Consider the following 55,559-nt stretch of genomic DNA (forward strand, 5'->3'; position numbering starts at 1 on the left):
GAGCACCCTTGCCGCGAAAGATTGCATGCAATAGCGTCTGATCGCATGCGATTCCTGTCCCACCATCGGCGCCGGACTTCCCGGGAATGGCTCGATCACCTGCGCTCGGCGCCCGGCGCCGACGAGCGGCCCGACAAGTACAACGAGGGCCCCGCGCTGCGGACCTTGGAACGCGAAGTCGCCGCGCTGCTGGGAAAACCGGCCGGGCGCTTCGTGATCAAGGGAGTCATGGCGCAGCAGGCCCTGTTGCGGGTGTGGACCGAGCGCAGGTGCAGCCCGGTGGTCGCGCTGCACCGCCGCAGTCATATCGAACTCGACGAGGACGCCGGTTTCCAGCGGCTGCACGGATTGCGCCCGGCCCGGCTGGCGGACTGGGAACCGTTCACCGTCGCCGATCTGGATGCCGTGGCCGAGCGGATCGGCGCGGTGGTCGTCGAACTGCCGATCCGCCGGGCGGGACACCGCCTGCCCGGCTGGACGGAACTCGTGGCGATCTCCGAGTGGTGCCGGGAGCGCGCCGTCCCGCTGCACTTCGACGGCGCGCGGCTCTGGGAATGCGCGCCGCACTACGGCCGCACGGTCGCCGAGATCGCCGCCCTGGCGGATTCGGTGTACGTGTCGCTGTACAAGACCCTCGGCGGGCTGGGTGGCTGCGTGATCGCCGCCGAACCCGAGGTCCTGGCCGAAACCCGGCCGTGGACGACCCGGCACGGCGGCAACGTCTTCACCGTGTTCCCCTATGTCCTGGCGGCCCGCGAGGGCCTGCGGTCCCAGTTGCCGCGGGTGCCTGGGTACTGCGCGCGGGCCCATGCCCTCGCCGCGGCGCTGGCGCGGATCCCGGGCGTCGCCCTCACCACGGATCCACCGCACACCAACGCCTTCGGCCTCCACCTGCCCGGCACACCGGACCGGCTGAGCGCGGCCAACCAGCGCGTCGCCGAATCGGCCGGGGTCTGGTTGTTCGACCGGTTCAGCGGCACGCCGCTGCCCGGCCGGAGCCTGTGCGAGGTCACCGTCGGCGAAGCGACGGAGGAACTCACCGATGCCGAGGCGGCCGGACTGGTGGCGCGCCTGATCGAGCTCGCCGGGGACCCGGCATGACCGGCGCACCGCGGGACGCGCGGCGGAAGAACGTCGAAGAGCTGCTGCGGAAACGGATTCTCACCGCGGAGCTGGGCCCCGGGCAGCACATCAACGAAAGCCGGGTCGCCGGGGAACTCGGGGTCAGCCGGACCCCGGTGCGCGAAGCGTTGCTGCGGCTGGAAGGGCAGCGGCTGGTGCGCTTCGACCAGGGGCGCGGATTCTTCGCGGCACCGCTGTCCGCCGACGAGGTGCGGGAGACCTACCCGATCATCGCCCAGCTGGAACTGCTGGCGGTCACCACCACCGGGCCGGTGCTGCGCACGCTCGTTCCCCGGCTGACCGAGATCAACGCGGACTTCCGAGCCGCCGAAGATCCCGCGCGGTCGCACGCGTGCGACGCGGAGTTCCACCGCACCCTGGTCTCCCGCTGCGGCAACAGCCGCCTGCTCGGGCTGCTCGACCGGCTCTGGCAGACCATCCGGCGGTACGAGTACGGGTACCTGGCCGACGAGGACGACCACCGGCGGTCGGGCGAGCAGCACGAGTCGATCGTCGCGGCGATCGCCGCCGACGATTTCGCCCGCGCCGCGCGGGAGGTCCACGACAACACCCTCGGCTCGATGCACCCCCTGCTCGAACGCCTCGGGCAGGGTTGAAGATCCATTTCCGGTGAATAGCATCCGCATATAACGCCAATCGGCTGTGCGGCCAGGAGTTCACCCGCACCAGCCGCATTGCTCCGTTCAGTAGGTGATTGCCCGCCACGCCCGCGCTAGACTCCCAATCCTGGGGCGACCGTGCAACTAATTTTTGATTGCGAGGGCCCTATGGTCATATTGATCGCGTTGACAAGTGCGATCCTTTCCCTATTCACCACGTCCACCCCGGCATCGGCCAAGACTCCTCCCCCGGCCGACCGGATCACCCTGGAAGTCCAGACCGTCAACGGTTCGGGCTGCCCAGCCGGTACGGCGAAAGTGACCACGTCCCCGGACGGCACCTCGTTCCGGGTGACCTACAGTCAGTTCGTCGCGCAGGTGGGCCCGAACGCCAAACCCACCGATATCCGCAAGAACTGTCAAATCAACCTGCTGGTGCACATTCCGCAAGGATTCACCTATGCCATCGCCCAGGCCACCTATCGTGGATACGCGAATGTGGCGAGCGGCTCGAGCGTAATGGAAAGAGCGAACTACTACTTCTCCGGGCAAACTCCCACCGAACGGGTCAGCCATCCGATTCCCGGCCCGTACCGGGATTACTGGCGCTTCACCGACACGACCGACATCGCCTCGCTGGTCTACGCACCCTGCGGCAAGGACCACAGCTTCAACATCAACGCCGAACTGCGCGCGACCGCCGGCCCTTCGACGCCACCCAATACGGCCAGCTTCATCACGATGCAGTCGACCAGCGGAGATGTCTACACCGACTACCAACTCTCCTGGAAGGAGTGCGACCGCTGATCCCCGCGAACAGACGCGGATAACGTCACGCCATGCGGCTCCCGGGCTCGTTCCGAGTTCGGGAGCCGCTGAGCGACGCACGGGCGGCGAGAACGAGTCGCACCCGAAAACCGAGCGCATGGGCGTAGGCCTGCACCTGCCACAGCGGAGCCTCACCACGGATGCCGGGCGATTCCAGCCGACTCAACGTAGACCCGCCCACGCCGACGCACTTCGCCAGATCCTTCTGCGTGATCCCGCGATCCCCGGCGGTGCGCCACCAACTGATGGATCAGGCAAAGGTAATCGTCGCTGTGCGGGTCGAGCATCAGCGACTCGCTGTTGTGACTCACTCGCGTTCCTCAGGTGTGGACACATCGCCTTCATCGGTCTCGACCGTGCCCTGCGCGTCTATCCGCCAGCTCATGCCGAGGACGGTATGCATCCCGCCATCCGGTCTCAAGGAAGTTGCTCGTACTTTCTCGAAACCAACCAACGGCGGTGAACCGGGGGCAATCAGTCGCCATCCTCGGGCAGTTGTTCCGCGAGATCGTCGATCACCCGGGTGATGATCGCCCGCGCCGCCCGGCCGTAGCTGGCAGTGGTGGCCAACGATCTGAAGACTTCCGCGTACAAGCCGGTTTCCTGCGGCTGGGCAAGGTTGAGTTCGGCGGAGAAGGTCTCAACCATCACCCGGTCTTCGTCCAGCAGCCAGAAACCGTGAGCGGGAGCAACCGCGTAGGCGGTCTCGAAGCCGATGACCCCCAGCTTCACGTTGGGCAAGGCGGACAAGGAGACCAGGCGATCAAGCTGCCCGAGCATGATCTCAGGGGCACAGAGCCGGTAGCGCAACGCCGCCTCGGTGAGCACGAAATGGAACCGCTTCTCGGGGCGGTACAAGATGTCCTGCCGCTGGATGCGCGCCCGGACGGCGTCGTCGATGTCGTCGCGCACCTTGTGCACGGCAACGCTCTGCGCAAAGCGCGCTTCGGCGTACCCGGCCGTCTGGAGCAGACCGGGGATGAAGGTGGACTCGAACACGCGAAAGAACCGGGTCTTGGCGTTGGCTTCCGCGATTTCAGCCTGATGCCGTTGGAGCCCGGTCCTGAGCTGGCGCTGCCACTCGGCGTGTTGGATTTCGAGAGTGTGCAGCGAGGCGAGCAGCCCTTCGGTCTCGGCCTCGCTGTTGGTTGCCCGCGTCCAGCCCCGGATGTCGTCATCGCTCGGGGTTTGACGGCCGTTCTCGAGCTTGGACACTTTCGAGGTCGGCCACGACAAGGACTCCGCGAGCTGCACACCGGTGAGGTGAGCTTGCCGACGAAGCTCGCGGAGCCGTTTGCCCAGCGCACTGCGTGCCTCATGAACATTGGACACGCCGGATGCCTTATTCCGCGGCAAAGTCATCCCGCCGTACTGCCTTGTGCCAGGCAGCGTCGCGCCAGAAGTTGTGCCGCACGACCTCGGCCGGGTCCGCCATGACCTCGCCGCCCAGGAAGTTCTCCTCGGCGTCGAAGTGCATTCGCACGAGCTTGCTCGAGTCGAACAGCCAAAAGTCGTACTCGGGCAGCTCAGCAGCGTCCTCTCTCGCCAGATAGCGAATGTCCTCACCCGCCGCGTTGGTGTACTTGGCACAGAACAAGCCGAAGCGGCTGTAGTCGGTGAGTGGCGTTGAAACCACTCGGACGCGGCTGAACCGGCGTCCCTTCTCGGTCGCCTCCCTGATCATGGTCAGCCAGTTCTGGAACCACTCCATGTCCACTGACTCACCCGCGACGAACTGGCGCAAGGCTGCCGACTCGTTGGCGGACTTGTACTGGTCTCGCGTCTCCAGCCGGAACGCCGTGTGGTCGAAGGCGCGGAAGAGTTCAGCGAACTCGGGGCCGGGCTTTATGAGCTGTGTCAGGGCCTTCCTCCTCCTAGTGGTACCGGCGAGCGTAGAACTTCAGCACCTCTTCGGGAATCTCGACGAGGGATTCGTGCCTGGGCACCGGGCCGATGTCGGCCAGGACCTGAGGATCAGTCACCTTCCAGCCCTGGACGACGTAGGTGGTTCTGTCCGATCGATCAGTGGCGAACAGGGTGGGCGATTGGCCTTCTTGGGAGTCTGGGTCTTTGCCGAGGAACTGAGCACGCATCTGGGTCTCCTTGCGAGCAATCACACGAACCTTGCGCACCAAGGGTCGGGGCCGTGACTGGCCCGGTCAAGGCTTGTCCATCACTTGGGGCAATCAGATTTGCACTGTGCGCAATCGAGGTTAGGCGATGAACTCGACGCCGGTGGGGAGAGTGCCGGTCGTGGCGGCTTTGCGGAGGTAGGTCAGCAGCGACGCGCCGAACGCGCGGGAGGCGTTGGTCGGGGGCACGCCGGTGCGGTGGGCCAGGGCGACGGTCCGGTGCGGTTTCGGCGCCGCCAGCGCGATTCCCCGGAGCCGCGGGTGACCGGCCAGGACCATGCTCGGCACGATCGCGACGCCGAGATCGGCTTCCACGAACCGCAGGACCGCGTCCATCTCGCCGCCCTCGACCACGAGCTTCGGTTCGAAGCCGGCTTCCCGGCAGGCGTCCAGGGTGGTTTCCCGCAGATCGTAGCCGCGCCGGAACATCACAATCGGCAGTTCGCGCAGCGAGGTGAGCCGGATCCGGTTCGCCGGGAGCCCGGTCCGCGTCACCGCGGCGGCCAGGACCAGGTCCTCACGCAGGATCGGGGTCGTGGTGAGCACCGGATCGGCCGGGACCGCACCGGTGATCAGGGCGAGGTCCAGATCGCCGCGGACCAGCGCCCCGGTCAGGTCCCGGGATCCGCCTTCCTCCACGATGAGCCGCACCCCCGGGTAGTCGTGGTGGAACCGGCTCAGCACCTCGGCGAGCACGCTCACGCACAGGCTCGGCGTCGCGCCGAGGCGGACCCGGCCGCGGCGGAGGCCGCGCAGTTCGGCCACCTCCAGCCCGGCGGCGTCCACGTCGGCCAGGATCCGGGTGGCGATCGGCAGCAACGCCTCCCCCGCCTCGGTGAGCGCGATGTTCCCGCGCACCCGGGTGAACAGCGGTGTGCCGAATTCGGTTTCCAGGGCCCGGATCTGCGTGCTCAGTGAGGGCTGCGCCACAGTCATCTCCGCCGCGGCGCGGGTGAAGTGCCGCGTCCGGGCCACCGCCAGGAAGTACCTGAGCTGCTGCAAGGTCATGCCCGGACGTCCCGGTTCGGCACCCTTCATAGCTTCAGGCTATGCGATCGAGCGCTTCGATGTATTGGACGTCTCGTCAACCGTGGGCTTCCCTGGACCTCGTGACAGTTCTGGATGGGCGACCGGTGGACAAAGCCCCGCGACGCCGGGGAAAGCTGCGCCGCCTGTGGTCCTCCACGATCGGCAAGAAGGCCGTCATGGGTGTCACCGGCGCGGTGCTGCTGCTGTACGTCACCGTGCACATGCTGAGCAACCTGAAGGCCTTCATCTCGCCCGCGAACCTGGACGGCTACGCGGTCTGGCTGCGCAGGCTGCTCGACGGCCTGCTGGGGTACGAAGGTTTCGTCTGGGTCGTCCGGATCGTGCTGTCGCTCTCGGTCCTGCTGCACATGGTTGCGGCCTTCCAGCTGGCTCGGCGGGCCCGCGCGGCCCGCCCGGCCGGCTACCAGCACCGCCCGAAGATCCAGGGCGGGTACGCGGCCCGCACCCTGCGCTGGGGCGGGGTGATCATCGCGCTGTTCCTGGTCTACCACCTGCTCGACCTCACCACCGGGGACGTGAACCCGCACGGCGTCCACGGTGCGGTATACGCGAACGTGGTCGCCAGCTTCAGCCGCTGGTACGTCACGCTGTTCTACGCGCTGGCGGTGATCGCGCTCGGGTTCCACCTGCGCCACGGGTTGTGGAGCGGCCTGCAGAGCCTCGGCGCCTCCACCGCCGCGCGCCAGCGGATCATCCAGCGGATCGCGCTCGGCTACTCCCTGTTCCTCACGATCGGCTTCCTGTCCGTGCCGGTCGCCGTGCTGACCGGAATCCTGAGGTGACCGCCATGTCCCGCTACCTCCAGGGCACGCCCATCGCCGACACCCGGGCGCCCGCCGGACCGATCGAGAAACGCTGGGAGCAAAGGAGATTCTCCGCCCGGCTGGTGAACCCCGCGAACAAGCGCAAGCTCAGCGTGCTCGTGGTCGGCACCGGGCTGGCCGGTGGTTCGGCGGCCGCGACGCTCGCCGAACTGGGCTACCGGGTCAGCTCGTTCTGCTACCAGGACAGCCCGCGGCGGGCGCACAGCATCGCGGCGCAGGGCGGGATCAACGCGGCGAAGAACTACGCCGGGGACGGCGACAGCGTCCAGCGGCTGTTCTACGACACCGTGAAGGGCGGCGACTTCCGCGCGCGGGAGTCCAATGTGTACCGCCTGGCGCAGCTGAGCGTGGAGATCATCGACCAGTGCGTGGCGCAGGGCGTGCCGTTCGCCCGCGAGTACGGCGGGCTGCTGGACACCCGGTCGTTCGGCGGCGCCCAGGTCTCCCGGACGTTCTACGCCCGCGGCCAGACCGGGCAGCAGCTGCTGCTCGGCGCGTACCAGGCGCTCGCGCGGCAGATCGACGCGGGCCGGGTGAAGATGCACCCGCGCACCGAGATGCTCGACTTGATCGTGGCGGACGGCCGCGCCCGCGGCATCGTCGCCCGCGATCTGGTCACCGGCGAGATCACCACCCATCTCGCGGACGCGGTGGTGCTCGCCACCGGCGGCTACGGCAACGCGTTCTACCTGTCCACCAACGCCAAGGGCTGCAACGCCACCGCGATCTGGCGGGCGCACCGGCGCGGCGCGCTGCTGGCCAATCCGTGCTTCACCCAGATCCACCCGACCTGCATCCCGGCCAGCGGCGAACACCAGTCGAAGCTCACGCTGATGAGCGAGTCGCTGCGCAACGACGGCCGGGTCTGGGTGCCCAGCACTCCCGGCGACCCGAGGCCTGCCAAGGACATCCCCGAGTCCGAACGCGACTACTACCTCGAGCGGATGTACCCGAGCTTCGGCAACCTGGTGCCGCGGGACATCGCGTCCCGGGCGGCGAAGCACGTCTGCGACTCCGGGCGCGGGGTCGGGCCGGGCGGCCTCGGGGTGTACCTCGACTTCGCCGACGCCCTCGAACGCCTCGGCGAGGCGGCGGTTTCGGCCAAGTACGGCAACCTCTTCCAGATGTACCAGCGGATCACCGACGAGGATCCGTACCGGGTGCCGATGCGCATCTACCCGGCGGTGCACTACACCATGGGCGGGCTGTGGGTGGACTACGACCTGCGCAGCACGATCCCGGGCCTGTTCGTGATCGGCGAGGCGAACTTCTCCGACCACGGCGCCAACCGGCTCGGCGCCAGCGCGCTGATGCAGGGCCTGGCCGACGGGTACTTCGTGCTGCCGAACACGATCGGCGACTACCTCGCCGACGGGCCGTTCCCCGCGCTCGGCGACGACCATCCCGAGGTGCGCGCCACCCGGGCCGAGGTGGCCGACCGGATCGACCGGCTGCTGGGGGTGCGCGGCGACCGGACCGTCGACTCCTTCCACCGCGAACTCGGCGGGCTGCTGTGGGACCACTGCGGGATGGAACGCGACGAAACCGGGCTGCGCAAGGCGCTCGAGGCGATCACCGCGCTGCGCGAGGAGTTCTGGCGCGGCGTCCGGGTGCCGAGGCACGGCGAAGGACTCAACCAGGCGCTGGAGAAGGCGGGCCGGGTGGCCGACTTCTTCGAACTCGCCGAACTGATGTGCGTCGACGCCTTGCACCGCACGGAATCCTGCGGCGGGCACTTCCGGACCGAGAGCCAGACCGCCGACGGCGAGGCGCGGCGCGACGACGAGCACTTCAGCTATGTCGCCGCCTGGGAGTTCACCGGGGTCGGCGAACCGCCGGTGCTGCACCGCGAAGCCCTCGAATACGAATACGTGACCCCCACCCAGCGGAGCTACAAATGAAGTTCACCGTCCGCGTCTGGCGCCAGGAGAACGCGCGCGCGAAAGGGCGCCTGGTGGAGTACGCCGTCGAGGGGATCACCGCGGACATGTCGTTCCTGGAGATGCTCGACGTGCTCAACGAGCGGCTGATCGGCGCGGGCGAGGAGCCGGTGGCCTTCGACCACGACTGCCGCGAGGGCATCTGCGGGATGTGCGGCATGATGATCAACGGGGTCGCGCACGGGCCCCAGCGGGCGACCACGACCTGCCAGCTGTCCATGCGGCACTTCCGCGAAGACCGCCCGATCACCATCGAACCGTGGCGCGCCAAGCCGTTTCCCGTGCTCAAGGACCTGGTGGTGGACCGGGGCGCGCTGGACCGGATCATCGAATCCGGCGGGTACATCACCGCCCCGACCGGCAGCGCGCCGGACGCGCACGCCACACCGGTGCCGAAGGCGAACGCCGACGCCGCGTTCGAAGCCGCCGCGTGCATCGGGTGCGGCGCGTGCGTCGCGGCCTGTCCGAACGGTTCGGCGATGCTGTTCACCTCGGCCAAGACCACGCATCTGGGCAACCTGCCGCAGGGGCAGCCGGAGCGGTACACCCGGGCGGTGGGCATGCTCGAAACGCACGACGCGCTGGGCTTCGGCGGGTGCACCAACACCGGCGAATGCACCCAGGTCTGCCCGGTCGGGATCCCGCTGGAGTCGATCGCCCGGCTGAACCGGGACGTGCTCAAGGCGTCCCTGCGCGATCCGCGGGGATGACCCGGGCAATACTCGGGGCATGGACGTGATCGCGCGGGACGGGGTGCACGAGATCGAGATCCAGCGATCGCGGTTCCGCTGCGCGCTGGGCCGGGTCACCACCGACGCCGAGGCGACCGAGTTCATCGCCCGGGTCCGCCGGGAACACTGGTCGGCCACGCACAACTGCTCGGCGTTCCGGATCGGGCCCGGCGGGGACTCGCAGCGCTCCAGCGACGACGGCGAACCGGCGGGCACGGCCGGGGTGCCGATGCTCGAAGTGCTCGTCCGGCGCGGGCTCACCGACGTCGTGGCCGTGGTGACCCGGTACTTCGGCGGGACCAAACTGGGCGCGGGCGGGCTGGTCCGCGCCTACGGCCGGGCGGTCTCCGAGGCGATCGACGCGGTCGGCGTCCTGCACCGCGCCCGGTTCGCCACCTTCGGCATCGACGCCGGGCACGCCGAAGCGGGGCGGCTGGAGAACGCGCTGCGCGCGGCCGGGCACCGGATCGCCGACGTCGGCTACGGCAGCCGGGTGCGCTTCACCGTCCAGGTCCCGGAATCCGGGGCCGAGGCGTTCGAGCACTGGCTGGCCGAGCAGACCGGCGGCGCGGTCACCGCGACCCGGGGCGCGCCGATCGAACTGGACGTGCCCGGTTAATCCGCTCGCCACGCGGCCCGGTTACCGTGCCCCGGTGACCGAACACCTCAGCATCGACACCCCCGCCGGCAGCTTCGACGCGATGGCCGCGGGCCCGGCGGACGGGCGGCCGGTGCTGCTGCTCCACGGATTTCCCGAGGCCGCCGTGTCCTGGGAACGGCATCTGGCCGTGCTCGGGGCGCGCGGGTACCGGGCGGTCGCGTTCGACCAGCGCGGCTACTCCCCGGGCGTGCGGCCGGAACGGGCGGCCGAGTACGGGATCGACGCGATGGTCGGCGATGTGGTCGCGGTGGCCGACGCGCTCGGCTGGACCCGGTTCGACCTCGCCGGCCACGACTGGGGCGGCGCGGTCGCCTGGTGGACCGCCGACGCGCATCCGGACCGGCTCCGCAGCCTGACGGTGTTCTCCACCCCGCATCCGGCGGCGCTGGCCGCCGCGATGCGGACCGACGAGGACCAGCAGCTGCGGTCGGCGTACATGACCGAGTTCCGGCAGGCCGGGGTCACCGAGCGGCGCATGCTCGCGGACAACGCCGAGGCGCTGCGTCGCGTCTTCGACTGGAAGGTGCCGGAAAGCCGCGTCGAGGAATACGTGCGGCGGTTGTCCGAGCCGGGTGCGCTGACCGCGGCCCTGAACTGGTACCGGGCGGGCCGTCCGGACGGGAAGATCGGCAAGATCACCGTTCCGACGCTGTACGTGTGGGGCACCGAGGACGTGGCCTTCGGGTCCACCGCCGCGCTGGCCACCGGCGAGTGGGTGGACGCCGCGTACCACTTCCAGATGCTCGAGGACGTCAGCCACTGGGTGCTCGAAGAAGCCGCCGACGCGACGGTGGCCCTGCTGCTCGCCCAGTTGGCAGCACGATGACTTTTACCCCATTGGGGTAGGCCGAATGCACTACGGTTGACGCCGCCTTGTTCACCCCCGTTTTCTGGGCTTGGTGAGGAGTCGATGGTGCCGGCTGGGGAAGAACTGATCGCGGGTCGCTACCGCCTGCAGGAGCCGATCGGCTCGGGCGGGATGGGCGAGGTCTGGCGCGCCTTCGACGAGGAGCTGCGCCGGGTCGTGGCCGTCAAGCGCGCCCACGAGGACGGCCGGGGCACGCGGCGGGAAGCCAGGATCGGCGCCGGTTTCCAGCATCCGCACGTCATCAGCGTGTACGACGTCGTGGCCGAGGACGACCAGCGCTGGCTGGTGATGGAGTTCCTGCCGTCGGTCAGCCTGGCCGAACTGCTGACCGAGCGCGGCCGCCTGCCCGTCGCGGAAACCGCGCGGATCGGGGCGCAGGTCGCCGACGCGCTGGCCGCCGTGCACGCTCGGGGCGTGGTGCACCGCGACATCAAACCGGGCAACATCCTGGTCACCGAGGACGGGCTCGCCAAGCTGACCGACTTCGGGATCTCGCGGGCGGTGTGGAGCGAGGTCACGCTGACCGACTCCGGGAGCGCCGGGGGCACCCCGGCGTACTTCGCGCCGGAGGTGGCCGAGGGCCGGGATCCGGAACCGGCGTCGGACGTGTTCTCGCTCGGCGCGAGCCTGTTCGCCGCGGTGGAGGGGCGATCGCCGTTCGGGGAGGCGGACAACCCGCTCGCCGTCCTGCGCCGGGCGGCCGCCTGCGAACTCGAGCCCGTGCGCCGGGCCGGGGCGCTGGCCCCGGTGCTGGCCGCGCTGCTGCGCCGGGAACCGGGGGAACGGCCGGACGCGGGCGAGGCCCGTCGCCTGCTCGACGAGATCGCGCGCACCGGATCGGCGAAAGCGGTCCCGCCGCCCGGCGCCGGTCGGCGGCGGGCCCGGCGGCTGGTCCTGCTCGCCGCGGCCGCGACCGCCGCGGTGGCGCTCGCGGTGACCTGGACCGTCCTGCCGGATCGGCCGCGGACCATTTCGGCGTCCGTGGCCGCGCCGCAGCCACCGCCGCTGATCGGCGATCCGCGGACCGCGGATCCGTGTGCCCTGCTCGATCCGGCCGCGCTGGGGCGGTTCGGCGAGACCGAACTGGACATCGACTACGGAAACTTCACCCGATGCGATGTGCTGGTCAATCCGGACACGGACCGGGAAGTCGACGTCGAGGTGGAGTTCGAGGCCGCGGGGGCGCCCGCGCCCGGCGAAACCGCGGGCACGCTGAACGTCGCGCGGGAGCCGGAACACGACGGCGAATGCGAACGAACCGTGCTCCCGACCGAGCAGACCCGGGTGGTGGTGACCGCGAAGCTGACCGAGAACGGCCCGGCGGACCTCTGCGCGATGGCCGACGTGGCCACCGGCACCGTGGTGTCCGTGCTCGGACGCGGACCGATCCCACGCCGGCTCGCGCCGTTCGACGCGAAGTCGCTGGCCCTGGTGGATGCGTGCTCGCTGCTCAATCCCCCGGCGCTGGAACACATTCCGGGGGTCGACGCCACCCATCCCGAAGCCGGGTTCGCCGGGTGGCGGTGCCGCTGGCACAGCACGACCAGCGACCTCGCGGTCATCCTGCGGTACGACCGGCACCAGCCGCTGACCGCGGCGAGCGGCCGACCCACCCGGTTGGGCGGGCGCGAGGCGTTCGTCCAACCGGGCGACGACGATTCCTGCGAAGTCCAGGTGGTCCACCGGCCCTACACCGACGACGACGGGAAGCGGGCGGTCGAGCTGGTCCTGCTGACGGTCAGCGGGAAACAGCCCAGCGACCGGCTCTGCGGGCTGGCCACCGAACTGGCCACCGCGGCCGCCACCGCCCTGCCGCCGCCGTGACCGGGACCCCTCCCGAGCACCGCGCGCACAATCGAACCGGCGCGTCATGCCGCGAACCGCGACGATTTACCAGGGAGGCCGGCGTGGAGGACAACTCTGCGGACGACAAGGTGCTCGAGGCGACCCACCGGAGCCTGGCCCACGGCGTACCCCCGTCCGACTCGAGCCGGTTGTTCGCGCTCGCGACCGCCGGTGGCATCGCCATCGGGGCGAAGGAGGGGCGCACCGTCCTCTTCGGGCGCAACCGGCCCGAGGTGCACGTCTGCGTCGGCGAGGACGACCGGCGGGTGAGCCGGCAGCACGGCGCGCTGACGCACCAGTCCGGTCAGTGGTGGCTGCGCAACACCGGGCGGCTGCCGATCCGCCTGCCGGAGTCGCGCTGGCTGTTCGGCGCCGAGGAGCCCGTTCCCCTGGTGGAGGGGTACACCCCGCTGTTCCTGCGCGGCACGCGGGGCCGGGAGCACCTGCTCGAGTTGTACGTGACCGGTCCCGGCGGGCAACGGCCCACTTCGCGGCACCGGGACCTCACCCAGCCGCCGAGGACCTGGCGGCTGACCGAGGACGAGCGCCTGGTGCTGACCGTGCTGGGCCAGCGGTACCTCCTGCACGAGGCCCGCCCCCAGCCGCTGACCTGGCGGCAGACCGCCGAGCAACTCACCGACCTGCGCCCGGAAGCGGGCTGGACCACCAAGCGGGTGGAACACCTGGTGGTCGCGGTCCGCAACCGGCTCTCCCGGGACGGCGTGCCCGGCCTGACCCGGGACGAGGTGGGCGAACCGGTCGGGAACGCCCTGAACGACAACCTGATCACCGAGTTGCTGCTGTCCACCACGCTCGTCCCGCCGGACCTTTCCCTCCTCGAAGGGTGATCATTCGCCCGGGAAGCGCTCCACCCATCTGCGTTGCCACGGCGTTTCGACGGCTCGCCGGTGGTAGTTCGCCCGGGCCCAGGCGACGGCTTCGGTGGGCGGCACCCCGGCGAGCACGGCGAGGCAGGCGATGACCGTGCCGGTGCGGCCGACACCGCCGCCGCAGGCGACCTCGGCCAACCGGCCGTCCCGTGCGTGCCCGCGCAGTTCCCGGATCGCCTCGATGGCCCGTTCGCGATCCCGGGGCAGCCGGAAATCCGGCCACTCGAGCCAGTCGTGCGGCCAGGTCAGCCGCTGATCGTGGCGGCGGCGGAGTTTCGCCGAACCCAGGTAGAGCCCGTACTCGGGCCGGCTCCCCGCCGGCGCCGGGTTCCGCAGCCCACGACCGCGAATCCAGGCCCCATCGGGCAGGCGAATCGCCCCGTCAAGCCGAGTTGTGGTCATGGTTTCATCCTGCCGCATCGAGTCTCACGATCTCCTCAGCTCCCTGCCAGGAACTTCTCACCGGGCGGCGGGCACCGTGTCAGGGCGTCTCGACTTCCAGGGAGTGTCCACATGACTCGGTACCCGCTCGAGCAGTCCCGGCGTTCCGCGCTCGGTTTTCTCGGAGCCGTTCCGCTGGCCGCCGGCGGACTGCTGGCGTCGGGGGAAACCGCCGACGCCGATCCGTCCTCGTCCGGCCGGATACCCCGGGATCTGCTTCCCGGCGGCGCGTTCGATCGGTTCGTCGCGAGCCTGGCGGCGAAGGACGAGTTCTCCGGCACCGTGCTGCTCGCGCACCGCGGCCGCCCGGTGCTGGCCAGGGCGTACGGGATGGCCGACGCGGAGCTGGCGATCCCCAACCAGCTGGACACCGTCTTCCCGTTGGCTTCGGCGTCCAAACCGTTCACCGGGCTGGCGATCGTCCAGCTCGTGCAGCGGGGAAAGCTCGAACTCCACGAGAAGCTGGGCGCCTACCTGGACGGTTTCCCGGCCGAGATCGCGAACACCGTCACCGTCCACCAGTTGCTCACCCACACTTCCGGGATGGGGGACTTCCAGCGGCCCGGCGGCCACCGGCCGCCCGACAAGATCTACCACAGCGCCACGGACCAGATGCGGGATCTCGACGAGTTCCTGCGGGGCCAGAAACTGGAATTCGCCCCGGGCACCGGGGTCGCCTACAGCAGTTTCGGCATGATGACGCTCGGCCAGATCGTGGCGAAGGTGTCCGGGCAGACCTTCTGGGACTACGTCCGCGAGCACATCTTCCGCCCCGCCGGAATGACGCGCTCCGCGTACTACACCCGGACGGAATGGCTGTCCGACAAACGAATCGCACACCCGTACCTGCGACAGCCCGCGGGCCCACGCGTCGACGGGGTGCGCAACCTGGACAAGGGCGGCACCGGCACCGCGGCCGGGAACGCGGCACGCTATTACATCGGAACGGGAGGCGGAAACGGGTTCTCCACCGCACCGGACCTGGTTCGCTTCGCGCGTGCCTTGCGGGACGGCACGCTGCTCAACCGCGCCTACACCGAGCTGTTCCTGAACGGGAAGGTGGTCAGTCCTCCGCAGCCGGGTGGCGATCCCGATCCCGCTCGCCAGGAGTCGTTCATGGCCTACGGCTCGTTCGCCGGCATCTTCAACAACCAGCGGACGCTCGGGCATTCCGGTGTCATGGCCGGCGGGATGACCAACTGGTCGATCTATCTCGATCTGGACTGGACCTCGGTGATCCTCAGCAACTACGACAACATCGACCTGCAGGGAATCATCAGCCGGGAGAAGCACGCCGTGACCGAGCACCGTTCCTGACGTTTGCGCGGCGAGCGCCGTCCGGCATGCTGGGGTGGTGCTCAACGAACCGGTTTCCCGCCGTGCCGTCCTGTTCGGTGGCCTGGCCGGAGCGGGCGTCGCACTGGCCGCCTGCGCCTCGCCGTCCACCGGCGCACCGCCCCCGAACCCGCCGCCGGTGGACGCGGCCCGGGCCGAACTGTCCGCTTTGGAGGCGAGGTTCGGCGGCCGGCTCGGGGTGTACGCGGTCGACACCGGTTCCGGCGCCGCGGTGGGGCACCGCGCCGACGAACGGTTCCTGCTCTGTTCCACGCTCAAAACCCTTGTGGTGTCGGCGATCCTGCGGTCGCACCAGCGGCAGCCGGGGCTGCTGGACCGGGTGATCCACTACGACCGCGCGCAACTGCTTTCGCACGCGCCGGTCACCTCGCGGCACGTCGCCGACGGGATGACCGTCGCCGCGCTGTGCGAAGCGGCGATCACCCAAAGCGACAACACGGCCGCGAACCTGCTGTTCCAAGTGCTCGGCGGCCCACCGGCGGTGACGGACTTCGCCCGGTCCCTCGGCGACCCGCTCACCCGCGCGGACCGGACCGAACCGGAGCTGAACGTGAGCGCTCCCGGGGACGAACGGGACACTTCCACCCCCGCCCGGATGGCCGCCGACCTGCGCGCGCTCGCCCTCGGCGACGCCCTGGACCCGGCCGGGCGGGAGCTGCTCGGCGGCTGGCTGCGGGCCAACGTCACCGGCGGCAAATCGATCCGGGCCGGGCTGCCCGCCGGCTGGCCGGTGGGCGACAAGACCGGCAGCGGCGCGCAGGGCGAGGTCAACGACGTCGCGGTGGTGTGGCCGCCCGGCCGCGCCCCGCTGGTCATCGCCGTCTACACGGCACCCGCCGACCCGAAAGCCACCACGGGCTACGCGACCGTCGCCGGCGCGACCACGATCGCGGTCAAGGCCCTCGTCCCGGCCGCCTGACCGATCGCCGCCGGGCACCCGAAAGCGCGCGCACTTTCGGGTGCCGCCGCGCCGGTCAGCCCTCTTCGGCGAGCAGGTCCTGCAGTTCCGCCACCGCTTTCCGGAGTTCGCCCGCGAAGGCGTGCATCTCGTCGGCGACCGCGCGCGGTGTGCTCAGGTAGATGTTGAACCGGTCCGGGAGCAGGACGTACGCGACGCCGATGCACTGGCTGCTGGTCGAACCGAACCCGAAGTACTGGATATTGGTCGACGGGGCCGAACTGGTGCTCAGGTAGTCGTCGCGCATCTTGACCCAGCCCGGGGTTTCGTACAGGGCGAGGGGCTCGGTGGCGCCCAGTTCCGCACCGCGGCGCCGCTGGATCAGCTGCAGTTCCCACAGGTGCTGCTCGGGTGCCTGGATCGCCTGGCATTCCTTGGCGCGCGCCACGTGCTTGTCGGCGGCGGCGCGGAAGGCGGCGCGGCGGGTGGCGGCGTCCGCGCCCGGATCGTCCATGGTCGCCACGAAATCCAGGATCTCGGGGGTCACCACCCGCATGGCTTCGGTGCGCCCGTGCCGGTACTGGCGGGTGGCGATCGATTCGTAGGTGGCGCCGGTGAGCCCCTTCGAACGCTTGTGGGCCAACTGGTATGCCATCTGCACGAACGCGTCCGGGGACATCCGCAACTGCTTGGCCCGGTCGGCGCCGAAATCCTCGAACGAAACGATCTTGGTGGCCGTGCTGGCCGCGTAGCCGGCGAACGCATCGGCGGCGGCCCGCACGTCGGCGCGCTGGTCGTCGTCGAGCACGAACTCGATCGGCTCGACGGACGGCAGGCCCTGCGACCGGGCTCCGGACTCCGCCGACTGCTCCTCGGCCGGGGCGCCGAGCAGGGCGTCGACGAAGCTGAGGATCGTGGTTCCGTCCAGGCCGCAGTGCTCGACGTTGATCCCGGCCGTGCCGTCGGCGAAGACGATCAGCGACACGGCCTTGTCGAACCACCGGTTGCCGCTGTCGCCGTGCAGGAGCTGGTCGCACGCCTCCTGGGTGTCCTTCGGGGCGAAGTCCTCCAGGCAGACGCAGAACAGGGCGGTTTCGATCGTGTCCAGCGCGTCCGCGTTGGCGGGCTGGGTGAGCAGCGTTTCGCGGCTGGCCGCCCATTCCGCCCGGGCCTTGGTGGTGAGGTGCCCGACGGACGTGCCCGGTTCGGCCCGGGTCGCCCCGGTCTTCAGGACCGCGCGCAACCCGGCGGCGAGATCGTCCAGCGAATGCGGCCGCCCTTCCGGCCCCAGCACGTCGAGGCGGAACGCGTTGCCGCGGAAGAACACCACGATGTGCCGCGCCTGCGACGGGCCCGGCCATTCGTCGCTGTAGGGCACCCGGACGGTGTCCTGCTCGCGCCCGGGAATCCGGGTCGTGGAGAACAGGAACTTGTTCTGCACCATGGAGAGCGCCTGGCCGCGCTGGATGATCGGGGGAATCCGCTCCGCGTCGAGCGCGACCTTGTAGTTGACGGCCGCGGCGACGAGTCCGGCCGCGCGGTCCACCTGCCCCTGCTCGGATTCTTTGAACAGGAAGAAGAAGTTCGCGTTCAGCGCGATGCGGTCGCGGCGGCCCAGGTACCGGTACGGCCAGAAGGTGTCGAGCCAGCTGTGCACCCCCTCCGCGGCGTCGTACTCCGCCAGGGCAGCCTGCAGCTTGCGCGCGGTGCTTTCCGGCCGCAGGAACGCTTCCACTGCGGCTTCGGTCGTCGCGCGCTCGTCCGCGGTCAGCAGCGGCGAGCACCATTCGACGAACCTCGCGCAACTGTCCTCAAGCGTCGGCAGCGGCACGCGCGGCAGGCGGTCCTCGTTGCCGAAGGTGCGGCCGGACCATTCTTGACTGCTGTTCAACTTCATCCTCGAAATCGGTGGTGTGCAGGGGGTCTTGCGGAGCTGCGCGTTCATCGTGGCCGACGGCCGCGCGCGTGGCTAGTCCAGAAGTTGGTCGCCACGCTCGGCCCGGCCCAGGTGCTCGGGCAGCACCCGCCCGAACAACTGCCGCGTCCGGGCCGGGCTCCCGATGACCCCGGGCCGTTCGCTGTAGGCGAAGATCGTCGAATGGCGCGCGGTCTCACCGCGCACGGTGGTCACCCGGTGCAGCGCGTACCGGCCCTTGAACAGCTGGAGGTCACCCGGGCGCAGGGTCAGGCGGCGGATCAGGTGTTCGCCCCGGCCGTCCAGCACGGCCCGCACGTCGCCGAAGTTCTCCGCCTCCGCGGACCGGATGTTCGGGCAGTATTCGAAGGTGCCGCCGACCTCCGATTCCTGCGTCAGCATGCTCACCGTGAATTCATTCGTGTCGAAATGCCACGGATGCCCCATTCCCGGGCCGACGACATTGAGGCACAGCCCGGCGAGCGGGTCCGCCAGCTCGTGCAACCGGGGCAGCTCGAAACAGTCGGCAATGAATCTCTGGAACAGTTTACTGGTGTAGAGCTGATGAATGAGGAACTGCTCGGGAATATTGTCGCGAGCCACGAACGCATTTCCGCGTTCCATGCTGACTCGGCCCGGATGATCTTCCGGCAGCGACGAATCCGTGGCGATGTTGTAGACATTGACTTCTTCGACACCGTAGTGCGCCAGCGGAGCGATTTCCGCGCATTCCCGCCGCAATGCCGCACATCGGGAAGGCCGAATGAAATTGGGCAGCACACTGCAACCGACCCGCCGCAGTTCTTCCCGGGCGCGGGAAACCACTTCCTCCCAGGCGGCGCTCGCCGGTTCTCCCAGCGGATAGCGATCCGTGTCGACCACCTGGTCGACCACCCGGGCTTCCGAAGCAACGGTCATGTGGATCCTCTCAACGGCGAAAGTTCACCACCCGGGGTTTAGCACATTTCGCACTCCCGGCTCATTGCCGTGAACTCGTTTGTGACGGGCGACACGGCTATAACGACGCGAACGGCGTGACTTTCCGTAATATTCACCAGAATTGGTAGTCCATTTCGGTGTTCTTTCTTCCGCGCGCTTGCCCGGCCCGCGCGGGTTGGAGATTCTGGTCTGCTACCCGGGAGTAACGAACCTCCGGCGATCACTGGACTCGCCCGGGGACCTCTGACTAAGGTCAAAGACCATGGACGTCGCGCAGACCGACCTGGCGGTGTTTCGCCGGTTCAGCCGCTACTTCACCCGCCGGATCGGAGTCCTGAACGATCAGTACCTCGGCCAGGCCCGGCCGCTGGGGCAGGCCCGCCTGCTCTTCGAGATCGGCTCCGGGGCCTCGCTGCGCGAACTCCGCTCCCGGCTCGGCCTGGACGCCGGATACCTCAGCCGGATGCTGCGCGCCCTGGAAGCGCAGGGCATGGTGCGGCTGCGCCGGCATCCGGCGGACAGCCGGGTCCGGCTGGCCGAACTGACCCGCCTCGGCCACGCCGAACTGGCCGAACAGGATCGCCGCGCGAACGAGATGGCCGGCGGGCTGCTCCGCGGCCTCACCCGCGACCAGCGCGCCGAACTGACCTCCGCCGTCGGCACGGTGGAACGGTTCCTGCGCCTGGCCGCCGTCACGATCGACGTCGTGGACCCGGTTTCCCCGGAAGCGCGCCAGTGCCTGAGCGCGTTCGCCGCCGAACTCGACGAACGCTTCCCGGAAGGCTTCGACGAGGACGATCTCGTGCGCCCGGACGAGATTTCCGGTGCGGCGGGCTTGTTTCTGCTCGCCGCGGAGGAAGGCCGGCCGGTCGGCTGCGTCGGCCTGCGCCCGCTGGAACCCGGCGTCGCGGAGGTCCGGCACCTGTGGGTGCACGCCGCCGCACGGGGAATCGGCCTCGCGCACCGACTTTTGGCGGGGGTGGAAAACCGGGCCGCCGAACGCGGGCACCGCGTGCTCCGGCTGGGCACGAACTCGGTGCTCACCGAAGCGATCGCGTTGTACCGCAAGGCCGGTTATGTCGAGATTCCGGCCTACGACCGGTCGCCGCACACCCACCACTGGTTCGAGAAGCGCCTCCATCCCGGGGACTGACCGGGGCGTGCGTGTGGGGACCGCTCACCGGGCGGGAACACGGAGGGGTGAGTCACAATGATCGCTCCGAATGAAGGGTGGTGGTGATGTGACGGTGTCCGGCGTGGAGCGTGCGCGGGTGGAATCCCTCCCGGTGGAGGTGACGACGTATGTCGGACGCCGCACCGAGATCGACGAAGCGCGAAGGCTGCTGGGGACCGCGTCCCTGGTGACGCTCACCGGCCCGGGCGGGGTCGGCAAGACCCGGCTGGCGCTGCGGATCGCCGCGGCGGCGCGGGCGTCGTTCGGCGACGACGTGGTGTTCGTCGGGCTGGCCGAGCTGCACGAACCGAAGCTGCTGGCGAGCACGGTCGCCGACCGGCTCGGGCTGGGCGACCGGTCGACCCGGCCGTTGATCGAACTGCTGGTGGACCAGCTCCAGGGCCGGCGGATGCTGCTGGTGCTGGACAACTGCGAGCACCTGGTCGAGGAGTGCGCGCGGTTCACCGACGCCCTGCTGCGCGCGTGCCCGGATCTGGTGGTGCTGGCGACCAGCCGCCAGTCACTCGGCGTGGCCGGGGAGCGAGTGCTCCCGGTGATGCCGCTGGGCGTTCCGGAGCCCGGGGAATCGGTGGCCGACCTGCAGCGCTACGACGCGGTGCGGCTGTTCGAGGACCGGGCGACCGCGGTGGTGCCGTCGTTCGCGATCACCGAGGGCAACGTCGAGGACGTGATCCGGCTCTGCCGCGCGCTGGACGGCCTGCCGCTGGCCATCGAACTGGCGGCCGTGCGGTTGCGTTCGCTGTCCGTGCGCCAGCTCGCCGACCGGCTGAACCAGCGGTTCACGCTGCTCACCGGCGGCAGCCGGTCGGGCCCGAGCAGGCACGCGACCTTCCAGGCGCTGATCGACTGGAGCCACGAGCTGTGCACCGGGGCCGAACGCCTGCTGTGGGCGCGGGCCGCGGTGTTCTCCGGCAGCTTCGACCTCGACACCGTCGAGGAGGTGTGTTCCGGCGAGGGCCTGGACCGCGCCGAGGTGCTGGACGTGCTCGACGGGCTGATCGACAAATCGATCCTGCTCCGCGAGGAAGACCACGGCGTGGCGCGGTACCGCATGCTGGAAACCGTGCGGCAGTACGGCGAGGACCGGCTGCGCGCGGCCGGTGACCTGCTGCGGATGAAACGGCGGCACCGCGACCGGTACCTCGAGCTGACCAAGCGGTTCGAGGCCGAATGGTTCGGGCCCGGCCAGGTCGCGTTGGTCGACTGGCTCAAGCACGAGCACGCCAACCTCCGCGGGGCGCTCGACTTCTGCGCCGGCGACCCCGGCGAAGCGGTCGTGGGCCTGCTCATGGTGCGCAACATCAAGGAGTACTGGGTGCTGCGCGGGATCAACACCGAGGGCCGGATGTGGCTCCGCAAGCTCGTCGAGATCGCCCCGGCCGACGCGCCGAACCGGGCGGCCGCGCTGTGGATGTACGCCTTCCTGGCGCTGGTCCAGGGAGATGCGCCCGCCTACGAGGCGAGCCTGGCGGACGCGGAACGGATCGCCGAGGAGACCGGCGATGAGCTGGACACCGCGTACGTGCACCACGTCCGCGCGTATGCCGCACTGATCGGCAACGACAGCGAGCAAGCCGCCAAGCTCTTCCAGCTGGCGGTCCAGATGTTCCGCGAGCACCAGGATCTAGGCGGGGAACTGTGGTCCAGGTACAACTACGGACTGGCCATCAGCCTGGCGGGCGATCTGGACCGCGGCCGCCAGGTGCTGCGGGAGTGCGTCGAGAACTGCGCGGCCCGCGGCGAGGTGTTCTGGCGATCCTGGGCGCTGTGGTCGCGCAGCGCCGCCGAATACCTGCGCGGTGACCTGCAGGCGGCGGTGGACGCCGGGCTCGAGCTGCTGCGGCTGCAACGGCGCGTGCACGACCGGGTGATCATCGCGTTCTCGCTGACGGTCATGGCCGGATGCGCGACCCACGGCGGCGATCTGCGCCGGGCCGCGCGGCTGCTCGGCGCGGCCAGCACGGTCTGGCGGCTGCTCGGGGCTTCGCCGACCAACTACGCCGCCTTCCTCGAGCCGATGGAACGGGACATCGAGATCGTGACCGGGGGACTCGGCGTCGAGGAGGCGCTGCAGGAGTTCGCCGCGGGGACCGCGCTGTCCATCGACCAGGCGCTGGCCTACGTCCTGGCGGAGGAAACCACCGACACCGCCACCCCGTCCCGGGAATCGCGCGATCCGCTGACCAAGCGGGAAGCGCAGATCGCCGAACTCGTGGCCGAGGGCATGACCAACCGGGAAATCGCCGACCGGCTGGTGATCGCGCGGCGCACCGCCGAGACGCACATCGACCACATCATGACCAAGCTGGATTTCACCAACCGCGCCCAGATCGCCGCGTGGGTGGTGGAATCCCGGCATTCGCCGCGCGAGTAGGGCACTCACGCACCGGACACCCCGGCCAGCAGCGCGATCTTCGCCCGCACGGCGATTTCCAGTTCGAACCGGCACCGCGGATCGGTGAGGTCGTCACCGAAGAGTTCGGTGAGGCGGCGCACCCGGGCCCGCACGGTCTGCGGATGCACGTCCAGCCCGGCGGCGATCTCGGCGGTCTTCCCCCGGGCCGCCAGCCATTCCCGCAACGTGACGAGCAGGCGGCCCCGTTCGGCGCCGGTGACCGAGTCGAGCGGCGCCAGCCGCGATTCGATGAGTTCGGCGACGACGGGCTCGTTGCCGGGAGCGAACAGCATGAGCGCCAGCACGTGGTCGCCGCAGTCGAGGACGGGCTCGTCCGGGAGCAGCCCGCGCTGGGCGAGATCCAGCGCGCACCGCGCGAGCCGCAGGGACTCCCGCACGTCCGCGAGGGGCACGACGGGCCCGGTGGCGACCTGCCAGCCGGGCAGCGCGGCGAGGGTGGCCAGGGCCGGATCGTCCGCCGGGACGACCAGGCACGGCTGCTCCCCGTGGAAGTCCGCGAGCACGGTGGCCGGGAACGCGATCGGCGACGGTTCTCCGGTCGTGCACCGCAACGCGACGGCCAGGGCGGCGCCGGGCAGCGCCCAGCGCGCGGTGCGGGCGGCCTCGGCGAGCGCCCGCGGTTCGGCCGGTGACTCGGCCAGGAGCAGGGCGAGCAGTTCCCCGCGTACCCGGTTGTCCGGTTTGGCCTGTGCGGCGGCGTAGCCCTCGGCGGAGGCCTCGGACAGCCGGGCGACATGGGTGGAGATCGCTTCGGAGTAGCGCGCCAGCGCCCCCGGGGACACCCCGTGGTGCCGCGCGAAAGCCGAGAGCTGGCGCCACACGATCTGGCCGCCGAGGCGGTAGGCGGCGTGCAGCGAGTCCAGGGAACGGCCCGCGGCGAACTCCGCCTTGCCGAGGTCCCGGAACACCTTCAGCGAATCGTCCCGGGGCGTGCCGGGCGTGGTGATCTCGTCCAGCGACCGCCGGAGCATCGCCTCCACGGCGCCGGTGAGGACCTCGCCGAAGAGGCCGCCGAGCGGGCGCGTGTACGCGGGCACCGCCTGCCGGACCCCTTCGACGATGCTGCGGGCGACCGCACCGGCGTGCGGGCGGAGCCGCTGCGCCAGCATCCGCCACCGCTGGTCGTCGGCCCGTTCACCGGGTATGGGGGCACGGGTCCGTGCCGCGTGGTCCTGCCGCATCGCGCTCGCCTCCGGGTGGCGGTCTAACAGCGTCTTAACAACACCGAAACCGTGCCCGAGATCACACGGGAGCCCATCGTGAGGACTACGTAATCCCGTACGTATTCCGTTCAGCGCACCCCGTACGCCCAGGTGGAGGAGCATCCCGCCGGAAGGTCAGGTTCGCCGCCGGGCCCACGGGGTGCGGAAGCGGACGAGAAAGCCGAGGAGCACCAGGGCGAGCAGCAGCGCCCCGCCGTCGGTGATCACCGAGGGCAGGACACCGGCCGGGCCGTAGCTGTCCACCGAGGCCCGGAACACCTCGAACGGGATCATCACCACGCCCAGCGCCTGGCCGAGGTTGACCGCGAGCACGACCCAGAACACCCACGCCCAGCCGCGCGGGGCGAGGAGTCCCAGCGCGTTGCCCACCAGGAAAACGCAGCCGACGGCACGGAATCCGGCGAGGAAGCCCGGGGCGTTCGCGGATGCCTCGGCCGCGGTCTGCCCGGCCAGGCGCATGGTCAGTTCGAGCATCTCCCGATCGACGATCACGAAGGCCTGCAGCGCCGTGCCGATCGTGAAGATCGCCGAGCAGACCGCGGTGAGGAGCTGCAGCCTGCGTGTCCAGACAGTCGCCATCCCCCGCCCCCTTATCTATCGCCGATAGAGAAACTCTACCACTGATAGAGTCCTGCTTCATGGGCGAGGACACCCGGCCGCGCGGCCGCGCGAAACGGCTCGACTTGCGGCAGATCACGCGGGCGGCGATCGAACTGCTGGACGAGGTCGGCCTGGCGGAGCTGAGCACCCGGCGGCTCGCGGCGAAACTCGGCGTCCGCTCGCCGACGCTCTACTGGCACGTGCGCGACAAGGCCGAACTGCTGGACCTGGTCGCCGAGGCCATCTGCGCCGACGCCTTCGACATCGACACCACCCTGCCCTGGCGGGACCAGCTCGCCGACGGCTTACGGCAGTTCCGGAACCTGCTGCTGTCCCACCGCGACGCCGCGGCGCTGCTCCGCGAACGCCCGCCCAGCGGCCCGCACCGGCTCGGGCACATCGAGACCACCGTGCGCATCCTGCTCGAAGCGGGCTTTCCGGAGCACGAAGCCGCCGGGATCTCCCGCCTGCTCGCCGCGCACGTGCTCAATTCGGCCCAGGAGGAGACCCGCGCCCTCATCCCGCCCGAGGCGCCCGGCGCGGAACGCGCGCCGACCGAACTCGCCGCGCGGTTGCGGGACTTCCCGCAGCTGCGGCGGATCGCCCCGGCGTACACCGGGCTGTCCGGAGCGGACCTCTTCGAACTCGGGATCGAAATCATCCTCGACGGCCTGGAGCACCGCGCGGCTCGCGACTTGCGCTCAAGTTAGCTTGAGCGCGCAGGGTGGAATTCGTTCCGCCCCTTCGAAGATCGTGAGGCTCCATGTCAAGCTTCGCCGAGGACACGGCCGAGGTCCTGGTCGTCGGCGCCGGACCGGTGGGACTGTCCACCGCGGCATTCCTCGCCCATCGCGGAATTCGCCCGCTGGTCGTGGAAAAGCACCCGTCCACTTCACCGCATCACCGCGCCAGCACCAGTTTGCGCACCCTCGAACTGTTCCGCGGGATCGGGCTCGGCCCGGAACTGGATCGGCTCGGCTGGATCAGTTACGGCGCGCTGCGGTCGGTGTTCAAGGACACCGCGCTCGGCACGACCCGCCACGTGGCCGATCTGCCGCCGCGCCACCGCGAGCGGCTGCGGACCTGCAGCCCGGAGGCGCCCCGCCTGCTGTCCCAGCAGCAGCTCGAACAGTTGCTGGTGCCCGAGATACGCCGCCTGGGCGGGGAAATCCGCTTCCACACCCGCCTCGCGGAATTCGCGGACACCGGCTCCGGCATCCGCGCCCGGGTCGAGGACGTGCGCACCGGGCGACCGGCCGAACTCCGGGCCGCCTACCTGATCGGCGCCGACGGGGCGCACAGCACCGTGCGCCGGGCGCTCGGCATCGAGATGCCGGACCGGGAGGTCGCCGGGCACCTCAACACCGCCTTCTACCGCGCCGATCTCGGGTCCGCGGTGGACGAATGGGGCACGCACTTCTGCTTCGCCCGCAACGAGAACGTGTACGCCACCGTGGCGTCCTTCAACGGCGGCGAGCTGTGGTCGTCGCACATCATGGACTACCCGGGAAAGCCCGGCGGCCCGGCGGAGCTGTCCGCGGACAAGGCCCTGGAACTGCTGCACGCCGCGATCGGCAAGGCCGTGCCGATCGAACTGATGGCCGTCAACGCGTGGACCGCGGCGATCGGCACCGCGGCGAGCTTCCGGCAGGGGCGGGCGTTTCTGGTCGGCGACGCCGCCCATGTGCAGTCCTCGGCCGGTGGGCTGGGCATGAACACCGGGATCCAGGACGGCCACAACCTCGCCTGGAAACTCGCGGAGGTGCTGCGCGGAGCCGCCGCGCCCGCGCTGCTGGACACCTACGAACCCGAACGCCGCGCCGCGGCGGACGCCTCGCTGGCGATCTCGCGCGGCCTGCACACCGCCTACCTCCACGAACCGGACCGGGACCCCAACGCGCTCTACGAGCGGCTGGGCGTCGACTACCTGCGCGGCATGATGTTCTACGGCTACGAGTCGCCGGCCGTGCTCGGCGCGGATCCCGTGGCGCAGGCCGACGTGTTCGGCAACCGGGTCCAACCGGGCCGCCGCCTTCCGCACCTGCCGGTCACCGGCGGCGGACCGGGACTATCCACATTGGACTTGGTCGGCCCGGGCTGGACGTTGCTGACCGGCGACGGCGCCTGGCTGCCCGCGGCCGACCGGGCCGCCGCCGCGCTCGGACTCGAGCTACGCGGGCACCACCTGGCGAACCTCGGACCGGACTGGCCCGATCCGGCGGCGGCCGTCCTGGTGCGCCCGGACGGTTTCGTCGCCTGGTGTTCGTCCGCGGGCGACCGGCCGGACGCGCTGACCGGCGTCCTGCGCCGCCTGCTGGGGTCGTGAGGGTTTGGGCCGGTTCTAACCGGCCTGACCACTCACGACCCCCAGACTTGGTTCCCTTACAAGAGACGGTGACCGGTCTGGGCGTGCGGGCGCCGCCTGGCTGCCACCCCGATGCTCGTCGCACTTTGTCGGCCAAGTGCGGCCGCAACGAGGCCGTGCTCGTCGGGGTGCCCCGGGGGGTCACCTACCGAAATGGGGGAACTCGGAGGACACCAATGTGGCTTTCGGGGCGTTGAAGGTACCGAACGCCGCATTGGGTACCTCCGAGCACCACCACCGGCGCGGTGTCGCACTTTGTCGGCCAAGTGCGGCTCATCGAACACTCACGACCCCGCTTCTCTTGTCCGGCTAGAGATCCGCGAACCACGCGCGGACCGCGTCGACTCCCCCGCCGCCGAGCGCGACCATGAGCGCGCTCCGCGCGTGGGCCGGGCTCAGGCCGCGGGCGTCGATCGCGCCGACCTTGCCGGCGAGGCGGGCGCCCAGCGGCGGGTCGTCCGGCGGGATCTCCCGGGTGCGGGAGGCGATGACCACGGGAATGTCCCATTCGATCAGCTCGCTGATCGTGGTGAACAGCTCGACCGGCACGTTGCCCGCGCCCGTGCCTTCCAGCACGATCCCGCGCGCACCGGCGTCCACCGCGGTGGACAGCAGCAGGGGCGTCATCCCGGGATAGGTCTTGATCAGGGCGACATCCGATTCGGGTTCCCCGGCGGGCGGCCGGGGCCGGGCGGGCGGCGCGGCCGTCAGTTCGGCCCGGCCCCGCCGGACCAGGCCGAGCCGGGGCCGCGGCTCCGACGAGAACACCGCCGCCCGGGTGGTCCCGGTGAGGGTGGCCCAGCGCGCCGCGTGCAGTTCACCACCGGCGCAGACCACCGCACCGGCGCCGCGGAGGGCGGGATCCGCCGCGACGGCAAGGGAATCCGCCAGATTGCCGGGACCGTCGGCCGCGGGATCGTCGAAGCAGCGAGCCGCACCGGTGAACACGATCCCGCCCCGCGCGGCGGCCGGGCCGGCCAGCAGATCGGCGAGGAACGCGGTCTCCTCCAACGTATCGATGCCGTGGGTGCACACCACCCCGTCGAAGCCGTCGTCCAGCAGCGCCGCCCGGGCCCGGCGGGCCAGCGCGAACATGGTCGACGGCGAGGTGTCCCAACCGGGTTCGGCCAGCACGTCCTCGACCGTCACCTTCGCCGGGCGGGCCTCGCGCGGAACGGCGCCCAGCAATTCGGCCCCGGTCGCGATCCGGGAGCTTCTCGGTTGCTGGGCGATGGTGTCCCCGGTCGCCACGAACAACACGCGTTTGGTCATTCGCCGTCCTCCGCGGCCACGCCGACGTGCTTCTCCAGCCGGGCCACCCGGTCGACGAGCGGCCGCAGTTCCCGGCGGACCGTGGCGGCCACGGCGTCGGCCGGGCCGCCGGTGGCCTGGGCCCGGAGGTGGACGTAACCGGCCAGGGCGGCCACCACCGCGCCGCGGGCCGAGCGGAGTTCGGCTCCCGCGGCGCGCAGGATCTGGCCACCGGTTCCGTCGGGTTCGGCGACCAGGCCGAGCAGCAGGTGCTCGCAGCCGATGTAGTTGTGCCCCAAGGTGACCGCCTCGGTCACCGCCAGTTCCAGCGCGTTCGCCGCCGCACCGCCGAACCGCGGCGCGGGCGGGTCGTGCGCCTGGGCGGGCGAGATCCGGGCGAGCTCGCGCGCCAGCTGATCGGGTTCGATCTCCACCGCGCGCAACACGTGCAGCGCCAGGTTTCCGCCCTCGGCCAGCAGCCCGTGCAGCAGGTGCTCGGTGCCGACCCGCGGCCCCGCGTCCGCCCGGGCCCGGTCGATCCCCAGCCTGATCGCGACGCGCGCCCGTTCGGTGAACTGCGCAAGCCGGGCCGTCGGATCCTCGGCGTCCAGTTCGTCCAGCGCCGTCGCCCGGATGGCGTTCACGCGCTTCACCGACTGCTCCAGTGCCCGCTGGCAGATGGCGGACACCGGAACGCCCGCCTCCTTGACGGATTCGGCCAGTTCGTCCGGCAGGTAGACGTTGATCTTCGGCATAACCCCAAAGATAACCCCTCATGGGGTCATTCCACAAATCCGACGGCGGTGTAAGAAGATTCGGTGATCACGAATCCCTTCGCCGACCTGGACACCTTCGTTGCCCTGCCCCGGATCGCGGGCCTGTGGCTTTCCCCGGACGGACGGCGGCTCGTCGTCGGTGCGGCGATGCTCGACAGCCGGAAGAGCGGCTACCGCACGGCGTTGTGGGAGGTCGACCCGGCCGGGGCGCGACCGGCCCGGCGGCTGACGCGCAGCGGCCAGGGCGAATCGGGGGCCGCCTTCACGCCGTGCGGTGATCTGCTGTTCGTCTCGGCCCGGCCGGAGCCCGACGCGGATGCGGACAAGCCGGTGCCGGCCCTGTGGCGGCAACCGGCCGGCGGCGGTGACGCGCGGGTGGTCGCCGCGCCGCCGGGCGGCGTGCGGGACGTGGTCGTCAGCGACTCCGGGACGGTGGTGCTCGGCACGGCGATGATGCCGTCGGCCACGGACGCGGAATCCGACCGGGAAATCCGCGCGCACCGGGAAAAGGCGGCGGTTTCCGCGATCCTGCACGAGGAGTTCCCGATCCGGTTCTGGGACCACGATCTCGGCCCGGACCGGACCCGGCTGCTGACCGCCGAACTCACCGAGGACGACGAGCGCCTCGAACTCCGGGACCTCACCGGGCACGTCGGCCGGGCGCTCGGCGCGGACAACACCTGGGACATCACCCCGGACGGCGGGACCGTGGTGGCCACCTGGGCGGTGGCCGAACCCGCCGGATCGCAGCGGAACACGCTGGTGGCCATCGACGTGGCGACCGGGAAGCGCCGCACCCTCGCCGACGACCCCGACCACGAGTACGACACCCCGCGGATCTCGCCGGACGGGACGCGCGTCGCGGTCCGGATCCGCCGGCGGTACACCCCGGATGATCCGGGCGCCTACTGGCTCGGCCTGCTGCCGATCGGCGGCGGCGAAATCCGGGACCTGACCGCGGGCTGGGACCGCTGGCCGCATTCCGCGCGCTGGACGCCGGACGGCACCGCGCTGGTGGTGGCCGCGGACGACCACGGCCGCTCACCGCTGTGGCGCGTGGACGCCGCGACCGGGGAACCCGCCCGGCTGACCGAGGACCACGGCGCCTACACCGAGTTCCGGATTTCCCCGGACGGGCACTGGGTCTACGCGCTGCGCGCGGCCGTCGACAGCCCGCCCGCCCCGGTCCGGATCGCACTGACCGGGCCGCCGGCGGTGCACCCGCTGCCCGGTCCGGCCGAGACGGCCGCGCTGCCGGGCAAGCTGGAGGAGGTCACCGCGACCGCGCAGGACGGCACCCCGCTGCGCGCCTGGCTCGCGCTGCCCCACCACGCCGACGGACCCGCTCCCCTGGTGGTCCAGATCCACGGCGGCCCGGTCATGTCGGCGAACACCTGGTCGTGGCGCTGGAACCCCTGGCTCGCGGTGGCCCGGGGGTATGCGGTGCTGCTGCCCGATTTCGCGCTGTCCACCGGCTACGGCGTCGAGTTCGTCCGCCGCGGCTGGGGCGCCTGGGGCGGGCCGCCGTACACGGATCTGCTGGCGCTCACCGACGCCGCGCAGCAACGCCCCGGCATCGACGGCGCCCGCGCCGCCGCGGTCGGCGCTTCCTTCGGCGGTTACCTGGCCAACTGGATCGCCGGGCACACCGATCGGTTCGCCGCGATCGTCACCCATGCCGCGCCCTGGGATCTGGACCAGTCCACCGAAACCGCCGACATCTCCTGGGAATTCCGCCGGGAGATGACCCCGGAAATGGCCGACGCCAACTCCCCGCACCGGTTCGCCGCGGACATCACGACCCCGATGCTCGTCATGCACGGCGACAAGGACTACCGGGTGCCGATCGGGGAAGCGCTGCGGCTCTGGTGGAACCTCTCGGCCCAGTCGAAGGCGGCGGACGGAACGAGTCCGCACAAGTTCCTCTACTTCCCGGACGAGAACCACTGGATCCAGGCGCCGAACCACGCGAAAGTCCTGCACGCCACGGTCTTCGCCTTCCTCGCGCACCACCTGCTCGGGATGGACTGGCAACGCCCGGACCTGCTCGGGTAGTGCGTTTGGCGGTGCCCGGCCGGGAAGCCGATCAGGTTAACTGTTCTTCCGTCTTTTCGTCCGGGCAGTGGATTTCTCCGAGGCACACCGTGCACAACGAACTTTCCGGAAACGTCGTGATCCGACTGGAGACCGGCGCGGTCAATATCGACGTGGCCGACCTGATGGCCCTGTTGTAGTACTGGTGGGACGGCTACCGCAAACACCTGAGCGCGGATTTCATCATCCAGCGTCCCGCTAGACGCCAACTCTCTTCGGCAACTCGATGCGCTGCCGCATCGGGCGATTCCGGAGGGCGGCCAGCGCCTCGTCGACGAGGCGGCTCAACGGGTACGAGAGTTCGGCGTCCAGTGCCCGGGCCGCCGCCGTAGTCGCCGCCCATTCGGCGTCGAGTTCGGGCAGCAGCCGCTCGGCCTTCCGCGTCAGGCGGACGATGCGCTGCCGCGCGTCCTCCCCCGGCGCGAGGGCGACCAGTTCCTGTTTGGCCATCTGGGCCACCGTCTGGCTGGCCGCGGAATGCGTCACGCCGATCGCGTGGGCGAGGTCCCGGATCGAACACGGGCCCGAGGCGGCCAGCACCCGCACGATCGGGGTGAACCGCGGGCGGAAACCGTCCAGCCCGAGGTCGGCATAGACCTCCGCCACGGCGCCGTCCATCAGCTCGAGCAGGTGGCGCATCCGGGTCCCCAGCAAATCGGCGGGGTGGTGGTCAGCTTGAGGTGTCACAGCGCTAATGTAACAGCGCTGTTGCATTCAGGCGCGAAGGGACCGGACATGGCCGAGGTGTTGTACCCGATGATCGAGCCGCACGACGAGGGCATGCTCGACGTGGGCGACGGGAACCACGTGTACTGGGCGGTCTGCGGAAACCCCGCCGGGAAACCAGCGCTGATCGTGCACGGCGGCCCGGGATCCGGCTGCACGCCCGGCCTCCGCCGGTACTTCGATCCGGACCGCTACCGGATCGTCCTGCTCGACCAGCGCGGGTGCGGGCGCAGCACACCCCACGCGAGCGATCCGGCCACCGACATGAGCCACAACACCACCGAACACCTGCTGTCCGATATGGAACGGCTCCGCGAGCACCTCGGCATCGAACGCTGGCTGCTGTTCGGCGGATCCTGGGGGTCCACGCTGATCCTCGCCTACGCCGAACGGCATCCGCACCGGGTGTCGGAGATCGTCATCTCCGGGGTCACCACCACCCGGCACTCGGAGATCGACTGGCTCTACCGGGGAGTGGGGTGCTTCTTCCCCGAGGAGTGGGAGCGGTTCCGGGACGGTGTCCCCGAATCCGACCGCGACGGCGACCTCCTCGCCGCGTACGCGCGGCTCCTGGAGGACCCCGATCCGGACGTGCGGGCGCGCGCGGCGAACGACTGGTGCGCCTGGGAGGACACGGTCATCTCGCTGGAACCGAACGGAAAGCCGAACGCCTACAGCGACCGTCCCCCGGCCGATCTGCTGGCGCTCGTCCGCATCTGCGCGCACTACTTCTCCCATTACGCCTGGCTGGAGGACGGGATCCTGCTGCGGGAAGCCGATCGGCTCGCCGACATCCCGGGCGTGCTGATCCACGGCCGTCTCGATCTGAGCGGCCCGCTGGACACCGCCTGGGAACTCGCCCGCGCCTGGCCCCGCGCGGAACTGGTCGTCGTCGAGAATTCCGGGCACACCGGCAGCGACACCATGCGCGAGCGGATGCGCGAGGCGCTCGACCGGTTCGCCCGCACCTGACGCTCTCACGGTTTCTTCAGACTGCGCTCAGGGTATCTTTCCGGCCGCGGCCATACGCTCCCCCGGTGACCGCGAATATCGAAACCACCTTGGCCGACGAGAACCGCAATGCCACCATTCGCCGGATGGGATTGGTCGCCGGGGCAATCGTGATCGCGATCCTGGTGCGAGTCGCCATGTTCGGTCACGAGTCCTTCGACTACATCGTCTTCTTCAAACGCTGGTACGACTTCATCACGGCGAATGGCGGCTTCGGCGCGCTCAAGCACAGTTTCTCCGACTACAACGTTCCCTATCTGTACCTGATCGCGGCCCTGACCTACCCGCCGATACCCGCGCTCGCCGGGATCAAGACCATTTCGGTGATCTTCGATCTCGTGCTCGCGTTCTTCACCTACCGGATCGTCGCCCTGCGCCACACCAACCGGTGGGTGCCGTCGGCGGCCGCCCTCGTGGTGCTGTTCCTGCCGACCGTGGCGACCAACAGCGGGTTGTGGGGCCAGGCGGACGCCATCTACGCCGCGTTCGACGTGGGCGGGATCTACTTCGTGCTGCGCAAGCGGCCGTGGCTGGCCTGCGTTTTCTTCGGCCTCGCGCTGGCGTTCAAACTGCAGGCCATCTTCGTGTTCCCCCTGCTGCTCGTGCTGGCGCTGAAGAAGTGGCTGCCGTGGCGCGCGTTGCTGGCCGTGCCGGGAGTCGTCCTGCTGCTGGACATTCCGGCGTGGGTGGCGGGTGCCCCGCTGAAACAACTGCTGTCCATCTACTTGCAGCAGACCGGTTCCTATCCGGAACTTTCGCTGCGGGCGCCGTCGATCTACCAGTTCCTCCCGGCCAATTCCAGCGTGGCGCTGTTCCGCCCGCTCGGCGTTCTGGTGACGGGACTGGTCGTGCTCGGCCTGATCCTCGCGATCCTGTTCCACCGCAAGCAGTTGACGGCGACGAAGATCGTCCTGATGGCGACGAGTTCGGCGATCCTGGTGCCGTTCCTCCTGCCTTCGATGCACGAACGCTACTTCTACCTGGCCGAGGCGCTGACCGTGGTCGCCGCGTTCTACCTGCCCCGCCGCCTCTGGTACGTGCCGGTTCTGCTGCAGGCGGCGATAATCCCGGCATACTGGGAGGTGCTGTTCCCGGGTGGCCAGAGCCGAGGGGGGATGGTCATGCACGGCGGCCCGCCGAACGGGCAGCAGGCACCGCCGGTCGTCGTGGGCACGCCGCCGCCGGGCACGGGCCAGGGACGCGTGGTCGGCGGGCAGGACATGTCGTCGTTGTACGCGCCCACCACGGAATTCCGCATCCTCGCGACCCTGATGGCGATCGCGTTGATCGCCGTGCTGTGGACGACCGTCCGGGAATTCCGGCGGGATCACCAGCCCGCGTAGGCGGCGACCTCCTCGTCGGTGACCTTCCCGTGCACGGCGTCCGCGATCGCCTCGCCCAGGATCGCCACCGCTCTGTCCACTTCGGACTCCGTGATCACCAGCGGCGGGGTGACCTCGAGGACGTTGCCGCCGACGTAGTACACGACGGCGCCGAGCTGCCAGGCCCGGTAGACGACCTTGCGCGCCAGCGCGGGATCCCGTTGCAGGCTCCCCGTTCCGGTCACCAGGTCGACGCCGATCGCCAGGCCCCGGCCCCGGACGTCGCCGATCCGCTCAGCGGCGTCCGGGCCGCCCGGCCCGCTCCCGGCGGCGATCTGCCGCAGCCCGGCCAGCAGCCGCGCGCCCGCGCTCGCGGCGGCCTCGGGCAGCCGTTCGGCCACCAGGGTGCGCAGGACCGCCCGGCCCGCGGCCGCGCAGACCGGATTGCCCGCGGTGGTGAGCAGCGCCGACGCGGGCGGGGAGTCCAGGATCTCCGCCGGTCCCACCGCCGCCGACAACGGCAGGCCGCCGCCGAGCGCCTTGCCGAAGGTGACCAGGTCCGGCACCACGCCGTCGTGCTGGAACGCGTGCAGCAGACCGGGACGGCCCAAGCCCATCTTCACCTCGTCGCAGATGAGCGGAACGCCGTGCCGCACGCACAGTTCGTGCAACGCGGCGAGAAATCCGTCCGGCGGCACGACCAGTCCGCCGTCGGACAGGATCGGTTCGACGATCAGGCAGGCGGCATCCCCGGCGGACAGCTCGATCTCGGCTTCGGCCAGGGCCGCCGCCACCACCGTTTCGGCGTCCCCGTTGTGCGGCCGCAGCGGATCCGGGTAGTGCAGGAAACTCGTGTCCGGATCGGCGGGCGCTCCGGCGTCCACGTGCACCCCGGACGCGCCCAGGGCGACCCCGAGCCCGCCGTGATACCCGTGCCGGAAGGCGAGCACCCGGCGCCGGCCCCCGGCCCGGCGGCAGGCCCGCAACGCGACGTCGTTGGCGTCGGAACCGGCGTGTCCCAGGTAGACCCGCCGCTCGCCGCCGCCCGGCACGATCGCGAGCAGTTCCTCGGCCAGCCCGACCGAATCCGGAAACGCCGAGGACAGCGCCCCCGCGCCCGGCGGCCGCGCCACGGCGCGGGTCACCGCTTCGGCCACCGCCGGATGCCCGTGCCCGAGGCCGCTGGCCGTCCAGGTCCCGGACAGGTCCAGCAACCGGCGGCCACCGGCCTCGACGAGCCAGCAGCCTTCGCCCTCGATCACCGCCAGCGGGAAGAACCGCAACTTCTCGACACCGGCGATCGCGGCCAGGTCGCGTTGGTAGAGATCGCTCACCGCGCCATACTGGCCCCGCTGCCCGCGCGAGCACACCACTGGACGGGCGCTAGTTCCGGCGCACCGCGTCGAGGTATTCGACGATGGCGTTCCGGTTGCGGGTCAGGCACCGGATGCGCTCGGTCATCCGATCGCGTTCGTGTTCCAGGGTGGCGATCATCTCCGGGGTCGCGTCGGTGAAGTAGATGACCCGGGGTTTGTCGAGGCACGGGAGGATCTGCTTGATGATCCGCGTCGGCAGCCCGGCGTCCAGCAGTCCCCTGATCTGCAGGACCCGGTCCACGTTGTACTCCTCGTACTCGCGGTAGCCGTTCGGGGAACGACCGGCGACGATCAGTCCCTGTTCCTCGTAGTAGCGCAGCAACCGGCGGGGCGTCCCCGTCCGCTCCGACAGTTCTCCGATCCGCATCCGCCCTCACCTTCACACGCATGTGACGGTTCGAGTTTACGGAGAAGGCTGGTTCTGGTTCCCGTAGGTTTGCTCACACGGCCACCCGTCGCGATCGGCATCCCAGTTGGCCGGGTAATTCGCGGCAAGCCAGGCGGAGTACGCGGCGGCTCGGGCACCTTCCGAAGGCGCCACTGCGGTCACCGGCGAGTTGGGCGGCGTCGCCGGAACGGCGTGCCCCCGGGTGGTCACACAGCCCGCGGCCAGCAAGGGAAAAGGCGAGCGAAAGCCCGATTCTTCGATTCGTCATCACGCAATCGTTCTCACTGTCCCGAACGTGCAATTCGCTTGCCTGAGTGTGGAGTTCACCTACCGGAACGGGGAACTCGCACTACCGAAACGGGGAACTCGCGCGACTGGAACGGGGGACTCGCGGAGGATCGCGGGTCGTCCCCGGACAGGACGAGCGATCCGCCGCCCCTAGGGGAAATCCCGGAAGCCCGGTCCCCGCCACCGCGCCATACTCGGTCCCGGGACGAGCAAGCGACCACAGGGGGCTCCATTGACGCGACATCGCAGCGGTGCGATCCGTGCCGTTCTGCTCTGCACAACCCTGACCCTGGCCGGTCTGGCCGGGACCGGGGTGGCGAGCGCCGACCCGGCACCACGGCTGGACTGGCAACCGTGCGCCGAGAACGCCGAGGTGGAATGCGCCTCGTTGCCGGTGCCCATCGACTGGGCCCGGCCGGATCGCGGCACCATCTCCGTCGCCGTGGCCCGCCGGCACGCGACCGACCCGGACAAGCGGATCGGTTCGCTCGTCCTCATGCCGGGCGGCCCCGGCGGTTCCGGGGTCGGCTCCCTGCTGGGCGGATCGTCGGTTCCGCCCGAGCTGGCGGCCCGGTTCGATCTGGTGAGCTACGACCCGCGGGGAACCAACCGCAGCAACCCGGTCCAGTGCGACGCGGACCTGCTGGCAAAGCAGCCGAACGTCATTCCGGAAGCCGGCGGCACCTTCGCGCAGTCGGTGGACTACGCCCGGAAACTCGGCGACAGCTGCCGGAAGAACACCGGGCCGCTGATCGATCACGTGGACAGCGTCAGCACCGCACGCGACATCGACGCGTTCCGGGCCGCGCTCGGCGAGAACAAGATCAGCCTGTACGGGATCTCGTACGGCACGCTCGCCGGCCAGATGTACGCCGAGCGGTTCCCGTCGCGGGTGCGGGCCCTGGTGCTGGACAGCGTGTTCGACCACAGCCTGGGCGCGCGCCGGTTCCTGGAAACCGAGGCCCGGACCGGCGAGGATTCGTTCACCGAATTCGCCCGCTGGTGCGAGCACGACCGGAGCTGCGCGCTGCACGGCAGCGATGTGGGCCGCGTGTTCGACGAGCTGTACGCCAAGGCCGTCCGGGGCCAGTTGCACGATCCGAACGACCCCGCCCGGCCGATCGACGCGATGACCCTGGTCTCCACCACCGTCAACCCGCTCTACGGTCCTCGGTGGGCCGCGCTCGCGGACCGGCTGAAAGCGCTGGCGAATCAGGAAAAGCAGGCGACCGCACGGGCCGCCGGGAAGCTGGCGCCGTTCCCGCTGGGATCGCTCTGCGCCGATTTCGACGCGGACATCTCCGGCGAGCGGGACTGGCTCGCGCTCTGGAAGCGGCAGAACCGGGCCGCACCACACCTGCGGACCCATTTCGCCTGGTCCGCGGTTTCGATTTGCGCCGCCTGGCCGGCGGACACCCCGAACCCGCAGCACCGCCTGAACATTCACGGCGCACCGCCGATCCTGGTGATGAACGCGCTGCACGACCCGGCGACCGGCTACGAGTGGGCGACCAACGTGACCCGCCAGATCGGCAACGGCGTCCTGCTCACCTACGACGGCTGGGGCCACGGGGTGATCGACCGCAACGCCTGCACCCTCGACGTGGCCAGCCGCTACCTGTTCGACGCGACGCTGCCCAAACCCGGCACGCACTGCCCGGCCGCCCCACCGGCCACAGTGGACAGTGCACGAACCGCCGAGGCACCGGCGCCCTGGTAGGCGGCCGGACGAAACCCGCCGCCGGGAGCCGAGCGACCCGGCTCCCGGCGGCTTCCCGAACTCGAAGCCCGGTACGAGCAGGTCCTCGACAACACCGCGCGCTGAGCGCTCACCAATTCGGGCGGCGCAGCCAGGTGCTCGGCGGGCCTTCTTCTTCGCGCCGGGGCGCCGGGGTTTCCGGTTCGGCGGGCTCCTCCGGCGCGGTCCCGGTGCTCTCGGTCGCCGGGCGCATGATGCGCGGGCGTTCCTCCTCGGCGCCGGACGGCGCCGGATCCGGCAGGGAGGCCGGGGATTCGTCCGTCGACGGGCGCAGAATGCCCGGTCCCCGCTCCTCCGCCGAGGCGGCCGGTGGCGGGACGGAGGCGAGGGTGACCGGACCGCCGTCCACCTCCGGCGCGGCGAGCAGGTTCGGCGGGAGTTCGGCGATGACCCCTTCGTTCCGCAGCCCGTCGTAGGTGGCCCGGACCTGGTCGCGCGCATGGGCCGCGGCGCGGCGCACCACGGCGGTGATCGCGCGCGCCAGCTCGCCGGGCCGCGTTCCGTGCACCCGCGGCGCGAGTTCCAGGTTGGTGAGCACCCCGGTTTCGTCGACGGTGGCCCGGATCAGGCCGTCGGCGGAGGCCGCGGTCCCCTCGACCGCGGCCGCCCGCCGCTCCGCCCACTCCAGCGCCTGGCGTTTGCGGACCGCCTTCTCGTGGATGCCTTCCGACTGGGCGAGCAGGCGCGCGGCCCGCTCGTCCAGATCGTCTTCGTCAGCCATCAATCAAAGAGCCTGGCGGCGGATCCGTCCGACGCAGGTCCCTGTTCGTCGTAGGCATCCCGGCCGTACTCCGGCGGTTTCACCCGCGGAATGGAGATCAGCCCGTCCTGATCCCATTCGATCTCCCGGTCCTTCGGATCCTGGAGGTAGTGGTCGCGCTTCTCGTCGGGCCGCCGATCCGGCTCGTTCACCAGGTCGTCCTTGCGGACGTTCTGGCGATCCTCCTTCGGCTGGTTGTCCGGGTGGAAGTCCTCCGGGTCGAACTTCGGATCGGTGATGATCTTCGGACGGTCCGGCCGCACCTGCTTCAGGTTGTCGCCGGAGATGTTGGTGAGGAACGTCGTCACCTTGAAGAACGCCGCTTCCACACGTCCGGCGGCTTCGGCCGCCTCCTTGGTGATCTTGTCGCCCTCGTCCACCAGGTTGCAGATGACCTCGCCCTTGTGCGTCCCGCCGACCTGGATGGACGCGGCGGAAGTGCCCGCGCCGACCAGCGCGCTGCCCACTCCGGCCACGGCCGCGGCGGCCCCCAGGCTGGTGCCGGCGGTGGGAACGGCCAGCGCGGCCGCCCCGACGGCGACGACCGCGCTGATGATCGTGAGCTTCATCCGCTCGGAACGCGCCTCTTCGTCCTTCTCGACCTGCTCCAGCGCGGCCTGGGTGGACTCGACGAGATCCAGGACGTTCGATTTGAACGAGGTGTGGAGCTGGCGGTACGCGTCCATCGAACGCCGGGTCGCGTCGATGCAGTCCTGCTTCCGCACCAACGCGTCCTTCAACTGGTTCACGTACTCGCGGAAGTTGTCGGACGCCTTGCCCGACCAGTCCTCCAGGTAGATGTCCATCCCGTCCAGGTGCTCGTGGAAGTTCTCCCGGATGTCGGTGTTGGCGCCGCTGAGGTTGGTGATGATGACGTTCGCCTCCGACGTCGTGCCGGATGCGAAGTCGTTGAAGAGGTTCCGGATGCGGGTGTCGATCTCCTGCATCTTGCGCTGGACGTCTTCCTGGGGCGGCATGTTCCACGCCCCCATGTCCGGGCGGCCCGCCTCCTTGGCCATACCGCCCTTGAACATCAGGTATTCGAAACCCTCCTCCGCCCACACCTTGCGGAAGGTGTCGGAGTGCTTCTCCATCTGCTCCGCCCAGTTCATGCCCCGACCCCCCGCTGCGCCGATCGCTCGTTGCCGTCGTAGCGGTTCGCGATCTCCCGCAGCGCCGCCGAGCAGAGCCGCAGGTTGTCGATGTTGTCCAGGAAGACCCGATTGAGGTAGGAGGTGGTTTCCTCGAACCTGGGTGCGAGGAACTTGAACAGCTCGCCCGGCCCGGTGGTGAACGCGGCCTCGTGCTCGCCGGTGGCGTTGACCTTGCCCCGGGCGGTTTCCAGATCGGCCGCCAGCCCGTCGAGGTGCTTCGTCGCCGCGGTCCGAAGCCCGTCGGTGTTGACGGTGTAGCCGTCGCCCATGGCTTCCTCCTTACGTAGGTCGGGTCGGGTGAGGCTAACCGCCCCGGCCTGGGACGCGCCCCAAGATCATCCGGATCCTGGACGCGACTATGAGCCACGTCACGCGATCAGGCGGGCGCCGACAGCACCGTCCACACGTGCCCGTCGGGATCGGCGAACGCGCCCGTGTAGCCCCAGGGCTGCGTTCCGGGCGCGGTGACGAGCTCGGCTCCGGCGTCGAGCGCGCGTTCGACCAGTTCGTCCACCTCGGCCTCGGTACCGGCGGTGAGGCTGAAGACGCACTCGCTGCTCCCCCGCGCGGCGACCGCGCGATTGCCGATGACCCAGCCGAAACCACCGGCCGGGACGAGCATGAGGTGCAGTCCTTCGTTGAGCGCGAACGTCAGCGGTTCCGGCACACCGTCTTCGGCCGGTTCGCCGATCGGCTCGAACCCGAGCCCATCGCGGTAGAACGCGAACGACGTCCGGCGGTCGGCGATCGGCAGGGCGACGAGCACGGGCGGGGCGCTCATGCGGTGAACCGATCGCTCGCCGCACCGAGCAGGTGACCGGCGGGCAGCTTCCGTCCACAAAGGACCAACAGCAGGTCCTGCGCGGCGCCGGTCAGCGGTGCTCCGGTCCCCCAGGTCCAGTCGAGGTCGTCGGCGCGCAACTGGACGCCGTCCAGGTCGACGCCGAAGAACTTGAGGTGCCTCGCGTTGGTGCCGTCCAGGACGACGCGCAGCCGCTCCGCGGGGACCCGCCGGTCGAGCCCCAAGGGCACGGTGATGTCCAGGCCGTGGATCACGTCGTGCGACAGCGCACCGACGAACCCGCCGCCCGGTGGCTTCCACGGGTGGTTCGCGTTCTCCTTCAGGCACCGGGCGAGTTCCTCCGCCGAAACCGAAGCCGTGTCGTTGCGGGCGCAGCGGTCGGCCATCCGGTTGAACTTGCCGCCCGACTTGAGGAGTTCGACCAGGACGCGGGGCGTGGAGTACCGGTACGGCATGGTCATATGGGCCACCACCTCCCGCACCCGCCAGCCCGCGCACAACGTCCCCGCGTCCCACTGCCGCGCGGGCAACCCGGTCAGCAACTCCGCGAGTTCCCGGCGTTCCGCGGCGATCGCCGCCCTGATCTCGGTGTCCGTCGGCGTGACCATCGGTTTTCCTTCCGGTTGGGGTACGCCCTACCGACGAACGAACCGGGCCTAGACAGACACCCGGTCGCGCCGCCACAGCAGGACCACCGCCACCAGACCGGCGACGCAGGGCAGCACCCCGGCGACCCCGTGCAGCGCGGGCAGGATCGTCCGGCCGTATTCCCGCATGGTCAGGTTCAGCACGGCGATGCCCGCGGCGAGCACGAACACGGTGGTCGCGAAGGGGCGGGCCCACCGCTTCCGGCGACGAACCGCCCAGGCCGTGACCAGCCACGACACGATCCCGAGCGCCGCCACGACGAACAGGTAGGTGGTCACCACGGACGGCGTCTCGTTCGCCTTGGCGACGCCGATCCACGAGTCCTCGATGTCGTGCAGATGCCGCGCGAGGCCGTCCCCGTCGACGACCACGGCGAGCGCGGCGAGCACGGTGAGCGCCAGCCCCAGGTAGACGGCCACCAGGGCTCGCCGCGCCGACGGCGGCAACCCGGTGGTGCGCGTGGTCCCCTGGATCCCCGTTTCGGTCATGTTCCCTCCCGATCAGCCTCCGGCGCCGCCACCCCCGGTTAGGATGTCGGCAGCCAGAACTTGAAATCTCGAACTTGAGACACTGTATCCCAAACTTGGAGGTTTGAGCACGTGAGCCGGGAAACACCGAGCAGCGGCCTGGCCAGGCGACGGCAGCGGCTGTCGGACGAGGAGACCGAGCAGCGGATGCTGCACGCCGCGCTGGCCATGGTCAACGAGGCCGGGCTGACCGTGAGCCTGGACCACATCAGCTTCGAGGACGTCATCCGCGACGCCGGGGTAGCGCGTAGCGCGGTCTACCGCCGCTGGCCGTACAAGGACCTGTTCTTCAGCGATCTGCTCAAGGCGCTCGCCCGGGGCTCGAGCCCCACCATCGTCGACGGCAATCCGGACGCGATCGCGGCGATCAACCGGATCGTGCACGACAGGCTGCACTGGATCACCGAGCCCGGGCTCCGCCGCGCGCTCGCCGCCGAGGTGCTCCGCCAGGGGGCGCTGAACGAGTTCGAGATCTTCGGCCGGTCGCCGGAGTGGCGCACCTACTTCGCCCTGCACGCGACCTTCCGCAGCCTGCCCGACGGCGAGCTGCGCGACGAGGTGCGGGACGCCCTCGCCGAATCCGAGCGCACCCTGCTCGCCGGGGTCGCCGCGGCGTACGAGCGCGTGACGGGCCTGATCGGCCTCCGGCTACGGCCGAACCTCGGGGTCACCTTCGAAACGGTGGCCAGCCTGGCCACCGCCACGATCCGCGGGCTGGTCCTGATGGCTCCCGCCAATCCCGGCATCGCGACCGAACGCTTCCGGGTCAACCCGTTCGGCGCTCCAGAAGCGGCCGAATGGTCCCAGCCCGCCCTGGCGATCGCCAACCTCGTCCTGGCCTTCCTCGAACCCGACCCCACCGTCGAAGGGACCCGCGAATACCTCGCGTCGGTGCGCGAAGCGCTGAACTCGAAGAGCTGACTTCACACCTGGTGGCCAAGTTTGACGCCCTCCGCGCCGTTTTCCCCGGGTACCACGCCGAAACCGTCCGCGCCGATCGAAGCCACCGATTCCCGTTTGGCCGGGGCGGTGATCGGCACCGGGCGGCCGTCCAGGTCGAGGACGGTGGACGCCTCGGCGTACCAGGACGGCACGACCTGGTGGCCCCAGAAGGACCGGCGGCGGTTGTCGCGCACGTCCCAGCGGATGGTGGGGTTGTCCGGGTCGCCGGTGTAGTAGTCGCTGGTGTAGATCTCGATCCGGTGGCCGTCCGGATCGCGCAGGTACAGGTAGAACGCGTTGGAGACGCCGTGACGGCCGGGACCGCGTTCGATGTGGTGCTCGCGCCGCAGCGCGCCGAGGACGTCGCAGGTGTGCAGGATCTGGCTCCGCTCCTGGGTGGCGAACGCGATGTGGTGCAGGCGCGGGCCGTCTCCGCCGGTCAGGGCGATGTCGTGCACGGTCTGCTTGCGGTAGAGCCAGGCCGCGTAGAGGTGGTCCTCGTCCTCGATCGTCTCGGAGACCCCGAAGCCGAGCGCGGTGTAGTAGTTCCGCGCGGTGCGGACATCGGGCACCACCACGTTGAAGTGGTCCAGGCGGGCCAGGGCGTTCGCCCGGTGCAGGTGGTAGTGCTGGGTGAAGCGTTCGGTGTGTTCGGCGTGGTAGAAGAACTCCACCGGAAAGCCGAGCGGATCCTGGATCCGCACCGCCTCGCCGATCCCCCGGGTCGTCCCGGCGGGCACGCGCCGCACCGGGACGTCGTGTTCGGCGTAGTAGCGCTCGGCCGCGTCCACTTCGCGCGGGCCGCGCACCCGGTAGGCGAGCGCGGCCAGCGCGGGCGCGTCGCCCTTGCGCAGCACCAGGCTGTGGTGCAGGTACTCCTCGCACGCCCGCAGGTACAGCGCGCCGGGCTCCTCCGCGGTCACGATGAGGCCGAGCACGTCGACGTAGAACCAGCGGGCGGCGGCGAGATCGGTGACCACGAGTTCGGCGTAGGCCGACCGGATCACGTCGGGTGGGTTGGTCATGGCTTTCTCCTTAGCGCGCACCGAACCGCGGGGTGTGCACCTCGCCGAGTGCGATGTGGACGATCTGCTCGGTGGTGTAGAAGTCGATGCTGCGCCTGCCCCCTTCGTGCCCGACGCCGCTGGCCTTGACCCCGCCGAACGGGGTGCGCAGGTCGCGGATGTTGTGCGAGTTCAGCCAGACCATCCCGGCGTCGATGGCCGCCGCGACCCGGTGGCCGCGTTTGAGGTCGTTGGTCCACACGTACCCGGCGAGCCCGTACCGCACGTCGTTGGCCAGCGCGACGACCTCGGCTTCGGTGTCGAACGGGGTCAGCGCGACCACCGGGCCGAAGATCTCCTCCTGGAAGATCCGGGCGTCCGGTTTGACGTCGGCGAACACCGTGGGCGCGAGGTAGTTGCCGGTGGGCAGGTGCTCCGGCCGCGCTCCCCCGGCGAGCAGGGTGGCCTCCCGCTTGCCGAGTTCGACGTAGCCCAGCACCCGCTCGTAGTGCTCGGGATGGACCAGCGCGCCGACCTCGGTCGCCGGATCGTGCGGCGGCCCCACCACGATCCGCTGCGCGCGCTCGGCGTACCGGGCGCAGAACTCCGGGTAGATCGCGCGGTCCACGAGGATCCGGGAACCCGCGGTGCACCGCTCGCCGTTCAGCGAGAACACCCCGAACAGCGTGGAATCCAGCGCCGCGTCCAGATCGGCGTCGGCGAACACGACGGCCGGGGACTTCCCGCCCAGTTCCATGGACAGGCCCTTGAGGTTCGCCGCTGCGCGGCCCATTATCGTCTGTCCCGTCGTGGTCTCGCCGGTGAACGAGATCCGGGGGACGTGCGGATGGTCGACGAGCGCCTGCCCGGCTTCCTCGCCGATCCCGCCGACCAGGTTGAACACCCCGCGCGGCAACCCGGCCTCGGCGAAGATCCGGGGCCACAGGCTCGCCGAGAGCGGGGTGAACTCGGCGGGTTTGAGCACCACGGTGCAGCCGGAAGCCAGTGCCGGGGCCAGTTTCCAGCTCTCCAGCATGAACGGGGTGTTCCACGGCGTGATCAGCCCGGCCACCCCGACCGGTTTGCGCACCACGTAGTTGACCTGCGCGCCGGGCACCCGGTAGGCGTCCTCGTGCAGGGCCACGATCTCGTCGCCGAAGAACCGGAAGTTCTCCGCGGCCCGGCGCGCCTGCCCGCGGGCCTGGGTGATCGGCAGGCCGGTGTCGAAGGTTTCCAGTTCCGCCAGCCGGTCTGCCTCGGCTTCGACCGCGTCGGCGATCCGGAAGAGCACGCGGGCGCGTTCGCGGGCGGTCATGGCCGGCCAGGGGCCGTCGGTGAAGGCGGCGCGGGCGGCGGTGACCGCCCGGTCGATGTCCTCGGCCTGCCCGGCCGCGGCGGTGGCGTAGGGCTGGTTGGTGACCGGATCGAGCACCTCGAACGTGCGGCCGGAGAGGCTGTCCACCTCTTCCCCGTCGATGAAGTGCCGGATCCGCTCCGGAAGCCCGGCCGGTCGGTGGTCGTTCATAAACGTTCTCCTGAATCAGGGTTCGACGGGTGCGAGCACGTCCTGCCCGGCCGCCAGCAGTGCGCGGATCTTGTCCTGGCCCGGCTCGGTCGGCGTGATCAGCGGCGGGCGGACGTGCGGCGAGGCGATCAGCCCGCGTTCGGCCAGCACCCATTTCACCGGGGCCGGGTTGGTTTCCACGAAGGTCAGTTCGACCAGCGGATGCAGCTGGTAGTGCAGGCGGCGCGCCCGGTCGAGGTCGCCCGCGGTGAAGGCCTCGTACATCCCGGCGACCGCGGCGGGCGCGAGGTTGGCGGTGGCGCTGACGAACCCCGCGCCGCCCAGGGCGAGCAGGGGCAGGCACAGCAGTTCGATCCCGGACCACACCAGCAATTCCGGCCCGCATTCGTGCAGCACGTGGGAGAAGTGCTCGAAATCCTTCGTGGTTTCCTTGATCCCGACGAGGTTTTCGAAGTCGCGGAACAACCGGCCGACGGTGGCCGGGGCGATGTCCACGGCCGTGCGAGAGGGCACGTTGTAGATCACCAGCGGCAGCTCGGGGAACTCCCGGGCCACCGTGGCGTACCACTGGTACAGCGCTTCCTGGGTGGGCCGGGCGTAGTACGGGGTGATGATCAGCGCCGCGTCGGCCCCGGCGTCGCGGGCGATCGCGGTGAGTTCCAGGGTTTCGTCCAGTTTCGCGGATCCGGTGCCCGGCAGGAACGGCACCCGGTCGCCGATCTCGTCGGCGGCCGCGCGGATGGCCCGCGCGCGTTCGGCCGTGGTCTGCGCGCTCGGCTCGCCGGTGGATCCGCCCAGCGAGATGCCGTGCGAGCCTTGGGAAAGCTGCCAGCGAATCAGCCCGCGCAGGCTGTCCTCGTCGAGCGCGCCGTCGCCGGTGAACGGCGTGATCACCGGCGCGATCGAGCCTTTGATCCGGTGGGGATCGTCCCGGAACTTCATTCGGTCTCCTTGCGGCCTTCCCAGCGGAGGAAGGCGTCGATGGTGGCGGTCCGGTGCGAGCGGGCGCGGTGTTCGATCCATTCCGGGCCCGCGCCGGTGCGGATCAGTTCGAGCAGTTGGTCGTGTTCGGCCACCGATGCCTCGGCCCGTTCGGGCACGAACGAGAACGTGGATTCGCGGATGGTCGCCAGCCGGGACCAGCCCCGGCGGACCAGTTCGGCCAGCCGCGGGTTCGGGCAGGGCAGGTAGAGCGTTTCGTGGAAGTCGTGGTTGAGCCGGGTGAAGGTGAGCGGGTCGAAGTCGCGCAGCGTCGCCCGCATCCGGTCGTTGATCTCCGCGGCCTTCGCCAGGTCGTCCGCGGTGAGGTGCGGTGCGGCCAGCGCGGTGGCGGCGCCCTCGACGATCGCCAGCATCTGCATGGTGTGCTGGTATTCCACCGGATCGATCGCGGCGACGGTCGCGCCCACGTTGCGTTCGAAGTGGACGAACCCTTCGGCCTCGAGCAGGCGGATGGCCTCCCGGATCGGCACCGGGCTCACCTGGAACTCCCTGGCCAGCGAGCCGAGCACCAGCCGGTGCCCGGGACCGTAACTGCCGTCGGCGATCCGCGATTTGATCGCCTGGTAGGCCTGCTGGGACTTGCTCAGCCCGCCCCCGGTCGATTCATCCACTGTGGACATCAGCCGTCTCCGTTCCGCGCCCGCAGCCAGTCCTGGTAGGCCCGCCGCCAGTCCTCGTTCAGCGGGTACAGGCCGTTCAGCCCGTGCCCGGCCCGCACCTGCTCGGTGATGAACTCCTCCTGGCGTTCCTGCTCGACCGCGTCCGCGAGCACCTCCGCCGCCAGGAACGGCGGGATGACCAGCACGCCGTCGTCGTCGCCGACAATGACGTCGCCCGGGCGGACCGTCGTGCCCCCGCAGCCGATCGCCACGTCGGATTCCCACGGCACGTGGCGGCGCCCGAGCACGGCGGGGTGCTCGCCGCCGTGGAACACCGGAATGTCCAAATCGGACACAGTCGCGGCGTCCCGCAACCCGCCGTCGGTCACGATCGCCGCCGCGCCCAGCGTCTGCGCGCGCAACGCGAGGATGTCCCCGATGGTGCCGCTGTCCGGCACTCCCCGCGCCTCGATCACCAGGACCTCACCGGCCCGCACGGTGTCCACCGCCCGCTTCTGCGCGTTGAACCCGCCCCCGTGCGCGGCGAAGAGGTCCTCGCGCAGGGGCAGGTAGCGCAGGGTCTTCGCGCGCCCGGCGAACTTCGCGCCCGGGCGCACGGGCCGCACCCCGTCCAGGTGGATGTTGTTCAGCCCGCGCTTGCGCAGCTGGGCCGACAGTGTGGCGACCGCGACTTCGGTCAGTCCACTCAGGACTTCGTCACCGGGTTCGGGTTCGACGGGCACCCCGGAAGCGGCCGCGCGCAACACGTCGTCGACCTTCGGCCGCGCGCCGAACTCGGGCAGCGGCGGGCCGGAGACCACAGTCGTCCGCAGTTTGCCCGTGCTCGCGGGCCGCCCGGGGTCGACGCTGTCCACCTCGACCTCGACCACGTCGCCCTGGTCGAGCACCGAGGCGCCCGCCGGGGTCCCGGTGAGGATCACGTCGCCCGGTTCCAAAGTGGACAGACGGGACAGGTCCGCGACCAGGTGCCCGAAGGAGAACAGCAGGGTGTCGGTGGTGTCGGACTGGACGAGCTCGCCGTTGACCCAGGTGCGCACGCGCAGCCGGGCGGGGTCCACTTCCGCGGCGGGCAGGAACTCCGGGCCGAGCGGGGTGAACCCGTCGCCGCTCTTCGCCCGGAGATTGGATCCGGCGTCGGCGTGGCGGAGGTCGTAGAGGCCGAGGTCGTTGGCCGCGGTGACCCAGCCGACGTGCGCCCAGCCGTCCGCGGGCCGGACCGAACGGGCCCGGCGCCCGATCACCAGCGCCACCTCGCCCTCGAACGCCAGCAGTTCGACGCCCTCGGGCCGCACCACCTCGCCGTCACCGGCGGCCAGCGAAGAGGGCGCCTTGAGAAAGTACGATCCGTGCTCCGGCGTGCGTCCCCGCTGCGCCGCGCGGCTCGGATAGTTCAGATGCACGGCGATGACCTTGCCCGGGCGAAGCCCCAGGGCCGTGCTGACCGGATCGGTCACCTGGTCTCCCTCGACGATTGATCGTATATGATCAACGTAGACTTACCCACCAAAGCCCGTCAAACCCTTGTCCGCGGTCGGCTAACTATATACGATTTGCGCCGATTAGGTACTCAAGCAGGCAGGGAGTCGCAATGGCGCGATGGACCGGCGGCATCGATCGGGAACACCGCCGCGTCGTGCTCGCGGCGATGATCGGCACCACCATCGAGTGGTATGACTTCTTCATCTACGCGATCTGCGCCGGGCTCGTCTTCGCCACCCAGTACTTCGCGGCGCTGGGCAAGGACGCCCTGATCCTGTCGTTCGCGACGATCGGGATCAGCTTCTTCTTCCGCCCGATCGGCGCGGTGATCGCCGGGCACCTCGGCGACCGGATCGGTCGCCGCGCCATGCTGATCCTGACGCTGCTGCTGATGGGCGTCTCCACGGTGCTGATCGGCCTGGTGCCCACCACCGCGGCCATCGGCGTGAGCGCGCCGGTCATCCTGGTCCTGCTCCGGATCCTGCAAGGACTTTCCGCCGGTGGGGAATGGGGCGGCGCGGCACTGCTCGCCGTGGAACACGCCCCGGCCGACCGCCGCGGGATCTACGGCGCGTTCCCGCAGATCGGCGTGCCGATCGGGCTGCTGCTGGCCAACGGCGTCCTCGCCCTGGTCGCCGCGTTCACCACCGCCGCGCAGTTCCTCGCCTGGGGCTGGCGGATCCCGTTCCTGCTCAGCGTCGCGCTGATCGTGGTCGGCATGCTCATCCGCAGCCGGGTCGCGGAAAGCCCGGTCTTCGAAGAGGTCCGCCGCGCCAAGGCCCGGTCGAGCATCCCGCTCGTCCCGCTGTTCCGCCACCACTGGCGGCTGGTCGTCGCCGGTGCGCTGCTGTTCGCCGCGAACAACGCCGTCGGGTACATGACCACCGGCGGGTATGTGCAGTCGTACGCGGTCAAGTCCCTGCACCTGGACCGGTCGACGGTCCTGATCGCGGTGATGATCTCCGCGGTGGCCTGGCTGGCCAGCACGCTGGCCGGTGGCTGGTTCGCCGACAAGTACGGCCGGATCCGCGTCTACCAGGTCGGTTTCGTGCTCCAGCTGGCCTGGATGTTCCCGTTCTTCGCGCTGATCAACACCCGCGACGTCGGCCTGCTCGTGGTCGCGCTCGTGCTGTTCTCGGTCGGCCTCGGGTTCACCTACGGACCACAGGCCGCCCTGTACGCCGAACTTTTCCCGGCCCCGGTGCGGTACAGCGGGGCCGCCATCGCCTACGCCATCGGCGCGGTGCTCGGTGGCGCATTCGCGCCGACCATCGCCGAGGCCTTGCAGTCGGGCACCGGGACGGTGTACTCCGTCGGCGCGTACCTCGCTGTGGTCACGCTCGTCGGCCTGGTCACGAGTTTCTTCGTACGGGATCACCCCGGCCGCGCGCTCGATCCGGGCGAGGCGAGCACTCAGCGCAACGCGGAGGCGGTGTGACCGATGACCGTACCGGCCGCAAGAGAGAACGCGTCCTGGCTGGAGGCGACGGCCCGCGACGCCCACGACACGATCAACCGGCTGCACGTCGAGGCCTACGCGGCGCTGGTCAACGCGGCCGAGCGGTACGCCGGGGAACTGGCCCGCCGGCGCACCCCGCCGCGCCACCCGCAGCCGCGGCGCGGCAGGCGCTAGCTCACGAAGATCACCGGACGGCGGCGGCGACGCCGTCCAGGATCAGCTCGAGCCCGAACGTGAACTCGTCGTCCGCCCCATCCGGCGGCGGGTCTTCGAACACCCCGGAGGCGAACAGTTCGGCCGCTTCGGGAAAGCGGTCGGGGTCCACCAGCCGGGAGAGCGCGCGGCCGTAGTCCCGCTCGACGTCCGCCTGATCCTGCCCCTCCGCGCGGGCCGTGGCGAAATCCTGTGCCTGCAAGGAGTTCTGGCGGACGTACCCGCCGATCAGGCCGAGCACACCGAGTTTCTCCGCCCAGCCGAGGCCGGTGCCGCGCAGCACCCGCAGCGCGACCTCCATCCAGGCGACGTGGTGCGGCCCCGGCGGCGGGCCGGGCAGCGGGAGCCGGGCCAGCCACGGCCGCCGCCGGCAGACCTCCCACTGCGCCCGGGCCCATTCGCGCAGTCCCGCGCGCCACGAGGTCGCGCCGATCTCGGGCGGGTCGCCGAGCGCGGCGTCTCCCATCAGCACCAGCAGCTCGTCCTTGGACCCGACGTACCGGTACAGCGACATGCTGGTGAACCCCAGCGCCTTCGCGACCTTGGGCAGCGTCACGCCCGCGAGCCCGTCGCGGTCGGCCAGTGCGACGGCGGCGGCCACCACCCGTTCGACGTCGAGTTCGGCGGGCCGCCCCAGCCGCGCGGGCTCGGACCTCCCCCAGAGCCTGCGCAGTTCGGCGGGCACCACGTCCTCGCTGGTCATTCGTCCCCTTCTCTCGCGTCCAGCCCATCATGGCGCACGGCGACTTAGTTTGCCTGATATAGTTTCTCGCATAAACAAAGGGGATGACGATGACACAGCTGAACCAGCCCGCGACCCGAGCCAAGTGGTTGATCGCCCTGTCGGTGTTCACCCTGGCCGCCCTCGGCTACCTGCTATCGGCCTACGTGCCGCCGGACATCGAGAACAGCCGGGTGGACGTGCACGGCGACCGGGTGCGCTATTGGCTGCTGGTCGGGCACATCGGATTCGGCGCGGTCGCCACGGCGGCCGGGCTGGCCCAGTTCTGGCCCGCGCTGCGGCGCAGGCGTCCCGCGCTCCACCGGTGGACGGGACGCGCGTACTTCTTCGCCGGGATCTTCCCGTCGTCGATCCTGCTCATCCCGGTCGCGGCGATGAGCGAATCGGGCCTTTCCAACATGGCCGGGCTGTACGCGCAGACCGTGTTGTGGGTGTGGACCGGCGTCGCCGGGCTGCGCGCCGCACGGGCCCGCCGCTACGCCGACCACCGCGAGTGGATGATCCGCAACTACGCGGTGACCCTGGCCGCGCTGACCTCCCGGCTGTGGGGCGGCGCCATGGCGCTGATCGTCTTCGCGCAGGCCGATTCCCGGACGTACCAGGGAAACACGGTCGCGATGATCCACGACATCGCCAGCTCCGGGCTGTGGCTCAGCCTGCTGTTCAACCTGATCGCCGTCGAGGTCCACCTCCAGCGCCGGAAGTCCGGGGCCGGGGAGCCCGCTCCCGCCGGAAGTGGTCGTCGACGGCGCCCCAGCCGGGCATCGTCGCCGGTATGACCACGCGTGCCCTGGTCGCACGAGTTCCACACTCAGGCACGCGAACTACACACTCAGGTAAGCGAACTACACACTCAGGTAAGCGAACTTCACGTTCGGGCAAGCGAACCGCACACGCGGAACCGCACCCCGCGACGGCGTCGGCGCCCAGGGGTCGCCGCGATCCGGGGCCGTCTCTCTGCCCAAGTGCGCAGTTCGCGGTCCCCAACGTGCAACTCGCGTCCCCGAACGTGCAACTCGCGTACCTGAGTGTGCAACTCGCGTGCAGGAACGGGGGACTCGCGGGTCAGTCGGCGAGGGCGGGGGTGACCTTCCGGGTGAACAGGTCGATTCCGGATCGGTCGTAGGCGGCTTCGGCGAAGTAGAGGATCGCGTAGGTCATCCCGAGTCCGCGCAGTTCGGTGAGCCGTTCGGCGATCTGCTCGGGGGTGCCGACCAGCGGGCCGGTCGAGAAGTTCCGGTACGCCTGCTCGAGCACCTCGGCCGGGACGTGCGGTTCGTAGTGCGAGCGGATCCACTCGAGCCGGTCCCGCACGTCCCGTTCGGTCTCGCCGATCACGACGTTGTAGTTGGCCGACCGCACGATCGCGTCGAAATCGGTGCCCAGGTCGGCGCAGTGCCCGGCCAGCACCTCCGATTTGTGCTTGAAGTCCGCGGGCGTCCCGGCGAAGTTCGTGTAGTTCGCGTACCGGGCGGCGATCCGCAGCGTCTTCTTCTCGCCGCTCCCGGCGATCCACAGTGGAATCCCGCCGTCCTGCAACGGCAGGGGACGCAGGATCGCGCCGTCGACCTGGTAGTGCTTCCCGTCCAGGCTTGCCCGGCCCTCGGCCCACAACTGGCGCATGATCCGTACGCCCTCGTCCAGCCGCCCGAGCCGCTCACCGGCGGACGGGAAGCCGTAGCCGTAGGCGCGCCATTCGTGTTCGTACCATCCGGCGCCGATGCCCATCTCGACCCGGCCGCCGGAGATCACGTCCGTGGTCGCCGCGACCTTCGCCAGGTAGGCCGGGTTGCGGTAACTCATGCAGGTGCACATCTGCCCGAGCCGCACCCGGCTGGTCGCGGCGGCGAACGCGGCCATCAGCGACCACGCCTCGTGCACGGCCTCGTCGGTGGGCACGGGCACGGTGTGGAAGTGGTCGTAGACCCAGATCGACTCGAACGGGCCCGCCTCCGCGACCCGGGCGAGCCCGAGCATGGTGTTCCAGTGCTCGGCGGGATCGATGCCGGTCAGATCCAGACGCCACCCCTGGGGCACGAACAGTCCGAAGCGCATGATCACACCTTAACCGCGAAGATGCCGCGCGTGCGGGTCAAGCCGTTTCGCAGGCGACCGCCGGTTCGGGCTCGGGCGCCGGTTCGCCGGTGGGACGGATGTTCCGCAGCAGGGTCGCCGCGAGCACGGCCACCCCCGCCACGATGACCGCGCTGACCGCCACCGTCACCTGCATGCCGCTGGTGAACGCCTCCCGCGCCGCGGTGAGCAGATCCGGGCCCAGCGGGGCCGGGAGTTGCCCGCCCACGGCGACCGCGCCGCCGAGGGTGTCCCGGGCCGCTTCGGCCGCCTCCGGCGGGATGCCCGCGGGCAGCGTGCCTTCCGCCTGGCCCCGGTACACGGCCGTGCCGATGCTGCCGAGGACCGCGATCCCGACGGCCATGCCGAATTCGGCGCCGGTCTCGGTGATCGCCGAGGCCGCCCCGGCCCGCTCGGGTGGCGCGGTCGCCATGATCAGGTCGGTGGTGAGGGTGAACGCCGGTCCGACGCCGAGCGAGATGACGGTGAATCCGGCGACCACGATCGGCAGCCCGATCTCCCCGTCGGCCTGGGTGATCAGGACCAGGCCCAGCGCCGCGAGGGCCAGCCCGCCGCCCATCAGGTAGGCGTGCCGGACGTACCGCACGATCACCGGCGCGAGGTTGACCCCGAGGATCGCTCCCACGGTGGAGGGCAGCATCCACAACCCGGCTTCCAGCGGGGAAAGGCCGAGCACCAGTTGCAGGAACTGCCCGACGAAGAACTGCGCCCCGCCCATCGCGAAGATCGCCAGCGTCTGGGTGGCCAGCGAGGCGTTGAACGACCGGTTCCGCAGGAGCTTCAGGTCGATCATCGGATCCGCGAGCGTGCGCTGCCGCCGCAGGAACACCACGCCGACCGCCAGCCCGGCCACGATCGTCACCGCAGGCACCCAGCCCGCCCCGTGTTCGGCCAGGTCCTTGAGCCCGTAGATCACCGGCAGCACGGTGGCCAGGGACAGCACCGCGCTGGCGAGGTCCAACCGGCCCGCGTTCGGATCGCGGTGCTCGGGCAGCAGGAACGGCCCCGCGACCAGCAGCAGCACCATCACCGGGGCGTTGATCAGGAACACCGATCCCCACCAGAAGTTCTCCAGCAGCAGCCCGCCGACCAGCGGACCGATCGCCATGCCGACGGTGAAGCCGGTCATCCAGACCCCGATGGCGAACGTCCGCTGCCCCGGATCGGTGAACATGTTGCGGATCAGGGCCATGGTGGACGGCATCAGGGTCGCCCCGGCGATCCCGAGCAGCGCGCGGGTGGCGATCAGCGTTTCCGCGTTCCCCGCGAACGCGGCGAGGACCGACGCGACGCCGAACGCGGCGGCGCCGATCAGCAGCAGTTTCCGGCGCCCGATGCGATCGCCCAGGGTGCCCATGGTGACCAGCGATCCGGCGATCAGGAAGCCGTAGATGTCCAGGATCCACAGCAGCTGGGAGCCGCCGGGTTTGAGGTCTTCGCTGAGGTACGGCACCGCGAGGTGCAGCACCGTCATGTCCATCGAGATCAGCAGGGTGGGCAGGGCGAGCACGGCGAGCCCGATCCACTCCCGCCGCCCCGCGCGGAGCGAGGTGTCCGTAGTCATGAGAAACCCCCAGAAGCCGACGTCTGTTCTGTCCGTTATAACCGGAACGGTAAGACCTCGACCATGGTTGAGGTCAAGGTCGCCGACCTGAGGGCGCGGTCACACCAAGGGGGTGTCCACAGTAGACATTGCCCGGAACCGGGCGAGCGCGGCTACGCTGCACTCCGAGGTTCATACCATACGGAGTGCATATCGCATGAGTTCCACATCTTCCGGGGACGCGCGGCGCCGCAGGCGGCTGACCACCGAGATCAAGCAGTCGCTGCGCGCGCTGAGCAACCAGTTGTCGCTGCTCAACCACCAGGTCGGCGCCCGCCTCGACCTCAAGGACGTCGACCTCGACTGCCTCGACCTGATCGATCGCCACGGCCCGCTCAGCCCGAGCGCCCTGGCCCGGCGCGCCGGGCTGCACCCGGCCACGGTGACCGGCATCCTCGACCGGCTCCAGCGCGGCGGCTGGATCACCCGCGAACGCGACCCCGGCGCGACCGACCGCCGCGCGGTCTCCGTGCGGGCGCTGCGCGAACGCAACGCGGAACTGTTCCGGCTCTACGCGGGAATGAACAGTTCGATGGACGAGATCTGCGCCGGATACGCCGACGCCGAACTCGAACTGCTCGCCGACTTCCTGCGCCGCAGCACCACGGCGGGGCAGGACGCCACCACCGAACTGGCCGGTGGCTGAACGGGGCCCGGCAAGAACGGCACCTCGAGGCGGCTCACGACACGACCCCCTGTCGATCCACGTGTCGTGAGCCGCCTGAAGGACGGATCAGCCGGAGGTCCTCACGGCCGACCGCCGGGTTCGGGCCCCTGGTAACCCTTCCGGGAAGACTCGTCGATGCCGACCTCGTAGCGAATTCCCGGGCTCACCTTGTTACCACCGACGCGGGCGTCGGTCGAATGAATTGCCAGCCCGATCGCCTTGGTGGGCGACGCCGCGAATTCGTTTCCGGTGATCGTGGCGAACTGGATGTCCTCGAACATCAGCGCCTGGCTCCCGCGCAGGGTCTCGAAATAGTTGTTCCGGATGGTGAAGTGGTGTGAATGGCCCTTGCCGTCGCCCTCACCGTCGTTCGGGCCCTCGGCCATCAGGCCCATGTTGTCGACCTTCTCGCACCGGTTGCCCTCGATGAGGATGTCCTGGCTGGGCGGGGTGTCGCTGGCGAACGTC

Annotated in this window: 56 protein-coding genes (2 of these 56 running past the window's edge); 27 read left to right on the top strand and 29 right to left on the bottom strand. The window is 70.3% G+C overall.

What is annotated here, in order from left to right:
• The 4 genes from FXO23_RS09825 to FXO23_RS09840 all read left to right on the top strand — a co-directional run.
• A protein-coding gene (locus FXO23_RS09825; protein ID WP_218951938.1) for a MerR family transcriptional regulator crosses the window boundary here: on the top strand, positions 1-34 show its final stretch. The gene continues 407 nt to the left of window position 1, outside the view; the window shows 34 of its 441 coding nt (coding positions 408-441); its start codon lies off the left edge, out of view; its stop codon occupies positions 32-34.
• Positions 35-45: 11 nt separating this feature from the next.
• Entirely contained in the window at positions 46-1,101 is a 1,056-nt protein-coding gene (locus tag FXO23_RS09830; RefSeq protein ID WP_158883173.1) for a threonine aldolase family protein, read from the top strand.
• Positions 1,098-1,739, top strand: a complete 642-nt coding sequence (locus FXO23_RS09835) for a GntR family transcriptional regulator (protein ID WP_158883175.1) — start codon at positions 1,098-1,100, stop codon at positions 1,737-1,739. Before FXO23_RS09830 ends, FXO23_RS09835 begins: the two co-directional genes overlap by 4 nt.
• A gap of 171 nt (positions 1,740-1,910) precedes the next feature.
• The gene (locus FXO23_RS09840; RefSeq protein WP_158883177.1) at positions 1,911-2,549 is read left to right on the top strand and encodes a DUF4360 domain-containing protein; all 639 of its coding nucleotides are present in this window, start codon (positions 1,911-1,913) and stop codon (positions 2,547-2,549) included.
• A 495-nt stretch (positions 2,550-3,044) separates the two neighbouring features.
• On the opposite strand, the gene FXO23_RS09850 is transcribed toward FXO23_RS09840, so the two are convergent.
• The 4 genes from FXO23_RS09850 to FXO23_RS09865 all read right to left on the bottom strand — a co-directional run bounded on the left by FXO23_RS09850 (position 3,045) and on the right by FXO23_RS09865 (position 5,710).
• On the bottom strand, positions 3,045-3,902 hold the full coding sequence (locus FXO23_RS09850) for a helix-turn-helix domain-containing protein (RefSeq protein ID WP_246257089.1): 858 nt from the start codon (positions 3,900-3,902) through the stop codon (positions 3,045-3,047).
• 10 nt (positions 3,903-3,912) lie between these two features.
• A complete protein-coding gene (locus FXO23_RS09855; protein ID WP_158883576.1) occupies positions 3,913-4,431 on the bottom strand; it encodes a DUF6879 family protein in 519 nt (172 codons plus the stop codon).
• Between the two features lie 13 nt (positions 4,432-4,444).
• Positions 4,445-4,663 (bottom strand): hypothetical protein, encoded by a 219-nt coding sequence (locus FXO23_RS09860; protein WP_158883181.1) that lies wholly within the window; start codon positions 4,661-4,663, stop codon positions 4,445-4,447.
• A gap of 120 nt (positions 4,664-4,783) precedes the next feature.
• A complete protein-coding gene (locus tag FXO23_RS09865; RefSeq protein ID WP_158883578.1) occupies positions 4,784-5,710 on the bottom strand; it encodes a LysR family transcriptional regulator in 927 nt (308 codons plus the stop codon).
• Between the two features lie 101 nt (positions 5,711-5,811).
• Between FXO23_RS09865 and FXO23_RS09870 the strand changes: the two genes are divergently transcribed.
• The 7 genes from FXO23_RS09870 to FXO23_RS09900 all read left to right on the top strand — a co-directional run bounded on the left by FXO23_RS09870 (position 5,812) and on the right by FXO23_RS09900 (position 13,469).
• Positions 5,812-6,534, top strand: coding sequence for a succinate dehydrogenase cytochrome b subunit (locus tag FXO23_RS09870; protein ID WP_246257091.1), 723 nt, complete (start codon positions 5,812-5,814; stop codon positions 6,532-6,534).
• Positions 6,535-6,539: 5 nt separating this feature from the next.
• Positions 6,540-8,477 (top strand): fumarate reductase/succinate dehydrogenase flavoprotein subunit, encoded by a 1,938-nt coding sequence (locus FXO23_RS09875; protein WP_158883183.1) that lies wholly within the window; start codon positions 6,540-6,542, stop codon positions 8,475-8,477.
• Positions 8,474-9,226, top strand: coding sequence for a succinate dehydrogenase/fumarate reductase iron-sulfur subunit (locus tag FXO23_RS09880; protein WP_158883185.1), 753 nt, complete (start codon positions 8,474-8,476; stop codon positions 9,224-9,226). The genes FXO23_RS09875 and FXO23_RS09880 overlap by 4 nt, the downstream gene beginning before the upstream one ends.
• Positions 9,227-9,245: 19 nt before the next feature.
• Positions 9,246-9,866, top strand: coding sequence for a YigZ family protein (locus FXO23_RS09885; protein ID WP_158883187.1), 621 nt, complete (start codon positions 9,246-9,248; stop codon positions 9,864-9,866).
• 34 nt (positions 9,867-9,900) lie between these two features.
• The gene (locus tag FXO23_RS09890; protein WP_158883189.1) at positions 9,901-10,734 is read left to right on the top strand and encodes an alpha/beta fold hydrolase; all 834 of its coding nucleotides are present in this window, start codon (positions 9,901-9,903) and stop codon (positions 10,732-10,734) included.
• 84 nt (positions 10,735-10,818) lie between these two features.
• A complete protein-coding gene (locus FXO23_RS09895; RefSeq protein ID WP_158883191.1) occupies positions 10,819-12,600 on the top strand; it encodes a protein kinase domain-containing protein in 1,782 nt (593 codons plus the stop codon).
• Between the two features lie 83 nt (positions 12,601-12,683).
• Positions 12,684-13,469, top strand: a complete 786-nt coding sequence (locus FXO23_RS09900) for an FHA domain-containing protein (RefSeq protein ID WP_246257093.1) — start codon at positions 12,684-12,686, stop codon at positions 13,467-13,469.
• On the opposite strand, the gene FXO23_RS09905 is transcribed toward FXO23_RS09900, so the two are convergent.
• Positions 13,470-13,913 (bottom strand): phosphatase domain-containing protein, encoded by a 444-nt coding sequence (locus FXO23_RS09905; RefSeq protein ID WP_158883193.1) that lies wholly within the window; start codon positions 13,911-13,913, stop codon positions 13,470-13,472.
• A gap of 111 nt (positions 13,914-14,024) precedes the next feature.
• On the opposite strand from FXO23_RS09905, the gene FXO23_RS09910 reads away from it, so the two are divergent.
• Both FXO23_RS09910 and bla read left to right on the top strand, forming a co-directional pair.
• Entirely contained in the window at positions 14,025-15,269 is a 1,245-nt protein-coding gene (locus FXO23_RS09910) for a serine hydrolase domain-containing protein (protein ID WP_158883195.1), read from the top strand.
• A 70-nt stretch (positions 15,270-15,339) separates the two neighbouring features.
• The gene (bla, locus tag FXO23_RS09915) at positions 15,340-16,227 is read left to right on the top strand and encodes a class A beta-lactamase (RefSeq protein WP_425484855.1); all 888 of its coding nucleotides are present in this window, start codon (positions 15,340-15,342) and stop codon (positions 16,225-16,227) included.
• Between the two features lie 55 nt (positions 16,228-16,282).
• On the opposite strand, the gene FXO23_RS09920 is transcribed toward bla, so the two are convergent.
• Positions 16,283-18,103 (bottom strand): choline/carnitine O-acyltransferase, encoded by a 1,821-nt coding sequence (locus FXO23_RS09920; RefSeq protein ID WP_158883199.1) that lies wholly within the window; start codon positions 18,101-18,103, stop codon positions 16,283-16,285.
• 72 nt (positions 18,104-18,175) lie between these two features.
• The gene (locus FXO23_RS09925) at positions 18,176-19,039 is read right to left on the bottom strand and encodes a HalD/BesD family halogenase (RefSeq protein ID WP_158883201.1); all 864 of its coding nucleotides are present in this window, start codon (positions 19,037-19,039) and stop codon (positions 18,176-18,178) included.
• Between the two features lie 283 nt (positions 19,040-19,322).
• On the opposite strand from FXO23_RS09925, the gene FXO23_RS09930 reads away from it, so the two are divergent.
• Positions 19,323-20,213: a bifunctional helix-turn-helix transcriptional regulator/GNAT family N-acetyltransferase gene (locus FXO23_RS09930; protein WP_158883203.1), complete on the top strand. Its 891-nt coding sequence runs from the start codon at positions 19,323-19,325 to the stop codon at positions 20,211-20,213.
• An 88-nt stretch (positions 20,214-20,301) separates the two neighbouring features.
• Positions 20,302-22,629 carry an ATP-binding protein gene (locus FXO23_RS09935; protein WP_246257094.1) on the top strand — a complete coding sequence of 776 codons (2,328 nt, stop codon included), beginning with the start codon at positions 20,302-20,304 and terminating at the stop codon, positions 22,627-22,629.
• A 5-nt stretch (positions 22,630-22,634) separates the two neighbouring features.
• Here the strand turns inward: FXO23_RS09935 and FXO23_RS09940 are convergent, their stop codons facing one another.
• Together FXO23_RS09940 and FXO23_RS09945 are read right to left on the bottom strand one after the other, a co-directional pair.
• A complete protein-coding gene (locus FXO23_RS09940; protein ID WP_158883207.1) occupies positions 22,635-23,852 on the bottom strand; it encodes a PucR family transcriptional regulator in 1,218 nt (405 codons plus the stop codon).
• A gap of 156 nt (positions 23,853-24,008) precedes the next feature.
• Positions 24,009-24,473: a hypothetical protein gene (locus tag FXO23_RS09945; protein ID WP_158883209.1), complete on the bottom strand. Its 465-nt coding sequence runs from the start codon at positions 24,471-24,473 to the stop codon at positions 24,009-24,011.
• A 59-nt stretch (positions 24,474-24,532) separates the two neighbouring features.
• On the opposite strand from FXO23_RS09945, the gene FXO23_RS09950 reads away from it, so the two are divergent.
• Together FXO23_RS09950 and FXO23_RS09955 are read left to right on the top strand one after the other, a co-directional pair.
• On the top strand, positions 24,533-25,204 hold the full coding sequence (locus tag FXO23_RS09950) for a TetR/AcrR family transcriptional regulator C-terminal domain-containing protein (protein ID WP_158883211.1): 672 nt from the start codon (positions 24,533-24,535) through the stop codon (positions 25,202-25,204).
• A 53-nt stretch (positions 25,205-25,257) separates the two neighbouring features.
• The gene (locus tag FXO23_RS09955) at positions 25,258-26,820 is read left to right on the top strand and encodes an FAD-dependent oxidoreductase (protein WP_158883213.1); all 1,563 of its coding nucleotides are present in this window, start codon (positions 25,258-25,260) and stop codon (positions 26,818-26,820) included.
• A 348-nt stretch (positions 26,821-27,168) separates the two neighbouring features.
• Here the strand turns inward: FXO23_RS09955 and FXO23_RS09960 are convergent, their stop codons facing one another.
• On the bottom strand, positions 27,169-28,131 hold the full coding sequence (locus FXO23_RS09960; RefSeq protein ID WP_158883215.1) for an asparaginase: 963 nt from the start codon (positions 28,129-28,131) through the stop codon (positions 27,169-27,171).
• Entirely contained in the window at positions 28,128-28,865 is a 738-nt protein-coding gene (locus FXO23_RS09965) for a Clp protease N-terminal domain-containing protein (RefSeq protein WP_158883216.1), read from the bottom strand. Before FXO23_RS09965 ends, FXO23_RS09960 begins: the two co-directional genes overlap by 4 nt.
• 63 nt (positions 28,866-28,928) lie before the next feature.
• Between FXO23_RS09965 and FXO23_RS09970 the strand changes: the two genes are divergently transcribed.
• Both FXO23_RS09970 and FXO23_RS09975 read left to right on the top strand, forming a co-directional pair.
• Positions 28,929-30,941, top strand: a complete 2,013-nt coding sequence (locus tag FXO23_RS09970; RefSeq protein ID WP_158883217.1) for a S9 family peptidase — start codon at positions 28,929-28,931, stop codon at positions 30,939-30,941.
• Positions 30,941-31,120: a hypothetical protein gene (locus tag FXO23_RS09975; RefSeq protein ID WP_158883218.1), complete on the top strand. Its 180-nt coding sequence runs from the start codon at positions 30,941-30,943 to the stop codon at positions 31,118-31,120. Before FXO23_RS09970 ends, FXO23_RS09975 begins: the two co-directional genes overlap by 1 nt.
• Positions 31,121-31,178: 58 nt before the next feature.
• Here FXO23_RS09975 and FXO23_RS09980 read toward each other — a convergent pair whose 3' ends face one another.
• Complete coding sequence (locus FXO23_RS09980; RefSeq protein ID WP_218951946.1) at positions 31,179-31,619, bottom strand: MarR family winged helix-turn-helix transcriptional regulator; 441 nt, start codon at positions 31,617-31,619, stop codon at positions 31,179-31,181.
• 96 nt (positions 31,620-31,715) lie between these two features.
• On the opposite strand from FXO23_RS09980, the gene pip reads away from it, so the two are divergent.
• Both pip and FXO23_RS09990 read left to right on the top strand, forming a co-directional pair.
• Positions 31,716-32,678, top strand: coding sequence for a prolyl aminopeptidase (pip, locus tag FXO23_RS09985; protein ID WP_158883220.1), 963 nt, complete (start codon positions 31,716-31,718; stop codon positions 32,676-32,678).
• Positions 32,679-32,743: 65 nt separating this feature from the next.
• Positions 32,744-34,060, top strand: a complete 1,317-nt coding sequence (locus tag FXO23_RS09990; protein ID WP_158883221.1) for a glycosyltransferase 87 family protein — start codon at positions 32,744-32,746, stop codon at positions 34,058-34,060.
• On the opposite strand, the gene FXO23_RS09995 is transcribed toward FXO23_RS09990, so the two are convergent.
• A complete protein-coding gene (locus FXO23_RS09995) occupies positions 34,045-35,373 on the bottom strand; it encodes an aspartate aminotransferase family protein (RefSeq protein WP_158883222.1) in 1,329 nt (442 codons plus the stop codon). The genes FXO23_RS09990 and FXO23_RS09995 overlap by 16 nt on opposite strands.
• A 49-nt stretch (positions 35,374-35,422) precedes the next feature.
• The gene (locus FXO23_RS10000) at positions 35,423-35,782 is read right to left on the bottom strand and encodes a MerR family transcriptional regulator (RefSeq protein WP_158883223.1); all 360 of its coding nucleotides are present in this window, start codon (positions 35,780-35,782) and stop codon (positions 35,423-35,425) included.
• A 541-nt stretch (positions 35,783-36,323) separates the two neighbouring features.
• On the opposite strand from FXO23_RS10000, the gene FXO23_RS10005 reads away from it, so the two are divergent.
• Positions 36,324-37,811 carry an alpha/beta hydrolase gene (locus tag FXO23_RS10005; protein ID WP_158883224.1) on the top strand — a complete coding sequence of 496 codons (1,488 nt, stop codon included), beginning with the start codon at positions 36,324-36,326 and terminating at the stop codon, positions 37,809-37,811.
• A gap of 109 nt (positions 37,812-37,920) precedes the next feature.
• On the opposite strand, the gene FXO23_RS10010 is transcribed toward FXO23_RS10005, so the two are convergent.
• From FXO23_RS10010 to FXO23_RS50995, 6 genes are all read right to left on the bottom strand, one after another.
• Positions 37,921-38,571 (bottom strand): YbaB/EbfC family nucleoid-associated protein, encoded by a 651-nt coding sequence (locus tag FXO23_RS10010; protein ID WP_158883225.1) that lies wholly within the window; start codon positions 38,569-38,571, stop codon positions 37,921-37,923.
• Complete coding sequence (locus FXO23_RS10015; RefSeq protein ID WP_158883226.1) at positions 38,571-39,722, bottom strand: hypothetical protein; 1,152 nt, start codon at positions 39,720-39,722, stop codon at positions 38,571-38,573. Before FXO23_RS10015 ends, FXO23_RS10010 begins: the two co-directional genes overlap by 1 nt.
• Positions 39,719-40,033 (bottom strand): hypothetical protein, encoded by a 315-nt coding sequence (locus tag FXO23_RS10020; RefSeq protein ID WP_158883227.1) that lies wholly within the window; start codon positions 40,031-40,033, stop codon positions 39,719-39,721. The genes FXO23_RS10015 and FXO23_RS10020 overlap by 4 nt, the downstream gene beginning before the upstream one ends.
• Before the next feature lie 107 nt (positions 40,034-40,140).
• Complete coding sequence (locus tag FXO23_RS10025) at positions 40,141-40,545, bottom strand: VOC family protein (RefSeq protein WP_158883228.1); 405 nt, start codon at positions 40,543-40,545, stop codon at positions 40,141-40,143.
• Positions 40,542-41,174 carry a maleylpyruvate isomerase family mycothiol-dependent enzyme gene (locus tag FXO23_RS10030; protein WP_158883230.1) on the bottom strand — a complete coding sequence of 211 codons (633 nt, stop codon included), beginning with the start codon at positions 41,172-41,174 and terminating at the stop codon, positions 40,542-40,544. Before FXO23_RS10030 ends, FXO23_RS10025 begins: the two co-directional genes overlap by 4 nt.
• 48 nt (positions 41,175-41,222) lie before the next feature.
• Positions 41,223-41,702, bottom strand: a complete 480-nt coding sequence (locus FXO23_RS50995; RefSeq protein ID WP_218951939.1) for a hypothetical protein — start codon at positions 41,700-41,702, stop codon at positions 41,223-41,225.
• A 111-nt stretch (positions 41,703-41,813) separates the two neighbouring features.
• On the opposite strand from FXO23_RS50995, the gene FXO23_RS10040 reads away from it, so the two are divergent.
• Entirely contained in the window at positions 41,814-42,662 is an 849-nt protein-coding gene (locus FXO23_RS10040; RefSeq protein WP_218951940.1) for a TetR/AcrR family transcriptional regulator, read from the top strand.
• 2 nt (positions 42,663-42,664) lie between these two features.
• On the opposite strand, the gene hpaD is transcribed toward FXO23_RS10040, so the two are convergent.
• Genes hpaD through FXO23_RS10065 form a run of 5 tightly spaced genes read right to left on the bottom strand, consistent with a single transcriptional unit; the run spans position 42,665 to position 48,288 of the window.
• Positions 42,665-43,708, bottom strand: coding sequence for a 3,4-dihydroxyphenylacetate 2,3-dioxygenase (gene hpaD, locus FXO23_RS10045; protein ID WP_158883232.1), 1,044 nt, complete (start codon positions 43,706-43,708; stop codon positions 42,665-42,667).
• Positions 43,709-43,718: 10 nt separating this feature from the next.
• Complete coding sequence (gene hpaE, locus FXO23_RS10050) at positions 43,719-45,212, bottom strand: 5-carboxymethyl-2-hydroxymuconate semialdehyde dehydrogenase (protein ID WP_158883234.1); 1,494 nt, start codon at positions 45,210-45,212, stop codon at positions 43,719-43,721.
• 15 nt (positions 45,213-45,227) lie between these two features.
• Positions 45,228-46,154 (bottom strand): 4-hydroxy-tetrahydrodipicolinate synthase, encoded by a 927-nt coding sequence (gene dapA, locus FXO23_RS10055; protein WP_158883236.1) that lies wholly within the window; start codon positions 46,152-46,154, stop codon positions 45,228-45,230.
• Positions 46,151-46,834 carry a GntR family transcriptional regulator gene (locus tag FXO23_RS10060; RefSeq protein ID WP_158883237.1) on the bottom strand — a complete coding sequence of 228 codons (684 nt, stop codon included), beginning with the start codon at positions 46,832-46,834 and terminating at the stop codon, positions 46,151-46,153. The genes dapA and FXO23_RS10060 overlap by 4 nt, the downstream gene beginning before the upstream one ends.
• Positions 46,834-48,288, bottom strand: coding sequence for a fumarylacetoacetate hydrolase family protein (locus FXO23_RS10065; protein WP_158883239.1), 1,455 nt, complete (start codon positions 48,286-48,288; stop codon positions 46,834-46,836). Before FXO23_RS10065 ends, FXO23_RS10060 begins: the two co-directional genes overlap by 1 nt.
• 134 nt (positions 48,289-48,422) lie before the next feature.
• Between FXO23_RS10065 and FXO23_RS10070 the strand changes: the two genes are divergently transcribed.
• Entirely contained in the window at positions 48,423-49,751 is a 1,329-nt protein-coding gene (locus FXO23_RS10070; protein ID WP_158883241.1) for an MFS transporter, read from the top strand.
• Between the two features lie 3 nt (positions 49,752-49,754).
• Positions 49,755-49,946, top strand: coding sequence for a hypothetical protein (locus tag FXO23_RS10075; RefSeq protein WP_158883244.1), 192 nt, complete (start codon positions 49,755-49,757; stop codon positions 49,944-49,946).
• Between the two features lie 10 nt (positions 49,947-49,956).
• Here FXO23_RS10075 and FXO23_RS10080 read toward each other — a convergent pair whose 3' ends face one another.
• A complete protein-coding gene (locus tag FXO23_RS10080) occupies positions 49,957-50,688 on the bottom strand; it encodes a TetR/AcrR family transcriptional regulator (RefSeq protein ID WP_158883246.1) in 732 nt (243 codons plus the stop codon).
• Between the two features lie 89 nt (positions 50,689-50,777).
• Here FXO23_RS10080 and FXO23_RS10085 point away from each other — a divergent pair, with 89 nt between their 5' ends.
• The gene (locus FXO23_RS10085; RefSeq protein ID WP_158883248.1) at positions 50,778-51,506 is read left to right on the top strand and encodes a DUF2306 domain-containing protein; all 729 of its coding nucleotides are present in this window, start codon (positions 50,778-50,780) and stop codon (positions 51,504-51,506) included.
• Positions 51,507-51,792: 286 nt separating this feature from the next.
• Here FXO23_RS10085 and FXO23_RS10090 read toward each other — a convergent pair whose 3' ends face one another.
• Both FXO23_RS10090 and FXO23_RS10095 read right to left on the bottom strand, forming a co-directional pair.
• The gene (locus tag FXO23_RS10090; RefSeq protein WP_158883250.1) at positions 51,793-52,782 is read right to left on the bottom strand and encodes an LLM class F420-dependent oxidoreductase; all 990 of its coding nucleotides are present in this window, start codon (positions 52,780-52,782) and stop codon (positions 51,793-51,795) included.
• A gap of 37 nt (positions 52,783-52,819) precedes the next feature.
• Positions 52,820-54,385 (bottom strand): MFS transporter, encoded by a 1,566-nt coding sequence (locus tag FXO23_RS10095; protein ID WP_158883252.1) that lies wholly within the window; start codon positions 54,383-54,385, stop codon positions 52,820-52,822.
• A gap of 196 nt (positions 54,386-54,581) precedes the next feature.
• Between FXO23_RS10095 and FXO23_RS10100 the strand changes: the two genes are divergently transcribed.
• Positions 54,582-55,070 carry a MarR family transcriptional regulator gene (locus tag FXO23_RS10100; protein WP_158883254.1) on the top strand — a complete coding sequence of 163 codons (489 nt, stop codon included), beginning with the start codon at positions 54,582-54,584 and terminating at the stop codon, positions 55,068-55,070.
• 101 nt (positions 55,071-55,171) lie between these two features.
• Here FXO23_RS10100 and FXO23_RS10105 read toward each other — a convergent pair whose 3' ends face one another.
• A protein-coding gene (locus FXO23_RS10105; protein ID WP_246257095.1) for a right-handed parallel beta-helix repeat-containing protein crosses the window boundary here: on the bottom strand, positions 55,172-55,559 show its 3' end. 503 nt of this gene lie beyond the right edge of the window; 388 of the gene's 891 nt are visible here — the last part of the coding sequence; its start codon lies off the right edge, out of view; it ends in the stop codon at positions 55,172-55,174.

Origin of the sequence: Amycolatopsis anabasis (assembly GCF_009765355.1) — a bacterium.
Taxonomy (GTDB): Bacteria; Actinomycetota; Actinomycetes; order Mycobacteriales; family Pseudonocardiaceae; genus Amycolatopsis; species Amycolatopsis anabasis.

Excerpts from the sequence above, each read along its gene's own strand:
- hpaE (WP_158883234.1), bottom strand. The coding sequence starts at position 45,212 with ATGAACGACCACCGACCGGCCGGGCTTCCGGAGCGGATCCGGCACTTC.
- FXO23_RS09905 (WP_158883193.1), bottom strand. The coding sequence starts at position 13,913 with ATGACCACAACTCGGCTTGACGGGGCGATTCGCCTGCCCGATGGGGCC.
- FXO23_RS10095 (WP_158883252.1), bottom strand. The coding sequence starts at position 54,385 with ATGACTACGGACACCTCGCTCCGCGCGGGGCGGCGGGAGTGGATCGGG.
- FXO23_RS10030 (WP_158883230.1), bottom strand. The coding sequence starts at position 41,174 with ATGGTCACGCCGACGGACACCGAGATCAGGGCGGCGATCGCCGCGGAA.
- FXO23_RS10085 (WP_158883248.1), top strand. The coding sequence starts at position 50,778 with ATGACACAGCTGAACCAGCCCGCGACCCGAGCCAAGTGGTTGATCGCC.
- FXO23_RS09840 (WP_158883177.1), top strand. The coding sequence starts at position 1,911 with ATGGTCATATTGATCGCGTTGACAAGTGCGATCCTTTCCCTATTCACC.
- FXO23_RS09910 (WP_158883195.1), top strand. The coding sequence starts at position 14,025 with ATGACTCGGTACCCGCTCGAGCAGTCCCGGCGTTCCGCGCTCGGTTTT.
- FXO23_RS09955 (WP_158883213.1), top strand. The coding sequence starts at position 25,258 with ATGTCAAGCTTCGCCGAGGACACGGCCGAGGTCCTGGTCGTCGGCGCC.
- FXO23_RS10025 (WP_158883228.1), bottom strand. The coding sequence starts at position 40,545 with ATGAGCGCCCCGCCCGTGCTCGTCGCCCTGCCGATCGCCGACCGCCGG.
- FXO23_RS10080 (WP_158883246.1), bottom strand. The coding sequence starts at position 50,688 with ATGACCAGCGAGGACGTGGTGCCCGCCGAACTGCGCAGGCTCTGGGGG.
- FXO23_RS10010 (WP_158883225.1), bottom strand. The coding sequence starts at position 38,571 with ATGGCTGACGAAGACGATCTGGACGAGCGGGCCGCGCGCCTGCTCGCC.
- FXO23_RS09925 (WP_158883201.1), bottom strand. The coding sequence starts at position 19,039 with ATGACCGTTGCTTCGGAAGCCCGGGTGGTCGACCAGGTGGTCGACACG.
- FXO23_RS10020 (WP_158883227.1), bottom strand. The coding sequence starts at position 40,033 with ATGGGCGACGGCTACACCGTCAACACCGACGGGCTTCGGACCGCGGCG.
- FXO23_RS09880 (WP_158883185.1), top strand. The coding sequence starts at position 8,474 with ATGAAGTTCACCGTCCGCGTCTGGCGCCAGGAGAACGCGCGCGCGAAA.
- hpaD (WP_158883232.1), bottom strand. The coding sequence starts at position 43,708 with ATGACCAACCCACCCGACGTGATCCGGTCGGCCTACGCCGAACTCGTG.
- dapA (WP_158883236.1), bottom strand. The coding sequence starts at position 46,154 with ATGAAGTTCCGGGACGATCCCCACCGGATCAAAGGCTCGATCGCGCCG.
- FXO23_RS10070 (WP_158883241.1), top strand. The coding sequence starts at position 48,423 with ATGGCGCGATGGACCGGCGGCATCGATCGGGAACACCGCCGCGTCGTG.
- FXO23_RS09885 (WP_158883187.1), top strand. The coding sequence starts at position 9,246 with ATGGACGTGATCGCGCGGGACGGGGTGCACGAGATCGAGATCCAGCGA.
- FXO23_RS50995 (WP_218951939.1), bottom strand. The coding sequence starts at position 41,702 with ATGACCGAAACGGGGATCCAGGGGACCACGCGCACCACCGGGTTGCCG.
- FXO23_RS10075 (WP_158883244.1), top strand. The coding sequence starts at position 49,755 with ATGACCGTACCGGCCGCAAGAGAGAACGCGTCCTGGCTGGAGGCGACG.
- FXO23_RS09895 (WP_158883191.1), top strand. The coding sequence starts at position 10,819 with ATGGTGCCGGCTGGGGAAGAACTGATCGCGGGTCGCTACCGCCTGCAG.
- FXO23_RS09940 (WP_158883207.1), bottom strand. The coding sequence starts at position 23,852 with ATGCGGCAGGACCACGCGGCACGGACCCGTGCCCCCATACCCGGTGAA.
- FXO23_RS10100 (WP_158883254.1), top strand. The coding sequence starts at position 54,582 with ATGAGTTCCACATCTTCCGGGGACGCGCGGCGCCGCAGGCGGCTGACC.
- FXO23_RS09930 (WP_158883203.1), top strand. The coding sequence starts at position 19,323 with ATGGACGTCGCGCAGACCGACCTGGCGGTGTTTCGCCGGTTCAGCCGC.
- FXO23_RS10000 (WP_158883223.1), bottom strand. The coding sequence starts at position 35,782 with ATGCGGATCGGAGAACTGTCGGAGCGGACGGGGACGCCCCGCCGGTTG.
- FXO23_RS09830 (WP_158883173.1), top strand. The coding sequence starts at position 46 with ATGCGATTCCTGTCCCACCATCGGCGCCGGACTTCCCGGGAATGGCTC.
- FXO23_RS09965 (WP_158883216.1), bottom strand. The coding sequence starts at position 28,865 with ATGCCGAAGATCAACGTCTACCTGCCGGACGAACTGGCCGAATCCGTC.
- FXO23_RS10090 (WP_158883250.1), bottom strand. The coding sequence starts at position 52,782 with ATGCGCTTCGGACTGTTCGTGCCCCAGGGGTGGCGTCTGGATCTGACC.
- FXO23_RS09860 (WP_158883181.1), bottom strand. The coding sequence starts at position 4,663 with ATGCGTGCTCAGTTCCTCGGCAAAGACCCAGACTCCCAAGAAGGCCAA.
- FXO23_RS10060 (WP_158883237.1), bottom strand. The coding sequence starts at position 46,834 with ATGTCCACAGTGGATGAATCGACCGGGGGCGGGCTGAGCAAGTCCCAG.
- FXO23_RS09980 (WP_218951946.1), bottom strand. The coding sequence starts at position 31,619 with ATGCGCCACCTGCTCGAGCTGATGGACGGCGCCGTGGCGGAGGTCTAT.
- FXO23_RS09875 (WP_158883183.1), top strand. The coding sequence starts at position 6,540 with ATGTCCCGCTACCTCCAGGGCACGCCCATCGCCGACACCCGGGCGCCC.
- FXO23_RS09920 (WP_158883199.1), bottom strand. The coding sequence starts at position 18,103 with ATGAAGTTGAACAGCAGTCAAGAATGGTCCGGCCGCACCTTCGGCAAC.
- FXO23_RS09865 (WP_158883578.1), bottom strand. The coding sequence starts at position 5,710 with ATGACCTTGCAGCAGCTCAGGTACTTCCTGGCGGTGGCCCGGACGCGG.
- pip (WP_158883220.1), top strand. The coding sequence starts at position 31,716 with ATGGCCGAGGTGTTGTACCCGATGATCGAGCCGCACGACGAGGGCATG.
- FXO23_RS10015 (WP_158883226.1), bottom strand. The coding sequence starts at position 39,722 with ATGAACTGGGCGGAGCAGATGGAGAAGCACTCCGACACCTTCCGCAAG.
- FXO23_RS09835 (WP_158883175.1), top strand. The coding sequence starts at position 1,098 with ATGACCGGCGCACCGCGGGACGCGCGGCGGAAGAACGTCGAAGAGCTG.
- FXO23_RS09950 (WP_158883211.1), top strand. The coding sequence starts at position 24,533 with ATGGGCGAGGACACCCGGCCGCGCGGCCGCGCGAAACGGCTCGACTTG.
- FXO23_RS09960 (WP_158883215.1), bottom strand. The coding sequence starts at position 28,131 with ATGACCAAACGCGTGTTGTTCGTGGCGACCGGGGACACCATCGCCCAG.
- FXO23_RS09945 (WP_158883209.1), bottom strand. The coding sequence starts at position 24,473 with ATGGCGACTGTCTGGACACGCAGGCTGCAGCTCCTCACCGCGGTCTGC.